This window comes from Sphingopyxis sp. Root1497 (genome assembly GCF_001427085.1).
GTDB lineage: Bacteria > Pseudomonadota > Alphaproteobacteria > Sphingomonadales > Sphingomonadaceae > Sphingopyxis.
Window position 1 is genome coordinate 1,502,953 of sequence record NZ_LMGF01000005.1, and the last position, 49,667, is coordinate 1,552,619.

Annotated in this window: 45 protein-coding genes (1 of these 45 running past the window's edge); 33 read left to right on the forward strand and 12 right to left on the reverse strand. The window is 65.5% G+C overall.

What is annotated here, in order from left to right:
- From ASD67_RS21615 to gmd, 9 genes are all read right to left on the reverse strand, one after another.
- Nucleotides 1–1,741: the 5' portion of a BamA/TamA family outer membrane protein gene (locus tag ASD67_RS21615; RefSeq protein ID WP_082545239.1), read on the reverse strand. Its footprint begins 635 nt before the window's first position; the window shows 1,741 of its 2,376 coding nt (coding positions 1–1,741); it begins with the start codon at nucleotides 1,739–1,741; its stop codon lies beyond the left edge, outside the window.
- Between the two features lie 203 nt (nucleotides 1,742–1,944).
- A complete protein-coding gene (locus tag ASD67_RS21620) occupies nucleotides 1,945–3,108 on the reverse strand; it encodes a glycosyltransferase (RefSeq protein ID WP_056351503.1) in 1,164 nt (387 codons plus the stop codon).
- The gene (locus ASD67_RS21625) at nucleotides 3,105–4,022 is read right to left on the reverse strand and encodes an NAD-dependent epimerase/dehydratase family protein (RefSeq protein ID WP_056351506.1); all 918 of its coding nucleotides are present in this window, start codon (nucleotides 4,020–4,022) and stop codon (nucleotides 3,105–3,107) included. The genes ASD67_RS21620 and ASD67_RS21625 overlap by 4 nt, the downstream gene beginning before the upstream one ends.
- A complete protein-coding gene (locus tag ASD67_RS21630) occupies nucleotides 4,015–4,464 on the reverse strand; it encodes a dTDP-4-dehydrorhamnose 3,5-epimerase family protein (RefSeq protein WP_056351509.1) in 450 nt (149 codons plus the stop codon). The genes ASD67_RS21625 and ASD67_RS21630 overlap by 8 nt, the downstream gene beginning before the upstream one ends.
- Before the next feature lie 20 nt (nucleotides 4,465–4,484).
- A complete protein-coding gene (gene rfbG, locus ASD67_RS21635; protein WP_056351512.1) occupies nucleotides 4,485–5,597 on the reverse strand; it encodes a CDP-glucose 4,6-dehydratase in 1,113 nt (370 codons plus the stop codon).
- A gap of 8 nt (nucleotides 5,598–5,605) precedes the next feature.
- Nucleotides 5,606–6,391 (reverse strand): glucose-1-phosphate cytidylyltransferase, encoded by a 786-nt coding sequence (gene rfbF, locus ASD67_RS21640; RefSeq protein WP_056351515.1) that lies wholly within the window; start codon nucleotides 6,389–6,391, stop codon nucleotides 5,606–5,608.
- A gap of 121 nt (nucleotides 6,392–6,512) precedes the next feature.
- Nucleotides 6,513–7,976: a protein adenylyltransferase SelO gene (locus ASD67_RS21645; RefSeq protein ID WP_056351518.1), complete on the reverse strand. Its 1,464-nt coding sequence runs from the start codon at nucleotides 7,974–7,976 to the stop codon at nucleotides 6,513–6,515.
- Between the two features lie 59 nt (nucleotides 7,977–8,035).
- The gene (gene fcl / locus ASD67_RS21650; RefSeq protein WP_056351521.1) at nucleotides 8,036–8,977 is read right to left on the reverse strand and encodes a GDP-L-fucose synthase; all 942 of its coding nucleotides are present in this window, start codon (nucleotides 8,975–8,977) and stop codon (nucleotides 8,036–8,038) included.
- Entirely contained in the window at nucleotides 8,970–10,013 is a 1,044-nt protein-coding gene (gene gmd / locus ASD67_RS21655) for a GDP-mannose 4,6-dehydratase (protein ID WP_443028063.1), read from the reverse strand. Before gmd ends, fcl begins: the two co-directional genes overlap by 8 nt.
- 226 nt (nucleotides 10,014–10,239) lie before the next feature.
- Between gmd and ASD67_RS21660 the strand changes: the two genes are divergently transcribed.
- The 31 genes from ASD67_RS21660 (at nucleotide 10,240) to ASD67_RS21810 (ending at nucleotide 43,341) form a co-directional block, all read left to right on the forward strand.
- Nucleotides 10,240–11,235: an SDR family NAD(P)-dependent oxidoreductase gene (locus ASD67_RS21660; RefSeq protein WP_056351524.1), complete on the forward strand. Its 996-nt coding sequence runs from the start codon at nucleotides 10,240–10,242 to the stop codon at nucleotides 11,233–11,235.
- Between the two features lie 55 nt (nucleotides 11,236–11,290).
- Nucleotides 11,291–12,559 carry a nucleotide sugar dehydrogenase gene (locus ASD67_RS21665; RefSeq protein ID WP_056351526.1) on the forward strand — a complete coding sequence of 423 codons (1,269 nt, stop codon included), beginning with the start codon at nucleotides 11,291–11,293 and terminating at the stop codon, nucleotides 12,557–12,559.
- Between the two features lie 71 nt (nucleotides 12,560–12,630).
- The gene (locus ASD67_RS21670) at nucleotides 12,631–14,037 is read left to right on the forward strand and encodes an O-antigen ligase family protein (protein WP_056351528.1); all 1,407 of its coding nucleotides are present in this window, start codon (nucleotides 12,631–12,633) and stop codon (nucleotides 14,035–14,037) included.
- Between the two features lie 97 nt (nucleotides 14,038–14,134).
- The gene (locus ASD67_RS21675; RefSeq protein ID WP_056351531.1) at nucleotides 14,135–14,845 is read left to right on the forward strand and encodes a polysaccharide biosynthesis/export family protein; all 711 of its coding nucleotides are present in this window, start codon (nucleotides 14,135–14,137) and stop codon (nucleotides 14,843–14,845) included.
- Nucleotides 14,846–14,871: 26 nt separating this feature from the next.
- Nucleotides 14,872–17,094: a GumC family protein gene (locus ASD67_RS21680; protein ID WP_056351533.1), complete on the forward strand. Its 2,223-nt coding sequence runs from the start codon at nucleotides 14,872–14,874 to the stop codon at nucleotides 17,092–17,094.
- On the forward strand, nucleotides 17,087–18,346 hold the full coding sequence (locus ASD67_RS21685) for a hypothetical protein (RefSeq protein ID WP_156377826.1): 1,260 nt from the start codon (nucleotides 17,087–17,089) through the stop codon (nucleotides 18,344–18,346). Before ASD67_RS21680 ends, ASD67_RS21685 begins: the two co-directional genes overlap by 8 nt.
- 31 nt (nucleotides 18,347–18,377) lie before the next feature.
- Nucleotides 18,378–19,238: an FkbM family methyltransferase gene (locus ASD67_RS21690; protein WP_056351538.1), complete on the forward strand. Its 861-nt coding sequence runs from the start codon at nucleotides 18,378–18,380 to the stop codon at nucleotides 19,236–19,238.
- 20 nt (nucleotides 19,239–19,258) lie between these two features.
- On the forward strand, nucleotides 19,259–20,392 hold the full coding sequence (locus ASD67_RS21695) for a glycosyltransferase (RefSeq protein WP_056351541.1): 1,134 nt from the start codon (nucleotides 19,259–19,261) through the stop codon (nucleotides 20,390–20,392).
- Entirely contained in the window at nucleotides 20,389–21,405 is a 1,017-nt protein-coding gene (locus ASD67_RS21700) for a CgeB family protein (RefSeq protein WP_056351543.1), read from the forward strand. The genes ASD67_RS21695 and ASD67_RS21700 overlap by 4 nt, the downstream gene beginning before the upstream one ends.
- Nucleotides 21,402–22,454 carry a glycosyltransferase family 4 protein gene (locus ASD67_RS21705; protein WP_056351546.1) on the forward strand — a complete coding sequence of 351 codons (1,053 nt, stop codon included), beginning with the start codon at nucleotides 21,402–21,404 and terminating at the stop codon, nucleotides 22,452–22,454. Before ASD67_RS21700 ends, ASD67_RS21705 begins: the two co-directional genes overlap by 4 nt.
- Nucleotides 22,455–23,393: an acyltransferase family protein gene (locus tag ASD67_RS21710; protein ID WP_056351549.1), complete on the forward strand. Its 939-nt coding sequence runs from the start codon at nucleotides 22,455–22,457 to the stop codon at nucleotides 23,391–23,393.
- 67 nt (nucleotides 23,394–23,460) lie between these two features.
- Complete coding sequence (locus tag ASD67_RS21715; protein WP_056351557.1) at nucleotides 23,461–24,864, forward strand: hypothetical protein; 1,404 nt, start codon at nucleotides 23,461–23,463, stop codon at nucleotides 24,862–24,864.
- Nucleotides 24,861–25,955: a glycosyltransferase gene (locus tag ASD67_RS21720; protein ID WP_056351560.1), complete on the forward strand. Its 1,095-nt coding sequence runs from the start codon at nucleotides 24,861–24,863 to the stop codon at nucleotides 25,953–25,955. Before ASD67_RS21715 ends, ASD67_RS21720 begins: the two co-directional genes overlap by 4 nt.
- A 14-nt stretch (nucleotides 25,956–25,969) precedes the next feature.
- Nucleotides 25,970–26,743 carry a glycosyltransferase family 2 protein gene (locus ASD67_RS21725; RefSeq protein ID WP_056351562.1) on the forward strand — a complete coding sequence of 258 codons (774 nt, stop codon included), beginning with the start codon at nucleotides 25,970–25,972 and terminating at the stop codon, nucleotides 26,741–26,743.
- Complete coding sequence (locus tag ASD67_RS21730) at nucleotides 26,743–27,687, forward strand: NAD-dependent epimerase/dehydratase family protein (protein ID WP_056351564.1); 945 nt, start codon at nucleotides 26,743–26,745, stop codon at nucleotides 27,685–27,687. The genes ASD67_RS21725 and ASD67_RS21730 overlap by 1 nt, the downstream gene beginning before the upstream one ends.
- On the forward strand, nucleotides 27,684–28,667 hold the full coding sequence (locus ASD67_RS21735) for a hypothetical protein (RefSeq protein ID WP_056351567.1): 984 nt from the start codon (nucleotides 27,684–27,686) through the stop codon (nucleotides 28,665–28,667). Before ASD67_RS21730 ends, ASD67_RS21735 begins: the two co-directional genes overlap by 4 nt.
- An 81-nt stretch (nucleotides 28,668–28,748) precedes the next feature.
- The gene (locus ASD67_RS21740) at nucleotides 28,749–29,810 is read left to right on the forward strand and encodes a Gfo/Idh/MocA family protein (protein WP_056351570.1); all 1,062 of its coding nucleotides are present in this window, start codon (nucleotides 28,749–28,751) and stop codon (nucleotides 29,808–29,810) included.
- Nucleotides 29,810–30,373: an acyltransferase gene (locus tag ASD67_RS21745; RefSeq protein WP_056351575.1), complete on the forward strand. Its 564-nt coding sequence runs from the start codon at nucleotides 29,810–29,812 to the stop codon at nucleotides 30,371–30,373. The genes ASD67_RS21740 and ASD67_RS21745 overlap by 1 nt, the downstream gene beginning before the upstream one ends.
- Complete coding sequence (locus tag ASD67_RS21750) at nucleotides 30,370–31,485, forward strand: DegT/DnrJ/EryC1/StrS family aminotransferase (protein ID WP_316248975.1); 1,116 nt, start codon at nucleotides 30,370–30,372, stop codon at nucleotides 31,483–31,485. The genes ASD67_RS21745 and ASD67_RS21750 overlap by 4 nt, the downstream gene beginning before the upstream one ends.
- Before the next feature lie 8 nt (nucleotides 31,486–31,493).
- Complete coding sequence (locus ASD67_RS21755; RefSeq protein WP_056351578.1) at nucleotides 31,494–32,186, forward strand: acyltransferase; 693 nt, start codon at nucleotides 31,494–31,496, stop codon at nucleotides 32,184–32,186.
- On the forward strand, nucleotides 32,183–32,767 hold the full coding sequence (locus ASD67_RS21760; protein ID WP_056351585.1) for an acyltransferase: 585 nt from the start codon (nucleotides 32,183–32,185) through the stop codon (nucleotides 32,765–32,767). The genes ASD67_RS21755 and ASD67_RS21760 overlap by 4 nt, the downstream gene beginning before the upstream one ends.
- A 5-nt stretch (nucleotides 32,768–32,772) precedes the next feature.
- Nucleotides 32,773–34,602 carry an asparagine synthase (glutamine-hydrolyzing) gene (gene asnB, locus ASD67_RS21765; protein ID WP_082545242.1) on the forward strand — a complete coding sequence of 610 codons (1,830 nt, stop codon included), beginning with the start codon at nucleotides 32,773–32,775 and terminating at the stop codon, nucleotides 34,600–34,602.
- Entirely contained in the window at nucleotides 34,599–35,210 is a 612-nt protein-coding gene (hisH, locus tag ASD67_RS21770; RefSeq protein ID WP_082545243.1) for an imidazole glycerol phosphate synthase subunit HisH, read from the forward strand. Before asnB ends, hisH begins: the two co-directional genes overlap by 4 nt.
- Before the next feature lie 118 nt (nucleotides 35,211–35,328).
- The gene (locus ASD67_RS21775) at nucleotides 35,329–36,639 is read left to right on the forward strand and encodes a lipopolysaccharide biosynthesis protein (RefSeq protein ID WP_162248629.1); all 1,311 of its coding nucleotides are present in this window, start codon (nucleotides 35,329–35,331) and stop codon (nucleotides 36,637–36,639) included.
- Nucleotides 36,640–36,721: 82 nt separating this feature from the next.
- Nucleotides 36,722–37,432: an acyltransferase gene (locus ASD67_RS21780; protein WP_056351597.1), complete on the forward strand. Its 711-nt coding sequence runs from the start codon at nucleotides 36,722–36,724 to the stop codon at nucleotides 37,430–37,432.
- Between the two features lie 4 nt (nucleotides 37,433–37,436).
- Nucleotides 37,437–38,564, forward strand: a complete 1,128-nt coding sequence (locus ASD67_RS21785) for a hypothetical protein (RefSeq protein ID WP_056351600.1) — start codon at nucleotides 37,437–37,439, stop codon at nucleotides 38,562–38,564.
- A gap of 4 nt (nucleotides 38,565–38,568) precedes the next feature.
- Complete coding sequence (locus ASD67_RS21790; RefSeq protein ID WP_056351603.1) at nucleotides 38,569–39,390, forward strand: sulfotransferase family protein; 822 nt, start codon at nucleotides 38,569–38,571, stop codon at nucleotides 39,388–39,390.
- Between the two features lie 10 nt (nucleotides 39,391–39,400).
- Nucleotides 39,401–40,180, forward strand: coding sequence for a HisA/HisF-related TIM barrel protein (locus ASD67_RS21795; RefSeq protein WP_056351606.1), 780 nt, complete (start codon nucleotides 39,401–39,403; stop codon nucleotides 40,178–40,180).
- Nucleotides 40,177–41,334, forward strand: a complete 1,158-nt coding sequence (locus tag ASD67_RS21800) for an N-acetyl sugar amidotransferase (protein ID WP_082545244.1) — start codon at nucleotides 40,177–40,179, stop codon at nucleotides 41,332–41,334. The genes ASD67_RS21795 and ASD67_RS21800 overlap by 4 nt, the downstream gene beginning before the upstream one ends.
- A complete protein-coding gene (locus tag ASD67_RS21805; protein ID WP_056351609.1) occupies nucleotides 41,334–42,461 on the forward strand; it encodes a hypothetical protein in 1,128 nt (375 codons plus the stop codon). Before ASD67_RS21800 ends, ASD67_RS21805 begins: the two co-directional genes overlap by 1 nt.
- Nucleotides 42,462–42,474: 13 nt before the next feature.
- Nucleotides 42,475–43,341, forward strand: a complete 867-nt coding sequence (locus ASD67_RS21810) for an FkbM family methyltransferase (protein ID WP_056351612.1) — start codon at nucleotides 42,475–42,477, stop codon at nucleotides 43,339–43,341.
- Nucleotides 43,342–43,348: 7 nt separating this feature from the next.
- On the opposite strand, the gene ASD67_RS21815 is transcribed toward ASD67_RS21810, so the two are convergent.
- The 3 genes from ASD67_RS21815 to ASD67_RS21825 all read right to left on the reverse strand — a co-directional run bounded on the left by ASD67_RS21815 (nucleotide 43,349) and on the right by ASD67_RS21825 (nucleotide 47,055).
- The gene (locus tag ASD67_RS21815; RefSeq protein ID WP_056351614.1) at nucleotides 43,349–44,134 is read right to left on the reverse strand and encodes a class I SAM-dependent methyltransferase; all 786 of its coding nucleotides are present in this window, start codon (nucleotides 44,132–44,134) and stop codon (nucleotides 43,349–43,351) included.
- 75 nt (nucleotides 44,135–44,209) lie between these two features.
- Nucleotides 44,210–46,174, reverse strand: coding sequence for a polysaccharide biosynthesis protein (locus ASD67_RS21820; protein ID WP_082545246.1), 1,965 nt, complete (start codon nucleotides 46,172–46,174; stop codon nucleotides 44,210–44,212).
- Complete coding sequence (locus tag ASD67_RS21825) at nucleotides 46,171–47,055, reverse strand: metallophosphoesterase (RefSeq protein ID WP_235535784.1); 885 nt, start codon at nucleotides 47,053–47,055, stop codon at nucleotides 46,171–46,173. The genes ASD67_RS21820 and ASD67_RS21825 overlap by 4 nt, the downstream gene beginning before the upstream one ends.
- 121 nt (nucleotides 47,056–47,176) lie before the next feature.
- On the opposite strand from ASD67_RS21825, the gene wecB reads away from it, so the two are divergent.
- Both wecB and wecC read left to right on the forward strand, forming a co-directional pair.
- The gene (gene wecB, locus ASD67_RS21830) at nucleotides 47,177–48,292 is read left to right on the forward strand and encodes a non-hydrolyzing UDP-N-acetylglucosamine 2-epimerase (protein WP_056351622.1); all 1,116 of its coding nucleotides are present in this window, start codon (nucleotides 47,177–47,179) and stop codon (nucleotides 48,290–48,292) included.
- Nucleotides 48,282–49,577, forward strand: a complete 1,296-nt coding sequence (wecC, locus tag ASD67_RS21835; protein WP_056351626.1) for a UDP-N-acetyl-D-mannosamine dehydrogenase — start codon at nucleotides 48,282–48,284, stop codon at nucleotides 49,575–49,577. Before wecB ends, wecC begins: the two co-directional genes overlap by 11 nt.
- Nucleotides 49,578–49,667 lie beyond the last annotated feature (90 nt).

Consider the following 49,667-nt stretch of genomic DNA (forward strand, 5'->3'; position numbering starts at 1 on the left):
CTTCACTCGTGGCGATCAGATCGAGGCCATAGGCATAGGTGATCTTTTTCTGCCATATCGGCGTCGATTCGCGGCTGACGCGGAAACCGACACGCCCGGTCAGCGCCTCGAATGCGTTGTAATTGCTGCGCGATGCTTCGCCGACCAGTTCGAAGGTGCGGTCGCGGCGCCCGGCGTTCGAGCGGCGGAAGGTGACGCCCAGCGCCTGTTCCTGCGTTCCCGCGATGCCGCGGACGATCAGCGCGCCTTCGGGCGGGAACAGGTTGCGGTGAGTCCAGCTTCCCTCGATCCGGATACCCTGACCGGTGCCATAGCCCGCACTCGCAGCGAGAGTGCGCGGCGGCCCCGCCTCCTGCGTCACCAGCATCGTGACGAACTCGGTGTCGTCGCCTGCACTTTCACCGGTCTTTTGCGGTTCGACCGACACGGTAGAGAACAGCCCGGTCGCGACGAGCGCCTGGCGGAGGTCGTCGGCCCTGCGGCTGTCATAAAGGTCGCCGCGCTTGAACCGCGCCAGCAGTTCGACATGCTCGACATCGAAGGCCTGCTTGCCGGTCGTCTCGAAGCCGCCGAAGCGCGCGCGGGGCCCGATTTCGACGGGCAAGGTATAAACCCCGTTACCGGCCGCTCCATCGAGCAGGATGTCGCGTTGCCCGACGACTGCGAAGGGATAGCCCTCCTCGGGCAGTTTGAGCGCGATCGCCGCCTCGGCCCCCTGCACCCGTTGCGCGACGATCGGTTCGCCGATCGCCAGCGGGAAATTATCCTTGATCAGCGTTGGCGGCACCGTCGGCGCGGCGTTGATGACGATGTCGGAGAGGGTGTAGCGCTGCCCCGGCACCACATCGATAATCGCGACCAGCGACCGCGGACGCCCGGACTGACCCTGCGTGGTTGTGGCGGCGGGGCCATCCGCGGTTCGGTTTCCGCGATCAGTGCCGTCATTGTCGCTGCCGCCGCTGCGGTCGATCCGCGTTTCGACCTGGGCGTCATAATAGCCCTCCGAGGCGAGGATACGCCGCATCAGGTCGGCATCGGCGGTCAGGCGGGCGCGGACCATCGACGCATTGGCGGCTTCGCCATCGCCATCGTAGAGCGCCGACAGGTCACCGAACAGGTCGGCGAGGTCGGCGTCGGTGCCGTCGTCGGCGGGCGCAAGGCCGTTGACCTGAACCGTGTAAGCGATCTTGACCGTTTCGTCGGCGGATTCGGGTTCGGCGAATTCGACCGGTTCGACGTTAAAGCTTTCGAGCGGCGGCAACGGCGCGGCGAGTTCGGTGTCGCTGATCGGCGCGTCGCCGATCGCCTCGACCGCATCGCCGTCGGCCAGCGCCGGGGTTGGCGCGGGTTCGGAGCCGGGCGGTGCTTCGCCTTGCGACGCGGCCCTTGCGGCCTGCCGGCGTTCGAATTCGGCGATCGATTCGAGCGGGACGCCGAGTTCGGGGTCGTCCTCGGCCGAAATCGGCGGGATCGCGCGATCGAACTCGTCATCCTCGATGATCGGTTCGACCGGCGGGAAAACCGCATCGGGCGGCGGCGGGGTGGGCTTGGCCAGCTCGGTTTCGGGCGCGGCGTCGGGAGCGATCGTTTCGGTGATCGGCGGCGGCTGCGGCGCCACTTGCCCATGCGCAGTCGTTGCGGCGAGGCAGAGCAAGGATGCCGACAGCGCGAGCGTTGGACGCAGCGACGTCCTCGTCGCGGTCCGGCGGATCAATTCGCGAAGGTTTTCAGAATCTTGCATCTGCTGCCCGCTACCAGATGCGCTTCTGTCCGCTGACGCGCAGCGGCGCAACCAGATTCTGGCGGTTTTGCGATGACTTGCGGTGCGATGCAGAACCCATGCCCCCTGCTTGCGCGATCGATCGGCCCTGTATCGATCGCTGCCGTCGTCGCTTTTGGCAACGTGGCGAAAGGCATAGGGTTCCGCACCCGGAAAAGTGCGGGTCAGGTTTCCGCGCGCAGATGGCCGGCCATGATCTCGGCCTGACGGTTCACCGACAGGTTCGCCAGCGCGTAGCTTCGCGCCGCTTCATCGGCATATTGCCCCTTGTCGAGCAGACCGCCGAGCAGTTTCGCGAGGCCGGCAACGTCGCCTTCGTCGAACAAATGCCCCTGCCCGCCCATCACTTCGGGGATCGCGCCCGATCGGCTGCCGACCATGGTGCGACCGCACGCCATCACTTCCTGGATGACGCGGCCGTACTGCTCCTTCCACTTGGGGGTGCTTAGCGACGGCAGGACGACGATGTCAGCTGCGTTCATGTAACGCGCCATGTCTTCGTGCCGGGATTCGAAAAAAGTCACGCGATCGGATATTCCGAGCCGCTCGATCTGCGCCTGGAGCTGCGCGGTGTAGCCCGAGGCGCCGATGAAATCGTCGATCAGGAACTGCCAGGGGCGGTCACGGATGCGGTCGAGCGCGTCGATCAGGACATGGATGCCCTTTTCGGGGGTCTGGCGCCCGAAATAGGCGATCACCGGCCGGGTGAGACCGAGCTCGGCGCGCACCGCGGCGCGTTCGGCTTCGGGCAAGGGCTGGAATAGGCGCGGGTCGAAACCGATCGGCACCTGCGTCGCGGTCAGCCCCATCGCCTCGATCAGCGCGGTGCCGTCCTTGCTGAGCGTCAGCACGCGGTCGACTTTGCGGCGCGCCGAGCGGCGGAGCCACGCCTTGACCAGCGCCGAGGCGATGCCGGCGGGGTTGCGGGTTTCGGCCGCCTTTCTGAGGTCGATGCCGAGGCTTTGCGGCATATTCTCGGCAGTGAGCGACCACAGCCGCGCGTTTGGCGCGACCTGTTTCGCCTGCCGCACCATCATGCTGGCGGGGTCGCTGTCGCAATAGATATGCGTCGGCTGGAAGGCATCGACGACCGCCTGCAGCCCCTGCAGCCTGTGGGTGCGCTGGTTGGTGCCGGTGAGGTCGAGCAGCGTGAGCTCGTAATTTTCGGGCGGAAAGTCGGGCGTATCGCGCCACTGGCCGCCGACGAAATGGCGGCGCGGGACGACGAGCTGGACGGGGATGCCGAGCGCGCCGATTTCGCGGAACAGCGCGCGATTCACCGGCTCGTGGCACGAAAGCGAGATGGCGAGGAGACGCGGGGTGGTCACGCGGTAAAGGCGGCGATGGTGCGGCGCGCTTCGTCGGCGATCGACGCCGAGGGCGCCCAGCCGAGCGCGCCGAGCCGCGCGATGTCGACCGTGAACGGGCTGCGGAAGGCGTCGGTGCCGTCGCCATAGCCGATCGCGACGGGCTGCGGTGCGGCGACGGCGATGGTCTCGGCGAGCGTCTGCATCGTGATCGCACGCCCGGCGCCGAGGTTGAAGAGATTGTTCCAGCCACTTGTCGCGCGCAGCAACAGCTCGACCGCCGCGATCGCGTCGCCGAACGGCAGGATGTCGCGATAGCTCTGCCCGTCGTTGCGCAGGCTCATCGCGCCGGTTTCGGCGACCTGACGGCAGAGATCGAGGAAGATCAGCCCCGCCTGTTCGCCAAGGTCCTTGTGCGCGGGCGCGCCGACCATGTTGGTCGGGCGGAGGATCGCGATGCGCTCGGCGACGTCGCTGGCGGTGAGATCGCCCTCGATCGCGAGGTGCGTCTTGCCATAAGGATGGCCCGGCGCCTTGGGCATGTCCTCGGTGTAGGTCTCGGCGACGGTGCCGCCATAGACGTGGAAGGTCGAGAAATGGACGAGGCGCGTCGCCCTGCCCTCGCGCAGCGCGGCGAGGCAGGCGGCGGCGGTGCTGCGGCCCTGTGCCATCGCGGCGTCGGCGTCCTTGCCCGCCGCCTGTGCGCCCGGCATCGCGAGATTGACGATCGCGTCGAAATCGCCGCCGGGCAGGTCGGCGTCGCGGCTGCTGTCGTAACGAAAGGACGCGATGCCGCGGTCGGCGAGCCATGCGGCGCGCGCGGGCGTGTCCGAACGTACCGTGACCGCGACGTCCCAGGCGCCGGCCAGCGCCTCGGCCAGCCGCGCCCCGAAATATCCGCTGCCGCCGACGAGCAGCAGCCGGCCATCAGCCATGGCGGACGTCCCAGTTGTACGGGATCTTGTCGGTGAACGGATCCATGCGGTCGATCTCGTCGGCCGAATGGACGTGGGTGGTGCAGTTCGCGACGATCGCCGGATACTGACCGTAACCCTTGAAGCCGTTCCAGACGAAGGGCGGCACGGTGACGAGGCAATAATTATCCTCGCCCATGAAGATTTCCTGGAGTTCGCCGCGCGTCGGCGAGCCTTCGCGGTCGTCGTAGAGGACGAATTTGATGCGGCCGTGGACGACAGCATAGTTCAGCGTCATTTCGCTGTGGATGTGCCAGGCCTTGATCGCGCTGGGCTGGACACACGAGAAATAGATCTCGCCGAACTGGTCGAAATGCGGCGCATCGCTGCGTAGCATGTGCATGATCTTGCCGCGCTCGTCCGCTATTTGCCGCAGCGGTGTAATCAGGACGCCGTCGATCATGCTATTCCCCTTGGGTTGGTTCAGGCCGCCCAGGCGAGCGATTTCGCTCGCGCCTCGGCGACGAAGGTTTCGATATCGTGACGCGTCTGGTCGAGCGCCGGCGCCTGGTCGGCGACCACCGCCTTGTACCAGCCCGCAGTCAGCGCGACGCCGCCGGCGAAGTCCAGCGTCGGCGCCCAGCCGAGCTTGTGATACGCCTTGTCGATCGACAGGCCGAGCAGGCCCGCCTCGTGCACCGCGCCGGCTTCCGCCGCGTTGATCCATTCGCCGGGCCAATGCTTGAGGAATTCGGTGACCAGCCGCTCGACCGAGCCATTGGCTTCGACCCAGGGGCCGAAGTTGAACGCTTCGGTGACGTCCGCCGGCGATTTGACCCGCGCGGTGGTTGCGGCGCCGCCGAGCAGCGCGCCGAGCCAGAGATAGCCGCTCAGCGATTCCAGCACATGCTGCCACGGCCGCGTCGCATGCGGATTGCGCAGGCGGATCGCCTCGCCCTTGGCAAGGCTGCGCACGCAGTCTGGGACAATGCGGTCGAGCGACCAGTCGCCGCCGCCGATGACGTTGCCGGCGCGCACCGTCGCCATCTTCACCGGGCTGTCGGGCGCCGAGAAGAAGCTGCGGCGATAGCTGTGCGCGACGATTTCGGCGGCGCCCTTCGACGCGCTATAGGTGTCGTGGCCGCCCATCGGATCGTCCTCGCGATAGCCCGACAGGACTTCGCGATTCTCGTAGCATTTGTCCGAGGTGACGCAGACGACCGCCGCCGGATTTCCGGCGCGGCGCAGCGCGTCGAGTAGGTTGACGGTGCCCATGACGTTGGTCGCCATCGTCTCGACCGGATGGTCATAGCTGTAACGGACGAGCGATTGCGCCGCGAGATGGAAGACATAGTCGGGCTTGTGCGCCGTCACGACGTCGTACAGCGCGTCGGCATCGCGGACGTCGCCGAGGATGTGGGTCATCCGGCCCGCCAAGCCGAGGCTGTCGAAATGCGACGGGCCGTCGTCGACGCGGTGCGAGAAGCCGACGACATTGGCGCCCAGCGTCAGCAGCCATTCGGCCATCCACGAACCCTTGAAGCCCGTGTGACCGGTGAGCAGAATCGTCTTGCCGCGATAGGCGTCGCCGAACATGCCGCCGCTTACCACTTCTTCCAGGGCGCCTGCCCGTCGGCCCACAGCTCGTTGAGCAGCGAATATTCGCGCGGCGTGTCCATCGGCTGCCAGAAACCATTATGTTCGTACATCATCAGCTCGCGGTCGGCGGCGAGGCGTTCCATCGGCTCGCGTTCGAGGATCAGTTCTTCGCGATCGTCGAGATAGTCGTCGACGAAATTGCGGTTGAAGACGAAGAAGCCGCCGTTGATGTGGCCGCCCGACACCTGCGGCTTTTCGTTGAAGCTGGCAACGACGCCGCCCTCGGTGCCGAGTTCGCCGAAGCGGCCCGGCGGATAGACGCCGGTGAGCGTCGCGGTCTTCCCATGGCCTTTGTGGAAATCGACGAGCGCCGAAATGTCGACGTCGCCAACACCGTCGCCATAGGTGGCGCAGAACTGATCGACCCCGTCGAGATAGCGCGCGCCGCGGCGGATGCGGGCGCCGGTCATCGCATCCTCGCCGGTCTCGGCGAGCGTGACCTTCCAATCCTCGGTCTGGTGCTTGTGGAACTGCAATCGGTCCTCGCCGCGCTTCGACAGGTCGACGGTGACGTCGGACGACTGGTTCGCATAGTTCAGGAAGAAATCGCGGATGATGTCGCCCTTGTAGCCGAGCAGCAGGACGAAGTCGGTGATGCCGTGCGCCGCATAGATTTTCATGATGTGCCACACGATCGGCTTGTCGCCGATCGGCACCATCGGCTTGGGCAGCGTTTCGGACACTTCGCGCAGCCGGGTTCCCCGGCCGCCACAGAGAATCAATGCTTTCATAGGGGTGAGCTCGTTCCGTTCTGATTGTCAGGGTGTGGCGGAATCAATTGGGCTATCAAGCGCCCGCTCGGTAGCCGCAAAGCCAAGACGCTGCAACGCGCTTCGAACCTTGATCGCCAATTCATGTGCCGCAGAAGGTGACATAAGGGTCATTTTCGGCCGAGCCGGGCTGAGCATAGCCGGCCCAGTCGGCGCGTTCGACATGGGGCGCGCGCACGACTTCGAGCAGCGCTTGGAACGGCGCCAGATCGCCCTGCTCCGCCGCCGCCAGCGCTTCTTCGACCCGGTGGTTGCGCGGGACATAGCGCGGGTTCACCGCATCCATCGCCGCGGCGCGTTCGAGCGGATGGATATCCTCGCGTTCGAGTTCGGCCCACCAGCTGGCGATCCAGGGCGCCATCACCTCGGGCTGCGGGAGCAGGGCTTCGAGTTCGCTCGCATCGCCGCGCAGCAGCGTAGCGAGGGCGCGGAAGAAGCCGGTAAAATCGATCGCATGCGCTTCAAGTTCGCCGAAGAGATTGTCGATCAGCTCCGCATCGCCCTCATGCGCGCTGGCAAGGCCAAGCTTGGTTCGCATGCGGGCGAACCAATGGGTGCGAAAGCGGTCGGGGATCGCATCGACGAGTCCCTTGGCCTTCTCGACGTCCGCCGGATCGACGGCGTGGATGGCGGGCAGCAGAGCTTCGGTGAAACGCGCCATGTTCCAGTGGAGGATCTGCGGCTGACGGCCATAGGCGTAACGGCCATTGGCATCGATCGAGCTGAACACCGTGTTGGCGGAAAAGCGGTCCATGAAGGCACAGGGGCCATAGTCGATCGTTTCGCCGCTGATCGCGACATTGTCGGTGTTCATCACGCCATGGATAAAGCCGACCCCGAGCCAGTGCGCGACCAGTTCGCATTGCAGGCCGATCACGCGGTCGAGCAGCGCGAGATGCGGGTTGGGGCTTTTCGCGAGGTCGGGAAAATGGCGCCGAATGCTATAGTCGGACAATTGCACGACATGCTCGGCGCCGAAGTGGGCGGCGAAGAACTGGAAGGTGCCGACGCGGATATGGCTGCTCGCGATGCGGGTGAGCACCGCGCCGGGGTGGGCGCGTTCGCGCTGGACGCGGTCGCCGGTCGCCACCGCCGCCAGGGCGCGCGTGGTCGGCACATGCATCGCCGCCATCGCTTCGGAGACGAGGAATTCGCGCAGCACCGGACCGATCGCCGCCTTGCCGTCGCCGTTGCGCGAGAAAGGCGTCGGACCCGAGCCCTTGAGCTGGACATCGAAACGCGCCCCATCGGGGGCGACGATTTCGCCGAGCAGCAACGCGCGGCCATCGCCGAGCTGCGACGAGAAGTGGCCAAACTGATGCCCCGCATAGGCAAAGGCGAGCGGATTGGCTCCGCCGGGCATCGCCTCGCCCGAGAAGAGGCGCGCGAGCGTATCGTCATCGGCGCTGTCGATATCGAAGCCCAGTTTCCGGGCGAGCGCATGGTTGAAGACCAGCAGCTTCGGCGCCGAGGGCGGCGCGGCTTCGGCGGGGGCGTAAAAGCCCTCCATGTCGCGGTGAAAACTATTGTCGAAGGCGAAATCCATGGCCCTGCTCCTCGCCTTTCTATGTCGAGCCTGTCGGGCGCGAATGCAAGCGCCGGGCGTCAGCGCCGGTGCGCGAGGAACCAGTCGTAGGTCGAGGCGATCCCGTCGCGCAGCGCGATGCGCGGCGACCAGCCCATGCCGGCGAGCTTGGCGTTCGACATCAGCTTGCGCGGGGTGCCATCGGGCTTGCCGGTATCCAGTTCGATCTCGACATCGGCGCCGACGACCTGACAGACGAGGCGCGCGAGGTCGATGATCGCGATGTCGGTTCCCGATCCGACGTTGATGTGCCCGGCGTCCGAATAGCGCTTCATCAGGAAGACGCAGGCATCGGCGCAATCGTCGACGTGAAGGAATTCGCGCATCGGCGTGCCGCTGCCCCACAAAGTCATCGTCTTGGCGCCGCTGGTCTTCGCTTCATGCGCCTTGCGGATCAGCGCGGGCAGCACATGGCTGGAGTGGAGGTCGAAATTATCGCCGGGGCCATAGAGGTTGGTCGGCATCGCCGAGATATAATCGGCGCCATATTGCCGGCGATAGCTTTGCGCGAGCTTGATCCCGGCGATCTTGGCGATCGCATACCATTCGTTGGTCGGTTCGAGCGGGCCGGTGAGCAACGCCTCCTCGACGATCGGCTGCTCGGCGAACTTCGGATAGATGCACGACGAGCCGAGGAAGCAGAGTTTCGCGACGTCGGCGCGGTACGCCGCATCGACGATATTCGTTTCGATGACGAGATTCTGGTAAAGGAAATCGGCCGGAAAACTGTCGTTGGCAAGGATGCCGCCGACCTTGGCCGCCGCGAGGAAGACCGCGTCGGGCTTTTCGCGCGCGGTCCATGCGCGTACCGCCGCCTGGTCGAGCAGGTCGAGCGTATCGCGCCCCGCCGTCAGGACCTCGCAATTCTCATCGGCAAGCCGACGCACCAGCGCGCTGCCGACCATGCCGCGGTGCCCCGCGACCCAGACGCGCTTGCCCGCGAGCGAAAAACCGTCAGTCATGCGACGGGGTCGTGCCGGCCTTGTACGCCGCGACGTCGGCCGCGACCATTTCGCGGCACAGCTCGCGCACCGAGGTTTCGTGGCGCCAGCCGAGCTTTTGATGCGCCTTCGACGGGTCGCCGATCAGCAGGTCGACCTCGGTCGGGCGGAAATAGCGCGGGTCGACCTCGACGAGGCATTTGCCGCTGGCCTTGCAATAGCCCTTTTCGTCGACGCCCTCGCCCTTCCACTCGAGCGCGATGCCGACATCCTCGAACGCCCATTCGACGAAGTCGCGCACCGGCGTGGTTTCGCCCGTCGCGAGCACATAATCGTCGGGCTCGTCCTGCTGCATCATCATCCACATGCCGCGGACATATTCGCGGGCATGGCCCCAGTCGCGCTTGGCGTCGAGGTTGCCGAGGTACAGCTTGTCCTGCTGGCCGAGGCTGATCGCCGCAGCGGCGCGGGTGATCTTGCGCGTGACGAAGGTCTCTCCGCGCAGCGGGCTTTCATGGTTGAACAGGATGCCGTTCGACGCATGCATGCCATAGGCTTCGCGGTAGTTCACGACGATCCAATAGGCATAGAGCTTCGCCGCCGCGTAAGGGCTGCGCGGATAGAAAGGCGTGGTTTCGCGCTGCGGCACTTCCTGGACGAGGCCATAAAGCTCCGAGGTCGAAGCCTGATAGAAACGGCAGCTCTTTTCCATGCCGAGGATGCGCATCGCCTCGAGCAGCCGAAGCGTGCCGATCGCGTCGCTGTTCGCGGTATATTCGGGGGTCTCGAAGCTCACCTGCACATGGCTTTGCGCCGCGAGGTTGTAGATTTCGGTCGGTTTCGTCTCCTGGACGATGCGGATCAGGTTGGTGCTGTCGGTCAGGTCGCCATAATGAAGGTGGAAACGCGAGTTTTCGACGTGCGGGTCCTGGTAGATATCCTCGATCCGGCTGGTGTTGAACGAAGATGAGCGGCGCTTGAGGCCGTGGACGACATAGCCCTTGTCGAGCAGCAGCCGCGCGAGATAGGCGCCATCCTGTCCGGTAATTCCGGTCACAAGGGCAATTTTTTCCTGTTCCGCCAAGACTTTATTCCTCGTTCCGGGGAGAGTGTTCGAGCGCGTGTGATCCGCGCTATTCGGCGGTGCATCCCTTTCCGCGCCTAGCCCGCGAAGTCAACCGGGCTGTTGCCCGCAGGGGAACTTCGCCCTTGTTGCCAAAGGCTCACATGTCTATCGCGGCCATGCTGCGGTGCCACAAACCGCATCCGACAGGAGATGATTGTTGACCGTGTTGATTACCGGGGCCGCCGGATTTATCGGTTTCCATCTCGCGCGGCGGTTGATGGGCGAAGGCCGGCCGGTGATCGGCATCGACATCGTCAACGATTATTACGATCCGGCGCTGAAGCGCGCGCGGCTGGCGAAATTGTCCGAGGACTATGGCGACCTCTTCACCTTCCGCCAGGTCGATTTCGCCGACGCCGATGCGCTCGATGCCGCGCTCGCCGACCTGAAATTCACCGATATCGCGCATCTCGGCGCGCAGGCGGGGGTGCGCTATTCGATCGATAACCCGCGCGCCTATGTCCAGTCGAACCTCGTCGGGCATCTCAACCTGCTCGAAGTCGCGCGGACCCGCGGCGTGCCGATGGTCTATGCCTCCTCCTCGTCGGTCTATGGCGGCAACAAGACCCTGCCCTTCCGCGTCGAGGACCGCGTCGACCATCCGATGTCGCTCTATGCCGCGACCAAGAAGGCCGACGAACTGATGAGCGAGACCTACGCCCATCTCTATCGCATCCCGCTGACCGGCCTGCGCTTCTTCACCGTCTATGGCCCCTGGGGCCGCCCCGACATGGCGATGTGGATTTTCACCAAAGCGATTTTCGAGGGCACGCCGATCCAGGTGTTCAACGCCGGCGCGATGCGCCGCGACTTCACCTATATCGACGATATTGTGTCGGGGGTCGCCGCGTGCATCGCCAATCCGCCGCCCGACGACGGCGAACTCAAGGCCGGCGGCAGCGTCGCGCCGCACCGGCTCTACAATATCGGCAACAACCGCTCCGAAGAGCTGACGCGGATGATTTCGCTGATCGAGGAGGCCTGCGGGCGCGAGGCGATCAAGCAGATGGCGCCGCTGCAACCCGGTGACGTCCCCGAAACATATGCCGACATCAGCGCGATTTCGGGCGACCTCGGTTACGAGCCGACGACCCCGATCGACGTCGGCATCCCCAATTTCGTCGCCTGGTATCGCGACTATCACGGGCTTTGACGCCTCCCCCACTCCCCCAAGGACCGCTGCAAAAGCGGCAAAGGATCAGAGCGAAATGAAAATCGTTGTCGTCGGGCTGGGCTATGTCGGATTGCCGCTCGCGGTCCAGCTCGCGAAGCATTTCGACACCGTCGGGCTGGACAGCAATGCTGCGCGGATCGCCGAGCTGCGCGATGGTCACGATCGGACGGGCGAGGTCGATGCCGCGGCATTGGCCGCGTGCGGGCTGGCGCTGACCAGCGATGCGGTGGATTGCAGCGGCGCCGACCTCTATATCGTGACCGTACCGACGCCGATCGATGCCGACAACCGCCCCGACCTGTCGCCGGTGCGCAGCGCGACGCGCACCGTGGCGGCCCTTCTCGACGCAGCGAAAACGCCGACGGTCGTCTATGAAAGCACCGTCTATCCCGGGGTGACCGAGGATATTTGCGGGCCGATGATCGAGGACCTGTCGGGGCTGGTGCGCGGGCGCGATTTTTTCCTCGGCTATTCGCCCGAGCGCATAAATCCGGGCGACCGCGAACATACGGTCGACAAGATCATGAAGGTGCTGGCGGGCGAGAACGACCAGGTCACCGAATTGCTCGCCACCGTCTATGGCAAGGTGACGAGCGGCGGGGTGTTCCGCGCCAGGTCGATCCGCGCCGCCGAGGCCGCGAAGGTGATCGAGAACGCCCAGCGCGACATCAACATCGCCTTCATCAACGAAGTGACCAAGATCTTCTCGGCGCTCGATATTTCGGTGTGGGACGTGCTCGACGCGGCGCGGACGAAGTGGAATTTCCTGCCCTTCGAACCCGGCCTCGTCGGCGGCCACTGCATCGGGGTCGACCCCTATTATCTCAGCCACCGTGCGCAGGAACTCGGCATCGACCCGCAGGTCGTGTTGTCGGGCCGCGCGATCAACGACGGCATGGCACAGTGGATGGCCGACGGCATCCACGCCGCGCTCGGCAAGCCGGGCGCCGACATCCTGATCCTGGGACTGACCTTCAAGGAAAACGTCCCCGACCTGCGCAACAGCAAGGTCATCGACCTGGTGGAGGCGCTGCGCGGACACGGCCACAGCGTCGCGGTCCATGACCCGCACGCCGACCCCGCCGAAGCGCGGCACGAATATGGGCTCGACCTGGCAACGATGCCCGGCGAACCCGCCTATGACTGCGTGATCGGCGCGGTGCGCCACGAGGCGTTTCGCACGCTTTCAGGCACCGATCTCGCGGCGATATTGCGTCCCGGCGGGCTTGTCGCCGACATCAAGCGCATGTGGCCGGCGCCTGCCGCCGACGCGGCTTCGACCCACCGCTACTGGTCGATTTAACCATCCGGGGGTGGCGCATGCGGCAATATCTGCCTAAGGCGCGGTCAACGACTGAAAACATGGAAGAATGAATGTCGCGTTCCCGGGAGTCCCTCTTCGATCGTTGGTTTCTGGCGATTTTCCTGATCGCCATCCTGCTGTTCGGCGGGTCGGCCCGCGTCGACAGCGTCGGGCTGGTGATCGTGCGCACGCTGGCGATCGTCGCGATCGCGATTGCTCTTCCCTATTGGGTTGAGGAGCGCGGGCGTGACCGGCTGCAACGCTGCCGTCCGCTGCTGCTGCTCCTCGCCGCCACCGCGGGATGGATGCTGATCCAGATCATCCCGCTGCCCGCCGGCCTGTGGTCGGCGCTGCCCGGCCATGGCGAACTCGCGTCGCGGATGACCGCCGCCGGGGTCGAGATCGGCTGGCGCCCGCTGGCGCTGTCGCCGGGCCGCGCGATCCATTCGCTGCTCGACCTGCTGGTCCCGCTGGCGGTCGTGCTGCTTGTCGGGCGCACGTCCGACCAGGACTTGCGGCAACTGCCGCTGCGCCTGCTCGCGTTCCTCGGCGTCGCGGCGGTGTTAGGCGTGCTGCAATTGCTCGGCGGCGAGGGCGCCCCTTATTTCCACCGCATCACCAACACCGGCGCCGCAGTGGGCTTTTTCGCCAACCGCAACCATCATGCGGTGCTGCTCGCGCTCTATTGGCCGCTGCTGCTGTGGTACGTTCATGGCCGCGCCGATCGCGCCGGCAGCCACGCCGCAACCCTGCTCGGCGTGCTCGGCGGGGTGGCGATGATGCTCGCTATCATGGCGACCGGCTCGCGCGCCGGCCTGGCCATCGGCGGCGTCAGCTTCCTCGTAACCAGCATCTTGCTCTACCGGATGCGCAGCGCCGCGGTCGGCACCGAATCGGCGGCAAAGATCGTGCGGCTCACGTTGATCGCGTCGATCGCCGGGACGCTCGCCGGTGCGGCGGCGATGCTGTTGTTCGGGGCCGGTTTCATGGATCGGCTCGACCAGAGTGACGTAGTCGCCGATCTGCGTTTCGCGATCCTTCCGACGCTCAACGCGATGATCTGGCACTATGCGCCGTTCGGCGGCGGTTTTGGCAGTTTCGAGGCGGCGTACAAGATCGTCGAACCGGTCAACCTCCTGTCGCTGCAATATCTGAACCACGCCCATAACGACTATCTCGAGCTGTTGATCGACGGCGGATTTCCCGCGCTTCTGCTGCTGGTCGGCTGGGGCGTGATCGTCTGGCGCGCGGCGAAGCGCGGTTGGCAGCACGAGCAGTCGGCGCCGACCGACCGCATCGGAATCCTCGTATCGCTGATGATGCTGGCGATTTTCGCGGCCGCCAGCCTGGTCGATTATCCGCTGCGGACGCCCGCGCTCGCCGCGATGGCGACGCTTGCCACGGTGCTCGTCTATCGTCGCCCCGACATCCCCAGCGCGCGCCGCAAGGGGCAAAAGACCTCCGCCGGTTTCCGCTGAACCGATGCTGCGTTGCGACATAGGTTTGATTTTGCGGTTTCCTTTGCGGGGTGGGCGGGCTAGTCCCCTCAGGACATAAAAAAGGGATGATGTTTCGGTGAACTTTCGTTTGGCTATCGCTAGCCTGACCGCCGCCTGCCTGTTGGCCGGCTGTGGCGGTCGCCCGCAGCTCACGAGCACCCAGACGCTCCAGGTCATGGACGGCAATGCGCTGCCCGCGCCAACCGGGAACGACCTCGTCGGTGAGACGCGTCCCTATCTGATCGGCCCGTTCGACCGGCTCAGCGTCGATGTCTATGGCGTCCCCGACCTCAGCAAGCAGGTGCAGACTGACGCTGCGGGCATGATCCAGTTGCCGCTGGTCGGACAGATCAAGGCATCGAACCAGACGAGCGCCGAACTCGCCGAGGCGATCGAGCAAAAGCTCACGCGCTTCGTTCGCCGCCCCGATGTCAGCGTCAACGTCACCGAATCGGTCAGTCAGGTGCTGACGGTCGAGGGACAGGTGGCGCAGCCGGGCCTGTATCCCGTGGTCGGCAAGATGTCGCTGATCCGCGCCGTCGCGCTCGCCAAGGGGACGACCGAATTCGCCAAGCTCGACGATGTCGTGATCTTTCGCACCGTCGGCGGGCAACGCATGGCCGCACTCTACAATCTGAAAGCCATCCGGACCGGCGTGTATGACGATCCCGAAGTCTTTGCCAACGACGTCGTCGTGGTCGGCGATTCGCCGGGGCGCCGCCTGTTCAAGGATATCTTGGCGACCACACCGCTGCTGGTCTCGCCGATCGTAGCCCTCATCAAGTAAGATTTGCAGGAAGTTCGACTCGTTCCATGACCGACGCAACCCCCAAATCCCAGCCGTTGCCCGTGCCAGCAAGCCAGACCGCCGAAGGCGATCAGGGGCGGCAGGCCGGCGGCTTCGCGACGGCGATGCCGTGGATCCTGCAATATTGGCGCGTCGCGCTGCGCTGGAAATGGGTGATCATCGGCACGATCATCGCCTGCCTGATCGGCGGCGCGGTCTACACGATGCTCGCCCAGCGCATCTATACCGCGAACGCACGGATCGAGGTTTCGCGTACCGAATCCAAGGTGCTCAACATGAGCGGCGTCGAGCCCGAACGGGGCGGCCGCGTCGAGCAGGAATTCTATCAGACGCAGTATAACTTGCTGCGCGCCCGTTCGCAGGCCGCGCGCGTCGCGAAAAGCCTGAATCTGGCGCGCGACCCGACCTTCCTGGCGGCCTTTGGCGGCAAGGCGCCGCCGTCGTCGCTGCGCGTGATGTCGAAGGCCGAACTCGATGCCGCGACCCGCGGCGTCGCCTCGGTGCTCGGCAGCATGGTCCAGATCAAGCCGGTCATCGGATCGGCGCTGGTCGACATCTCGGTATCGACCCCCAACCCCGAATTGTCGGCGAAGATCGCCAACAGCTGGGCCGAGAATTTCATCGCCGGCAATCTCGAGCGCCGCTATGATTCCGCGTCCTACGCACGCCGGTTCCTCGAAGACCAACTGCAGCAGACCAAGGCCAAGATGGAAGAGGCCGAGCGCGAGATGATGAGCTATGCCGAACGGCAGGGCATCCTCACCATCGCGCAGTCGGACAGCAGCGACCCGAAGGCACCGACCGTCGAACGTTCGATCATGGCCACCGACCTGGTCGCGCTGAACGATGCGCTCAATAAGGCGACGATCGAACGGATCGCCGCCGAGAGCGCGTTGAAGGCCGCAACCGGACAGGCCTCCGCCCTCGCCAGCGGGAGCGCCAGCGTCGCCGGCCTGCGCCAGCGCAAGGCTGACCTGCAATCCGAATATGCCAAGCTGATGGTGATATTCCAGCCCGACTACCCGCCGGCGCAGGCGCTCGACCGCCAGATCAAGGAAGTCGACCGGGCGATCAACGCCGAGCAGAACCAGGTCGGCGGATCGAACGTCGCTACCGCGCGCGCCGCCTATACGGCCGCGGCCGCCCGCGAAGAGGAACTGCGCTCGCGCGTGTCGGGGACCAAGGTCAATCTGGTCGATGAACGTCGCCGCAGCGTCCAGTACGGCATCCTGCAGCGTGAGGTCGACACCAACCGCGAACTCTATGACGGCCTGCTCCAGCGCTACAAGGAAGTCGGCATCGCCGGCGGCGTTGGCACGAACAATGTCGCGATCGTCGATCGCGCGCTGGTCCCCGGCGTCCCGTCGAGCCCGCGGCTGACGAGCAACATGTTCACCGCGCTGCTGATCGGCCTTGCGCTTGCCGCGCTGCTGACGATCATCCTCGCCCAGATCGACACCACGGTCCGCGACCCCGCCGAAGCACAGGAAGTCACCGACCTCCCGCTGCTCGGCGTCATTCCGGATACCGACAACGAACTGGCCATCGAAGAAGTGCGCGACCGCAAGTCGTCCCAGTCCGAAGCCTATCTGTCGGTCCAGACCGCGCTGCGCTTCTCGACTACCACGGGCGTCCCGCGCTCGCTCATGTGCACCTCGACGCGCAAGGGCGAAGGCAAGTCGACCTCTTCCTATGCGCTGGCGCTATCGCTCCACCGCATCGGACGCAGCGCGATCATCGTCGATTGCGATCTGCGCTCGCCGTCGGTCCACCGCCTCGCTGGTGTCGCCAATGGCGCGGGGACGAGCAACTTCCTGTCGGGCAACAACGACATCATGGCGATGATCCATCACGACGAACAGGATGGCCTGCCCTTCATCACCGCCGGCCCGATGCCGCCGAACGCCGCCGAACTGCTGTCGAGCGATCGCATCGCCGACCTGGTCGCGGCGCTGGGCCAGCATTTCCAGCATGTCGTGCTCGACGCGCCGCCGGTCCTCGGCCTTGCCGACTCGCCGTTGCTGGCGAGCAAGGTCGAAGGCGTCGTCTATTGCGTCGAGGCCGAAGGCGCCCGAACCAATGCGATCCGTTATTCGCTCGCACGCCTGCGCGCCGCCGGAGCGACGTTGCTCGGTGTCGTGCTGACCAAGTTCGACGAAAAGCGGGCCTATTACGGCTATGGTTATGAATATGGGTACGGCTATGCCGACACGCAGCCGGGTGAATAGGGTCGCAGTCGGGGGCAGGAAAATCGGTGGATCGGGCGCGCGGCATGTCTCGCGCCTGCCGGGCCGGGGTGTCCTCCTCTATGGCGCCGCGGTGTTCGTGGTCTGGCTGCTGGTCACGACGTTCACCGCGTCGTCGGTCATGGCGGTCTACAGCCCGGCGCGCGCGCTGACGCTCAATCCGTTCAATGCCACCGTCAAGGCGCAGATGGCGAGCGACCTCGTCTATGCCACCGGCGACGCGAGCCAGACCGGCGCGGCGGCAAAGCTGAGCCGCGAGGCGCTCGACGGTAACCCGATGCTGCCCGCGGCCTATCGCATGATCGGCCTCGACAACGCGCGCCATGGCAAGCCGGTGAAACCCGCGATCATGGCCGCGACCTATCTTACGCGGCGTGACTATGTCGCCAATCTGTGGCTGATCGAGGATGCCGTGAAACGCGGCCGCATGGACCAGGCGATGACCGACGTCGATGCCTCGCTGCGCACCTCGCGCCGCGGCCAGGCGCTGCTGTTCCCGATCCTGTCGAAGGCGATCGCCGAACCCGAAATGAAGCCGCAGTTCGTGCGGCTGTTTCGTCCGGCGCCCGACTGGCTGCCCAGCTTCCTGAGTTATTATATCGGGACCAAGCAGAAGGCGGTGCCGCTCGCGCAGGTCATCCTGTCGGTACGCAAGGACCTGCCGCCCAGTTTTGGCGAACTCGACCGGACGCTGATCAGCATGATGGTCGTCCAGCATGATTTCGACGCCGCGCGCGCCTATGAGCGCCAGATCGCGGGCGCCGGGCCGAAAGCCGACACGTCGATCGTCCATCACGGCCGCTTTCAGGAGGAAGGCCCCTACCCGCCGATCGACTGGCACCTGATTCGCGAATCGGCCTATGGCTCGGACATCGCCAAGGACGCGAAGGGCAACCGGCTCGTCGTCGTGTCCGACGAGGAACGGCCCAATCTGGTCGCGCGCCAGCTCATTCAGTTGACCCCCGGCAGCTATCGTTTCGCCACGCGCGGCAGGCTGGTGACCAGCAACGACGATGCGTCGGCGGTCTGGCAGGTCGCCTGCGCCGAACAGGACAAGTCGGGCGTGTTCGCGAGCATCAAATATGCGCGCGGCGTTGCAGCGGATCCCGTCGACTTCAACGTCCCGAACGGCGGTTGCCGCAACTATTGGGTCGGCCTGATCGTCGCGGGCGGTTTCGGCACCTCGGCGCTGCAGGCGGAGTTTCAGCAAGTCGACCTTCAGCCGGTCCGCTGATGGCGGCCTTAACATCGGGAAACGATGCACGATGAGCGGTTTTTCGCCGGCGCGGCTTGTCCGCTATGCGATGGCACACCCGATCGGCGAGCGGCAGCGGCTGCGCACCCTTGCGCGGATCGCGCGATGGCAGCTCAGTGCCCGGCTGCTCGGCGGGCCGCGCGTCCATCCGTGGGTCGGCGGTAGCCGGCTCGTCGTCGAACGCGGGATGACCGGTGCGACCGGCAACGTCTATTTCGGGCTGCACGAATTCGCCGACATGGGCTTCGTGCTCCATATGCTTCGTGCCGACGACCTGTTCGTCGATATCGGCGCCAATATCGGCAGCTTCACGATCCTCGCCGCCAAGGTTGCGGGCGCCCGCGTCATCGCGTTCGAACCCGACACCAACACGGTCGCGACGCTGGCGCGCAATATCGACGCCAATAGCGTCGGGGGCCAGGTCGAAGTGCACACCAGCGCGCTCGGTGACCGCGAACAGGAACTGTGGTTCACCAGCGGCATGGACACGATCAACCATGTCGCCGACGCGGATACGCCGGGCGCGGTGCGCGTCCATGGCACGACGCTCGACACGGTGCTGGCGGGGCGCGTGCCGCTGCTCATCAAGATCGACGTCGAGGGCCATGAACCCGCTGTCATCGCGGGCGCGCCGAAGACCCTAGCTTCACCGCAGTTGCAGGCGGTCGAGGTCGAAACGGTGACACAGGACATCGCCGACCTGCTGGCGGGCCATGGCTTCGTGCAGCGCCACTATGACCCGTTCACCCGGCGGCTTTCGTCGACCCCGGTTCACGCCGCGAACAACAGCCTCTATGTCCGCGACGAGGCGCTTGTGGCGCAGCGGCTGCAAAGCGCGCCGCCGGTCGATGTCTACGGAATCGCCGTCTAGGCATCCGGCGATCACACGCGATGAAAATCCTATATATCCAATATGCCAACCCCGGCGGTTTTCCTGCGGCGATGCGCGCCGGGCGGCTGTGGCGCCGCGACGGGCACGAGGTCCGCTATCTCGGCGTCGGGTTCGGCGAGAGCGACCCGCTTGCGGTCGCCGACGATCTTTCGGATGCCTGTGACTGGGTGTATTTCGGGCGCCTGACCCCGCTGCGTTTCGCCGCAAAGGCAGCCGCTCTGGTGCGGCGCTGGAAGCCCGACTGGCTCTATATCGCCGACGCGACCGCGGCGCTGCTCTGCGCACCGGTCCGTGCGTTTCATCGCGGCGGCATCGTTTATCACGAGCATGACTCGCCGGTCGAAGGCGCGTCGGCACGGCTGCGTGCCGAGTGGGCCGGGCGCAAGGCGATGGCGCGGCGCGCCGACGCCGTCGTGCTGCCCAATGCCGACCGCGCGGTGCTGCTGGCGAGCGATGCCGGGCTGGCCCCCGGACGCGCGCCGATTGTCGCGTGGAACACCCCCTGCCGCGACGAGGTCGGGCCGCCGCGCGCCATCGCCGCCGATGGCCCGGTACGTATCGTTTATGCGGGCTCGATCAACATCCACCGCGTCCCCTTCGCGCTGGTCGACGCGCTGGCCGCGGTGCCGAACATCGAACTGACGGTGATCGGATATGAGACCGTGTCGTCGCGCGGCCATTGCGACCGCCTCCGCGCCCACGCTGAAACGCGGGGCTGTGCGGATCGGCTGCTGTTCCGCGGCGCAATGCCCTATCACGAGCTGCTCGGTGCATTGAGGAGCTATGACGTCACCTTTGCGGCGCTGCCGCTCGATGCCTTCGAAGTCAATTTGCGCCACATGGCCGGGGCCTCGAACAAGACCTTCGACGCGATCGGCCAGGGGCAGGCGCTCGTCGTCGGGCCGGGCGCCGACTGGCACGCGATGTTCGTCGAGCCGGGTTATGCGGTTGCCTGCGACCCCGCCGACGCCGCATCGATCGCCGAGGCTTTCCGGAAGCTTGGCGGCGACCGCGACGCGGTGCGCGCGATGGGCGAAGCCGCACGCCAGCGGATGATCGCCGAATGGGCCTATGAAGAGCAATTCGCGCCGGTGCTGCGGATCATGACGCGGACCCGCGGGGGCGCATCGTGAAGATCTTGACGCCGGTCAGCGGCAATCCCTGGGCGGTGCCCGATTGCTATTATCGCGGGCTGGTCAATGCCGGGGCCGATGTCGCCGCTTATGACATCGGCGAAGCGCCCGCCTCGCTGGCCGGGCGCATCCTGCTGCGCCTGCGACGGCTGGCAGGATCGGTAGCGGCGAAGACGCTCGAGCGTGCGGTCGCCGCCGAAAAACCCGATGTGCTGATCGTCTTCAAGGGCTTCGACTATCCCCCTGCCCTGCTCCGCAAAATCGCGGCGCGCGGTATCCAGCTGGTCAACTACAACCCCGACCATCCCTTCCGTTTCTTCCTGTCGGGCGCGGGCAACGCCAATGTCCGCGACAGCATCCCGGCCTACCGGCTCTATTTCACTTACAGCGGCCCGATCGGGCGCGAAATGCGCGAGGCCTATCCGGACCTGCCCGTCGCTGTGCTACCGTTCGGTCATGCGGTCGACGATGCGCTGCACGACGAACTGGCGAGCGAGCCCGAGGTGCTCCGCGGCTGTTTCAACGCCAATCCCGACGAGGATCGCGCGGCGGCGGTCCGGCTGCTCATCGAAAATGGCGTCGCGATGGACCTGTTCGGCTGGGGGTGGGAGAAGTTCCTGACCCCGGGGCCGATGCTCGGCATCTATCCGGTCGAGCGCGGCACCGACATGCTGCGCGTCCTGCGGCGCTACCGGTTCCAGCTCAACATGTTCCGGCCGCACAACGAAGGCTCACATAATCTGCGCAGCTTCGAAGTGCCGGCGGTCGGCGGCATATTGCTGGCGCCCGACAGCCCCGAGCATCGCGACTTCTTTGTGGCCGACCGCGACGCCTTCTATTTCGCCACCCCCGCCGAAATGCTGGCGAAGGCCCAGCGGCTGCTGGCGATGCCCGCCGCCGAGGCCGATGAAGTTCGGGCTTCGGCGCGACGGCGGACGGTCGAAATCGAATCCCATTTCGACGACCGCGCGCGCGCGATGCTCGCCGAGATTCGCCGGGTGATCACGGCATGAAGGTGCTGCTGCTCCTCAACGAAGATTATCAGGCGGCGAGCGGTATCGCGCAATATAATCGCAACGTCGCCGACGCGCTGCGCGGGATCGACGACGCCGAAATGCGGATCGTCTGCCGCGGGCGGATGGCGAGCGCCGCCGCCGACAAGGCGGTGTTCGGCGTGCAGGCGCTGTTCCACTGCCTCGTCTGGCGCCCCGACCTGATCTTTGTCGGCCATATCAACCTCGTCCCGCTGGTCATCGGGATCGCGCGGCGTTTCGGCATCCCGGTCGTCCTCCCTGCGCATGGCATCGAAGTGTGGGACAAGCCGGGTCCCTCGCGGCTGCTCGCCACCGAACAGGTGACCGAAATCTGGCCGGTGAGCCGGACGACGCAGGACCGGATGCGCGACTGGATGCCGGGTGTGCCGATGCACATCGTCCATAATTGCGTCGAGCTGTCGGACTTCACCCCCGGCCTCCGGCCTGACTATCTGGTCTATCGTTACGGGCTGGCGGGCAAGAAAGTGGTGATGACGCTGGCGCGCCTGCCCGGATGGGATCGGCACAAGGGCGTCGACGAGATGATCCAGGCGATGGCCGACCTCAAGGAGCGCCAGCCCGACCTGCGCTATCTCGTCGCCGGCGAGGGCCCCGACAAACAGCGGCTGATCGATCTCGCCGCTGCGCTGGGGGTCGCCGACACGGTGATCTTCGCCGGTTTCATCGACCGCGCCGAAAAGCTCGATCACTACCGGCTCGCCGATGCCTTCGCGATGCCCAGCCGCGGCGAGGGTTTCGGTATCGTCTTTCTCGAATCGCTGGCGTGCGGGGTGCCGGTGATGGGCAGCACGCTCGATGGCGGGCGCGACGCGCTGCTCGACGGCGAATTGGGTCTGCTGGTCGATCCGGGCGATCGCGCCGCGGTCGCGGCGGGGGTCGAGACGGTGCTGACGGCCAAGGCGCCGCCGCGTGCGGCGCTTGACGTCTACAGCTTCGGCGCCTTTGCAAAGAGCATCGAGCAAGCGATGCGCGCGCTGATCGCCGGCACCGGCCTCGGACGACCCTAGATGGAGACGGCAACGCCGCCACCGCGCGCCTTATGGGTCGACCGCGCCAAGGGCTATGGCATCATCCTGGTCGTCATCGGACATATCGCGACCGTCGACCGGCTGGTCCACGATATCTTCCTGTTTCACATGCCGCTGTTCTTTTTCCTGTCGGGTCTCACTTTCAGGTCCTTCACCGGCGTGCGCGCGACGCTCGCCAAGGCGCGGGCGCTGCTGCTCCCCTATGCCGCCTTCGCCCTGCTCATCCTGTTTTGCCTGCTCACCGCCAATGCGGCGCTGGGAAGCGGGCTTCCCGTACCCGGCCCGCTTCACTTCCTGTTCGGCGGCACCTTCCTGACCGGTGCGTTCGGGACCTTCTGGTTCCCGACCGCGTTGCTCGTCACCTTGCTGCTGTTGAACCTGCTGCTTCGCCTGCCCTTGTGGGCGCAGGGCGTCGTCCTCGCCGCGACAGCGACCGCTTCCTTCCTGCTCGGCGGTCTCACGCCGTTCAATCCCTATGGCCTGCTGACCGTCGGCATGGCGCTGCCCTTTGCCGCTGCCGGCCATCATGTCGGACTCGATCGGGTCGCAAAACCCGATTGGAAGGCGGCGGCCGGGCTGGCGCTGTGCGCCGCCGCCTTCTTCCTCCTCGCCCCCTATGGCGGAAAGGTCGATTTCAAATATCTGGATTATGGCGCCTTTCCGGTCGCAACCCTCGCCGCTGCCGCCGCGATCGCCGCGATCTGCTTCGTTTCCGCTGTCCCCGTCCCCGGCGTCGCGACGATCGGGCGCGCGTCATTGACGATCATGTACACCCATCTCCTGGTGCTGATGCTGCTCAAACCCGCCTTGGAATGGCCGATTATCGTGGTCGTGGCGGTTGCTGTCGGAGTCGCGCTGCATCAGCTGTTCGCCCTGTCTTCGCCGACGCGGCGGCTGTTGCTCGGCATGCGCGCCTGATGCGTACCGCATCGACATGGTCCGCGGCGCTCGACAGCGCGCGCGTAGCAGGGCATTAGGACCGCGCATGCTTTTCGAAACCGCAGAATCCACGATCCTGTTCTGGCTGTCGGTCGGCGCCGTCACGATGTTCGGCGTGATGGCGCACACGATCCGCTCGAACAAGGGTACGCTCGGCTTTCCGATGGCCATGCTGTTCGCGCTGGCGATCATGCATGTGGCCGCCGGCGTTCACCTGATTCCCGGATATTACCACCAGTACGACCCCTATCTGAACGGCATCGGCTATACCCGCGACACGGTGGCCAAGGGGTTGCAGGTTTCGACCATCGGCTTCGTGATGATGGCGCTGGGCATCTGGTTGATGTCGTATCTGGGCGACAATTATCACGTCGATTTCGACGCGCGCCGTATGCCGGCCCGGTTCCTCCGCGTGGCGCAGAAAAGCGTGCTGGCGATTGGCGTGTTCTTCTTTTTCGCCATCACCGTCGTTCCCGCCATCGCGCAGATTCCGACGATCGGCGCCGTCATCGTCAGCGGCAAGAACCTGCTGATCATCGGTATCTGCTTGTCGATCCTGCGCCGCGTCTGGCTGAACGAGGGTCTGACGATGTGGCAGATCGGTGCGATCACCGTCGCCATTCCCATCGCCAACCTGCTCGGCAACGCGATTCTGGCCGACGCGGTCGCGGCGATCATCATCATCGGCTGTTTCTGGCTGACCATTGCGGGCCGTCGTTTCGGCATCGGCCGGGTGATACTCGCGGTCGTTGCCGCCAGCTATATCTTCCTGTTCCTGTCGACCAACTATCTGCTGACCCGCGGTCAGTTTCGCGAAGTGGTGTGGGAGCCGACATCGACGCTGTCGGAGCGCGTCGACGGGCTCGTCGACGCGATCGGCCAGTTCGGCTCGCTGTCGAGCAGCGACCAGAAGCAGCTCTACGTCCTCGACTCGCGTCTGAATCAGAGCCTGTTCACCGGCATGGCGGTCGAAAAACTCCAGGCGCAGCCCGACACCTATGAAAATGGCTCGACGCTGCTCGCCGGTCTGTTTGCGTTCGTTCCGCGCGCGATCTGGACGACCAAGCCGGTCCGCGGCGGCTCGGAATTCCTCACCGCGCATACCGGCTATCAGGCAAGCAACGAAACAACGTTCGGCATCGGGCCCTTTTTTGAGTTTTATGCCAATTTCGCGATGTTCGGCGTGATCTTCTTCTCGTTCCTGATGGGCCTGTTCGTCCGCTATCTCGACCTGCGGGCCTATCGCGCGCTCGCCGACGGGCGGATGACCGAGGCGATCCCGCTGATGTCGGGTCTGGTCGCGATGGTCCAGCCGCTGGCGAACATGTCGAGCCTGTTCTCGACCTTCTACGCCTCGCTGGTGATCGGCTTCATCGTGGCGAAGATCCTCGAGCGCTATCTCGATATCCGGCAGTTCGCCGAGAAACAGGGCCGAACCCAGCGGGTATGACGCGAATCCTGCTGACCAATCCCAGTTTCCGGCTCGAACATGGCGGTCCGGCCTATTCGGTCGGACGGCTGGCGGGGGCGCTCGCAGCGCTGGGCCATGACGTCACGGTGTGGGCCGCCGACGGCAGCGCCGACCGTGTCGCGACGATGGACCCCAGCGGCAGCGTGAAGATCGCCGCCGCCGAACTGGACATGGTCCTGACCGCGCAGCGCTGGGACGTGGTGCACGACAATGGCCTTTGGCTGCCCCATGGCGCGCGGATCGCCGGCCACTGCCGTACCCACGCGATCCCGCGCCTGCTGAGTGTCAGGGGCATGATGCAGCCCTGGGCGTGGAACCACCGGCGCTGGAAGAAGCGCCTTGCCTGGGCGCTGTACCAGAAGCGCGGGGTCGAACAGGCCGCGCGGCTGCACGCCACGGCGGACGACGAGGTCGCGCGCATCCGCGAACGTTATCCCGCGCGGCGGCCGCTGCTGATCGCCAACGGTATCGACATTCCGGACCAGCCGCCGCGCGCGCCAAAGGCCGATGGCGCGGTCCGTACCGCGTTGTTCCTGGGCCGGATCCATCCGGTGAAGGGCTTGACGATGCTGGTCGATGCCTGGGCCGCGGTCAGGCCGGCGGGCTGGCGGCTGCAACTGGTCGGCCCCGACGAGGACGGGTTCCGCGCGCAACTGGAAGCGCAAATCGCCGCCGCAGGCCTTTCGGATACAATTTCGCTTGCAGGCCCCGCGAGTGGTGCCGCGAAAACCGCATTCTATGACGAGGCGTCGCTGTTCCTGCTGCCGAGCTATACCGAGAATTTCGGGATTTCGGCGGCAGAGGCGCTGGCCCACGCCATTCCCGTCATCACGACGACCGGGACGCCCTGGCAGGTTCTGGAAACTGAGGGCTGCGGCTGGTGGGTCGCGCCCGAGACCGCGGCGATCGCAGCCGCCCTCGCCGACGCGACCGCGCGGCCCGACCGCGACCTGATCGCCATGGGTGCGACGGGACGTTCATGGGTTGCCGATAACCTGCACTGGCCCGCCATTGCCAAGCAGTTTGCCGATGCCTATGCGGACGCGATAGCCAACCCTTCGTTGGTTTAATCGGGGGATTTTCGTTGGTTGTTCCCGGCGTGCGCTTTTCGATCGTCACCGTCTGCTATAATCCCGGCGAGACGATCCTGGCCTGCCTGCGTTCGGTCGCCGAGCAGGGCTATCCGCATATCGAACATATCGTCATCGACGGCGCCTCGCCCGACGGCACCGCCGAACGCATCGCTGCGCTCGACTGGTTCAAGGGCCGGCTGGTGTCCGAACCCGACAAGGGCATTTACGACGCGATGAACAAGGGCGCCGCGCTTGCGACCGGCGATTATCTGGGCTTCCTGAACGCTGACGACTGGCTCGGTGACCCCGATGCGATCGCTAGGCTCGCTGCCGCTGCCGCCGCACATCCGGGCGCCGATGCGGTGCAGGGCGATGTCGTCATCGTCGATCCCGACAAGCCGGGGCGCCAACGCTATTATTCGGGCGCCGGCAACTGGCAGCGACGCCTGCGCTGGGGCCAGATGCCGCCGCATCCCGGTTTCTACATGCGCAGCGACCTGTTCCGCGAAATGGGCGGCTTTGCCACCGATTACCGGATCGCTGCCGATTACGACCTGATGCTCCGCTTCTTCTGCACCGCGGGGCGCCAGGCGGTGCATGTGCCCTCCCCGATCGTCACCATGGCGACCGGCGGCGTATCGAACCAGGGCTTGCAGAGCCGCAAAATCATCAACCGCGAAATCGGCGTCGCGTGCAAGCGCAACGGGGTGAAGACCAATTCGCTGATGATCTGGTCGAAATATCTCACCAAAATCTTCCAATATTGGCCGCGCAAGGCGGTTTGATGCCTAGCGGGACGACCCTTGTCACCGGCGCCAACGGCTTCGTCGGGGCCGAGATCGTGCGCCAATTGCGCGCGCAGGGCCTGGCCGCGCGCAGCGCGGTGCGGACGGTGGCCGGCGCCGATGAGGTCGCGGTCGGCGATATCGGCCCCGATACCGACTGGAGCGCTGCGCTCGCCGGGGTCGATCGGGTGATCCACTGCGCGGCGCGTGTCCATCAGATGGACGACCGCGCAACCGATCCGCTCGCTGCCTTCCGCGCCGTCAACCGCGACGGCACCGCCGCCTTGGCGCGGCAGGCCGCGGCCGCGGGGGCGACGCGACTCGTCTTTCTGAGCTCGATCAAGGTCAATGGCGAGACGACGCGCGGCCGCGCGCCTTTCACCGCCGCCGATGCGGCGTCGCCGCAAGACCCTTATGGCCAGTCCAAATGGGAGGCCGAACAGGACCTCCATGCCATCGCCGCCGAAACGGGTCTCGAAGTGACCATCGTCCGCCCGCCGCTCGTCTATGGCCCCACAGTGCGCGCCAATTTCGCGCGCATGGTGTCGTGGGTGGCGCGCGGGCGCCCCCTGCCCTTCGGCCTTTGCAACAACCGGCGCAGTCTGGTCGCGGTGGCCAATCTCGCCTCGCTCGCGATCGCGGCGAGCCGGCATCCGGCCGCGGCGGGCGCGACGCTGATGGCGAGCGACGCCGAAAGCGTCAGCGTGCGAGAGTTGCTGGCACAGATCGGCATCGCCTTCGGCCGCCCCGCGCGATTGTTGCCGGTGCCCGTTGCGCTGCTGCGGCTGCTCGGCAGTGTCATCGGCCAGCGCGCCGCGATCGACCGCCTGTGCGACCCGCTGCTGGTCGATGGCGCTCCGACGCGTGCATTGCTCGGCTGGCACCCGCCGGTGACGATGGCCGAGGAACTGGCGCGCATGGCGGCAGCGGAGCGGCGCGCATGATCGATACCGGCCTCGCGCTCACCGGCATCTGCCTGATCGCCACGCTTATGCTGCTCAGCCTCTATGTCGGCTGGGCGAAGCAGCGGATGGTCGACACGCCGAACGAGCGCAGCGCGCATGTCGTCGCGACCCCGACCGGCGGCGGGATCGTTTTCCTGTCGGTCTGGGTCGTCATGCTCGCCGCCGGGGCGCTGCTCATCCCCTATCAGGTCATTCCCGCCCTCGCGCTCGGCCCCGCCGTCGTGGCGCTGATGTGGCTCGGCTGGATCGACGACCGCACGCCCCTGCCGACGTCCTTGCGCTTCGCGGTCCAGTTCGGCTCGGCGGGGCTGTTCCTGCTGCTCTGGCCATGGCCCGACACGATCGGCCCCTGGTTCTGGCCGCTGGCGATCGTCGCGCTGCTCTATCTCGTCTATTCGGCGAATATCACCAATTTCATGGACGGCATCGACGGCATCGTCGCGCTGCAGATGCTTGGCTTCGTCGCCGGCACGCTGCTGATCCTGCCACCCACCGTGCTGACCCTGCCGATGCTGTTGCTCGGCGCGGCGGTGCTCGGTTTCTTCCTGTTCAACCGGCCGCCGGCCAAGCTGTTCATGGGCGACAGCGGCAGCGCGCCGCTGGGGCTGATCGTCGCCGCGGTCACGCTGGCGGTCGCGGCGTCGAACTGGCGCTTCGGACTCGCGCTGCTCGTGTTGCAGGGGGTGTTCCTGTGCGACAGCGCGGTCACGCTGCTCCGCCGTTTCCTGCGCCGTCAGAATGTGACGCACGCCCACAGCGAGCATGCCTATCAGCACGCCAAGCGCCGCTGGGGGCACGCGCGGGTCAGCTATGGCCTGTTCGCGCTGACGCTGCTGATCCAGCTGCCCGTCGCGTATGCGGTGGCGTGGAAACTGCCCTTCTGGATCGCCGGAATCGACCTCGTTCTGCTCGCGCTGCTCGCCGCACTCTTCCGCGCCGGGGCACCGCGCGCCGATTGATCTTTTTGCGCAGCTTGTCCATAGATGCCGACAACCGGCCCGCACCGCGACGGGGGGATGCAACAGGATGAACAAGACCATATGAGTGTTGCAAACGCGCCGATTACCGGCCGCCGTCAGCGCTATGCGCTGGTTGGATGCGGACGTATTTCAGGACATCATTTTGCGGCGATCAAGGCGCACGCCGACCGGGCGGAGATCGTCGATGTATGCGACGTCGACCCGGTCGCGCTCGCCCGGGCGGTCGAATGCACTGGCGCTCGCGGCCATGCGTCGCTGACCGATATGCTCGCGGCCACCGATGCCGACGCGGTGATCGTCTCCTCGCCGAGCGGCCTCCACCCCGATCAGGTGATCGAGGTCGCCCAATCCGGACGCCATGTCGTGTCCGAAAAGCCGATGGCGACCCGCTGGCGCGACGCGCTGCGGATGGTCGAGGTGTGCGAGGAAGCCGGGGTCCGGCTGTTCATCGTCAAGCAGAACCGGCTCAACGCGACGCTCCAGCTGCTCCGCCGCGCGGTCACCGAAGCGCGCTTCGGGCGCATCTACATGATCGCGCTGAATGTGTTCTGGACACGGCCACAGGATTATTATGACAGCGCGGCCTGGCGCGGGACGTGGGAGTATGACGGCGGCGCGCTGATGAACCAGGCGAGCCATTATGTCGACCTGCTCGACTGGCTCGGCGGCCCGATCGAAAGCCTGCACGCCTATACCGCGACACTCGCGCGCAATATCGAGGTCGAGGACAGCGCCGTGATGAACATCCGCTGGCGTTCGGGCGCGCTCGGGTCGATGAACGTCACCATGCTGACCTATCCCAGGAATCTCGAAGGCTCGATCACGATCCTCGGCGAAAAGGGCAGCGTCAAGGTCGGCGGGGTCGCGCTCAACAAGATCGACCATTGGGAATTCGACACCCCGCACCCCGATGACGACCTCGTCGCGAACGCCTCGTACGACACCGGCTCGGTCTATGGTTTCGGGCATCAGCTTTATTACGACAATGTCATCGGCACGCTGGCGGGCGAATGCGCCCCGACGACCGACGGACGCGAAGGGCTGCGCAGCATGGAGGTGCTGATCGCTTCCTATCTTTCCGCGCGCGACGGCAAGCGCGTCTCGCTGCCGCTGGATTACTGATGGGCGTCAAAATCCATGAAACCGCGATCGTCGATCCCGGCGCCGAGATCGGCGACGGCACCGCGATCTGGCATTGGGTGCATGTCTGCGGCACCGCGCGCATCGGTGCGGGAAGCTCGCTCGGGCAGAATGTCTATGTCGGCAATCATGTCTCGATCGGCAACAATGTCCGCATCCAGAACGGGGTGTCGGTCTATGATGCGGTGACGCTGGAGGACGATGTCTTCTGCGGCCCCGCGATGGTCTTCACCAACGTCTATAACCCGCGCGCCGCGGTGCCGCGCAAGGACGAGTATCGCGAAACGCTGGTGCGCAAGGGTGCGACGCTGGGGGCGAACTGCACGATCGTGTGCGGCGTGACGATCGGCGAATATGGCTTCGTCGGTGCGGGCAGCGTGATCACGCGCGATGTGAAGCCCTATGCGCTGATGGTCGGGGTGCCGGCGCGGCGGATCGGCTGGATGTGCGAATGCGGCGTCCGGCTGGAGGGCAGCGGCGACGTAACCTGCACCGCCTGCGCCAGCAACTACCGGATCACCGCTGAAGACTGCGCGTCGCGATGAGCGAGACGATCGAGTTCAACGACCTGAAGGCGCAATATCGTGCGGTGAAGGCGTCGGTCGACGCGCGCATCCAGGCGGTGCTCGACCATGGCCAATATATCATGGGTCCCGAAGTCGCCGAGCTCGAGGAAAAGCTCGCCGCCTATACCGGCGCGAAGCATTGCATCGGGGTCGCGTCGGGGACCGAGGCGCTGCTGATCGCGCTGATGGCGCTCGACGTGGGCCGCGGCGACGAGGTCATCACCACCTCGGCGACCTTCGTCGCGACGGTCGAGGTGATCGCGTTGCTCGGCGCGACCCCCGTGTTCGTCGACATCGACCCCGCCACTTCGACTATCGATCACCAGGCGGTGAAAGCGGCGATCGGCGAGAAGACACGTGCGATCATCCCCGTCTCGCTCTATGGCCAGTGCGCCGACATGGACGCAATCAATGCGATCGCGGCACCGCACGGCATCGCGGTGATCGAGGATGGCGCGCAGAGCTTCGGCGCGACCTACAAGGGGCGGCGCAGCGGCAACCAGTCGCTGCTGGGCTGTACCAGCTTTTTCCCGGCCAAGCCGCTCGGTTGCTATGGCGACGGCGGCGCGATCTTCACCGACGACGACGCGCTGGCGCAGGCGTGCCGCGAAATCCGCGTTCATGGCCAGTCGAAGCGTTTCCACCACACCCGGGTCGGGGTCGGCGGGCGGCTCGACACGATCCAGGCGGCGGTGCTGCTCGCGAAGCTCGAAATCTTCGACGAGGAGATCGCGCGGCGCCATGCGCTCGGGGCACGCTATCTTGCCGCCTTTGCCGGCCATAATGCGCTCGAATTGCCGATGATCGGCGAAGATCGCACCAGTGTCTGGGGCTATTTCGCCCTGAAATCGGCGGAACGCGCCGCGATCCTCGATGCGCTCAAGGCGGCAGGGGTGCCGAGCGGGGTGCATTATCCCGAACCGATGCACGTCCAGCCGGCGTATCGGGACAAATGCCGCGTCAGCGGGAGCATGGCCGAAACCGACCGCTGGGCGGCACAAGTCTTCAGCCTGCCGATGCACGCCTATCTGACCGACGATGTCCAGGATCGCGTCATCGCCGCGGTGCTGGCAGGGGCCGGTTCGGTCTAGGGGCGGGCATGAGCCGCCTCCTCAACATGCAGCTGAGTTGGCCGGCGACCCTGCTCGAACGGTTGCGCCGCCTGTTCGAGTCGAACTGGCACCGGCTGAGCGGCCGCCGCTATTTCATCGACACCGCGGGGACGCAGGTCGAAGTGCATTTCCGGATGTGGTTTGCGCAGAAGATCCTGCGCGGCAACGCCGACGCCTATTGGCCGGTGCACCCCTCGACCCGCGTGTCCGGCGCACGCTTCATCGTCATCGGCGCCGAAACCTCGCCGGGATGGAGCACCGGCTGCGAAATCGACGGGCGCGGCGGGCTTTATGTCGGCGATTATACCCAGCTCGCTCCCAATGTCCGGCTGTTGTCGCTCGCCGATGGCGCGGGATCGCCTTTGCCGCCGAAGGATTTTGCGATCGCCATCGGCCGCCATTGCCTGATCGCGATGAATGCGACGGTGCAGGCCGGCGTCAAGCTCGGCGATTTCACCATCGTCGGCGCGGGCGCGGTGGTGACCGAAAGCTTTCCCGAGGGCCATTGCGTCGTCGCCGGCAATCCCGCGCGTGTCGTCTCGCGCCTCGACCCGGCGCAATGCGAAACCTGGCAGCGCCCGAACGCCTATGTCGGCTACACGCCGCTGGCGCGAATCGATGCCTTGCGCGGCGACAGGGTCGACCCGGTGCTGTTCGACCGCATCTGGGGTGCGTCATGAATCCGTCCTGGAAGACCCGTTTCGCGCAGCAGGTCCTCGGGATCAACGGCGGGGCCTATTGGCCGATGCACCCGGCGAGCCAGCTCGATTATCCGAACCGCGTCCTGCTCGGGCGCGGCAGCGCGCCGGGGATCGAGCCTTTTTGTTATGTCAGCGCGAACATGGGGATCGTCGTCGGCCATGGCGTGTCGGTCGGGCGCGGCGTCGGCCTGATCAGCGGCAATCACGACCCGGTGCGGCTGACCGACTATCTCGAAGGCCCGCCGCTGGTGATCGGCGACCATTGCGTGATCGAGGACGGCTGCACGATCCTGCCCGGGGTCGAGCTCGCCGATTTCTGCATCGTGACGCGCGGCAGCGTCGTCACCCGCTCGTGCCTCGAGCCGCGATCGATCCTGACCGGCAACCCCGCGAAGGTCGTGGGCACGCACGACCGCCCTGCCCCGCCTATCCCCGACGATGCGCGGCACGGCTATGTCGCGGCGGGTGATTTCGCCGATTTCGCGCGCCGCAACCTGCGCCACCAATATCTCGGCCGTTTCGCCGCCGCCTTTACCTCGCCGCCTGCGGGGGCTAGCTGAACCGCATGTGCGGCTGGGGTCTATTGGCAAATCGTGACGGCCGCCCGGTCGAACGCGGGCGATTGCAGGCGATGGCCGATGCCGTCGCGCACCGCGGTCCCGATTCCGAAGGCATCGTCACCCTCGGCCCGGTCGGGCTCGCGCACCGCCGGCTGGCGGTGATCGACGTCGACGACCGGTCGAACCAGCCGATGCGCGACGGCGACAACTGGCTACTGTTCAACGGCGCCATCTATAACTTCCCCGAATTGCGCGCCGAGCTGGAGGGTTTGGGCCGCCATTTCCATACCCAATCGGATACCGAGGTGCTGCTCCACGCGCTGGACCAGTGGTGGACCGACGCGCTGCCGCGGCTGCGCGGCATGTTCTCCTTCGTCTTCTACGACGCGCGGCGGCAGAAGATGCTCCTCGGGCGCGACCGCTTCGGGATCAAGCCGCTCTGCTATCATCTGTCCGATCGCGTGCTGCTCGCCGGGTCGGAGGCGAAACAGTTGCTCGCGACCGGGCTCGTCGATAGCGCCCCCGACCAGGATATGCTGCGCCGCTTTCTCGAATATGGGCATCTCAATTTCGACGCGCGCAGCTTCTTTGTCGGGATCAAGGCGCTGCTGCCCGGTCATCTCGCCACCTACGACCTGACCACCCGCGCGTTCGCGACCGCGCGCTGGTACGATCTTGCCGGCGAGGTCGAGCCGCTCACCATCGGCTATGACGAAGCGCGCGAACGGCTCCGGGCGCTGTTTTTCGACGCGGTGCGCACGCACCATGTCGCCAACGTCCCGCTCGGCGCCAGCCTGTCGGGCGGCGTCGACAGCTCGTCGATCGCCGCGGCGAGCGCAAGCGTCGTGGGCGATCCGGGCCGGTTTCCGGTCTTCACCGTCTTCCACGCCGACCGCCGCCACGACGAACGCGGATATGCGGCACAGGTCGCGCAGCGCTTCGGCTATCGCCAGGTCGAGGTTCCGGTCTCGCTGGTCGACTATTACACCCCCGAATGGCTCGAGGCCTTCGCTTGGTCGCAGGACCAGCCGCTGCCGAGCGGTAGCCATTTCAACGAACATGCGCTGTTCCGCGCCGCGCATGAAGCGGGGGTGACGGTGATGCTCGACGGCCAGGGTTCCGACGAATATTTCGGCGGCTATGGCGAATTCTGGCTCGCGGCGCAGCGTGAGGCGGTCGGCGGCGGGCGGTTCGGCGAGGCATGGCAAAATTTTCGCGGGCGGAGCCTGACGACGGGCGATGGCCTGCCGCTGACCTTGCGCAAATATCTTGCCGCCGGGCGGCAATCGGACCGGCTGATTTCGCCGCTGATGGCGGGCATATGGCGCGGCGGCGGCACCGACTCTTACACCCCAGTCGCTCCGCCAACCGGCTACAAGCCGCTGTCGCTCGACGAACTGACCCGGACGAGCATTCCGTACCAGCTCCATTCGCAGGACCGCAACGCGATGCAGTTCGGTATCGAATCGCGCGTTCCCTTTCTCGATCACCGGCTCGTCGAGTTCGTCATGGGGCTGCCGACGCGCTTCCTCGTCGGCAAGGGGTGGCAGAAGCTGATCCTGCGCGATGCGATGGACGATCTGCCCGACACCGTGCGCTGGCGGCGCGACAAGATCGGTTTCTCTTCGCCCGATGCGAGTTTCGGCCGCGACCATCCCGACCGCATGGCGGCGATGATCGACGATGCGCTGCGCGTGCTGGCGCCGCTGCTCGACGTGACGACGCTTCGCGAACGGATCGCCGCTTCGGCGCGCCATAGCCTGCCCTATGATCCGGCGAATTTCCGTCTGATCAGCCTCGCCGCCTGGGTGCGGCGCTTCGCGGTGCCGCTATGATCACCATCGTCGATTATGACGCGGGCAACCCGCGATCGATCATCAACATGCTGCAGTATCTCGGCCACCGCGCCGAATTGACCGGAGATCCCGACACGATCGCACGCGCCGAGCGGCTGATCCTGCCCGGCGTCGGCAAGTTCGACTGGGGCATGCAGCGCCTGCACGACAAGGGACTCGTCGCGCCGCTGCGCGAGGCGGTCGAACGCCGCGCCGTCCCCATGCTCGGCATCTGCCTCGGCGCCCAATTGCTGACGCGCGGCAGCGAAGAGGGTGAATTGCCGGGGTTCGATTGGGTGCCCGCAAAGACCGTCGCCTTCGACCGTTCGCGCCTTGGCGACCGGCTCAAGGTTCCGCACATCGGCTGGGCCGACACCGCCTGGAACGCCGGACACCGCATGGCGCTCGATGCCGATGCCGCCCGCTATTATTACGTCCACAGCTTCCACATCGCCTGCGACGACCCGGCGACCGAGCTGTGCAGCACCGTCCATGGCTATCGCTTCACCGCCGGGGTCGAAAAGGACAATGTCTTCGGGGTCCAGTTCCATCCCGAAAAGAGCCTGTCGTTCGGCATGGCGGTGCTCGATCGTTTTGCGGCGATCTGATCGGCGCGGGGCCATGAATTCGATTGGCGCCGCGCACCCTTTTCTGTAACCGCCGGGGCCGGCCCATGTCGGCACAGGCGGTTCGCCAGGCCCTTCAACGCGATGCGGAGACGATTTGGTGAAGACGATCGCCGACAGGCTGGTGAATATCTCCCGTCTGAACTTCGTTCGCAATTTCGCGACGCTCTCGGGCGGACAGGCGATCGCGACGCTGATCCCGATCCTCACCGCACCGATCCTCGGGCGGCTCTACCTGCCCGCCGACTATGGCGTACTCGGCACTTATATGGCGTTCGGCGCGGTGCTCGCGACGATCGGCAATCTCCAATATTTCAAGGGGGTGATCGTCGATAAGCAAGAGCATGACGCGATCGCGACGCTCGCGCTGGCGATGCGCATCACGCTTGGCATGTCGGTACTGGCACTCGCGGTCGTCGCGCTGGTCCGGCTTCTGGAACCGGCGAGCTGGTCGAACAGCGAGCTCTGGCCCTGGTTCTGGCTGTTGCCGCTCACAATCCTGATGGCGAGCCAGACCGCCGCACTCCAGGCCTTCGCCAACCGCCAGAACCGCTATGGCTTCATGAGCCGGCTGCAGATCGTCAGCGTCGTGGTGACGACCGGCCTGTCGATCGGACTGGGGCTGTTGAAGTGGGGTGCCGCCGGCCTGATGACTGCCTATTTTGCGGGCCAGATCATCGCCTTTTTCTATGTGATCGCCGGAAATCGCGAGGCTTTCGGGCTGGCGCGCCGGGCGCAATGGGCCGACATGCGCGCCGCGGCGGTGCGCCACCGCGATTTCGCGCAGTGGACCACCCCGACGGCGGTCGTCGAACAGGTCGCGATGGCCTTCCCCATCTATGTCCTTGGCCTGCGGGGCGGGATGCTCGACGTCGTCGGCCATTTTAACCGTGCGCGCAGCCTGCTCGCCCTGCCCGTCCAGATGTTCGCGACGGCGATCGGCCAGGTGTTCTTCCGGCGCGGCGCCGAAGAGATCGCGCGGCTCGATAGCGCCACCCATCTTTTTTACCGGCTGGCGATCGGGCTCACCGCGATCGCTGTCCCGATGTTCGGCATCCTCTATCTTATCGCGCCGACGCTGTTCGTCTTCGTGCTCGGCCCCAATTGGCACGAGACCGGCGAGGTCGCGCGCATCCTCGCCCCCGTCATTGGGCTGCAATTCGTGGTCCAGCCGCTGACCAAGATCCTGTGGCTGCACGGCTACCAGCGGCTCGATTTCATCATGTCGGTCAGTTTCGCGGCCTTCACCATCGGCGCCGTGCTGCTCGCGACGCAGATCATCTCCAGTCCGATGAACGTGATCGTCGCCTATGCGATGGCGCAGGGGGTGATGTACGTCGCCTTCCTCGCGGTCGCCTTCTGGATCGCGCATCGCCATCGCCATCTTCGCGCCGAACCGGCGGCGCTGTGATAGACATATCGGAAAGCCTGTCATATGCCTTGGACGGGCACTTCCTGATATTCTTTCGATTGTTGCACGCGATACCATTGATATGACCGATATTTCTGCCGATCCGGCGACCTGCCTCGCCGACAGGATGGAAATCAGCGCGGCGCTGCGCCTGTCGCGGTTCCTGCCGCGCTACATGGCGCGCCAGTTGATGGGCCGGCAGCATATCGCCCGCCGCGTCCACCGCGACACCGCCGGCTATGCGGTGACCGGCACCCCCGAGCATTGGCTCGACCAGTTCGTCTACCAGCGCGCGGCCAAGGCCTATTGGCCCGTCGACCGGTCGAGCAAGGTGGTCAACTGGCGCAATATCAAGGTCGGTATCGACGTCGCTCCGGGGTTCATGCCGAACTGCTATATCCAGGGCATCGGCCTGATCGACATCGGCGACTATGTGTGGATCGCGCCGGGGGTGCATATCATCTCCGCGAACCATGATATCCACGACCACCGGCTCCACCATCCCGACCGGGTCGTCGTCGGCCGTCACAGCTGGCTGGGCGGCGGGGCGAAGATCATGCCGGGTGTCGAACTCGGCCCCTTCACCATCGTCGCCGCCGGCGCGGTCGTCACCCGCTCCTTCCCCGAAGGCTATCAGGTCCTCGCCGGCATCCCGGCCAAGCCGGTGCGTCAGATCGATGCGGCGCAATGTGTCGATTATGCGCGCGACCACCGCTATCATGGCTATATCCCGGAAGCCGATTTCCCCGCCTTCGCGAAGCAGGCGCTGAATCCGGCGTTGCAGGGAGGCTGAGGGCGTGGAGGGCTATTTTTCGCAACCGCGAACAATCCTGATCATCTCGCCGCAGGCGTGGAACGCGCCCAATGTGTCGAAGCATCATTATGCCCGCCTGCTCGGCGAATTGGGGCATCGCGTCTTTTTCGTCGAACCGCCCGACCACAGCCGTCGCGACAGGAATGTCGCCATCGTGCCGAGCGACGCGGCGGGCGTGTCGCTTGTCCGTTATCGCCTGCCCTTCCCCTATCGCATCAAGTTTCACGCCCGGCCGCTGTTCAAATGGCTGATGAAGGGCGTCACCCGCCGGGTGGCAAGGACCGTTCCGGGGCCGATCGATCTGGTTTGGGATTTCGACAATGAATATATGTTCAACGATCTCGGCGATTTTTCTGCTGATTTCAGTATCTTCCATCCCGTAGATGACATTGCGCCGCAATTTTCGTCGACCAAGTTCGCGCGGCTGATCCTCGCCAACAACGGCTTTTACATTTCCTCGCTGCCCGCAAGCGGCGCCCGCACCGCCTTGATTCCGCACGGGACGCAGGGCGCGTTCCTCGACCTCGCGCGCACGCGCCTCGACGGCACGCAACCGGCGTTTCGCGCCGTGCCGAAAGTCGTCGGCTATGTCGGCAACCTCGACCGCAAGGATATCGACTGGGAGGCGCTCTACGCCGTGATCGGCGCGCACCCCGAACTCGAATTCCGGATGATCGGCCCCTATCGCAGTTCGACCCCGCCCGACCCCCGGATCGAGAAACTGCGGGCCTTCGCCAATGTTACCCTGCTCGGGCGGCTCGAATCGCACGAAGTCATCGCCCGCTCGGCGGATGTCGACATCTGGTTCGTCGCCTATCGTTACGAAAAGGCGAAGGGCCTGATCTATCCGCACAAGATCAACGAGTTTCTCGCCACCGGAAAGCCCGTCCTCGCCAGCCAATTGTCCTTCACCTTTCCCCCCGGGGCGGTGACCTGTTCGGCCTATGAAGACAATCGCGACATGCCCGATCTGATGGGCCGGATCGTCGCCGATTATGCCGAGGTCGGCGCACCGCTCGCGGCCACACGCGCGCGCTTCGCCGCCGAAAACAGCTATGCCGACCATATCGCCACAATCTCGCGTCTGATCGCCGACGTGAAAGCAGGATAGCCCGATGTATCTTCCCAACCTCCTGGTCATCGGCGCGATGAAGTGCGGGACCAGCAGCCTGCACAATTATCTGGCGCGCCATCCGGACATCTTCATGTCGGAAGAAAAGGAGATCAACTTCTTCACCGGTTCGAACAGCAACCAGTCGCTCGACTGGTACAAGGCGCAGTTCCCGGTCGACGCCCCGATCCGCGGCGAATCCTCGCAAAATTATTCGAAGCGCCACAACCCCCTGTTCCCCGGCGCGGCCGAGGCGATCAAGGCGCTGATCCCCGATGTGAAGCTCATCTATGTGGTGCGCGACCCGATCGAGCGCTACCGCTCGCACAAGGTCGAAAATTACCATGGGGAAACGCCCGCCGCGCGCCAATGGTCGGAGGCGAGCGACAATCAGGTGATGACGGGCATGTATGCCTATCAGCTCGAATCCTTCCTCGACCATTTCCCGATGGAACAGATCAAGGTCGTCGATGCCGACAGCCTGCTCAACCACCGGCACATGACGATGAACATGATCTTTTCCTTCCTCGGGCTCGAATGGCTCGAAGATCCCGACAGCTTCTCTTTCAAGACGAACGAGAATTCGTCGAACGGCATTCCGGTGCATTGGCAGAAATCCCTGCCCTATCGGGCCGCGCGCAAGCTGGCACCGTTCGATTTCGACGCGCTGATGAACCGTCCGGCGATCAGCCGCCGGCTCTTCTACGGCCTCAACAAGCCCGATCTGAGCGAAGACGAGGTCGACCGGCTGAAGGAACGTTATGCAAAGGACGTCGCGCAGCTACGCGCACTGACCGGCATGGATTTTGCCGGCTGGCAGGTCTGACCGACGCCCCATGCGCCGTATTCGCGTCATCCCCGTGCTGACCATCGACCGCGATGCGCGGCTGGTGAAGACGGTCGGCTTCGGCAAGCGCACCTATATCGGTGACCCGATCAACGCCGTGCGCATCTTCAACACCAAGATGGTCGACGAAATCCTGCTGCTCGACATCGACGCCAGCACCGACGGCCGCGGCCCGAATTTCGACGCGATCGGCGACATCGTCGAAGAGGCCTTTCTGCCGATGGGCTATGGCGGCGGCATCCGCAGCGTCGACGACGCGGCGCGGCTGTTCGCGCTGGGACTCGAAAAGGTCGTGCTATCGACCGAAGCCTTCGCCGAACCGGGGCTGGTGACGGCGATCGCCGAACGTTTCGGCAGCCAGGCGGTCGCGGTGTCGCTCCCCTATGGTCGCAAGCTCATCGGCGGCGAGCAGGTGCTGACCCGCAGCGGCAAGCAGCGCACCGGCCAGGCGCCGGTCGCGGCGGCGCGGGCGATGGCGGCGGCGGGCGCCGGCGAGCTCATCGTCTACAGCATCGACCGCGACGGCAAATGGACCGGCTTCGACCTGCCGACGGTCAGTGCGGTCGCGGCGGCGGTCGCCATCCCGGTGGTCGCGTGCGGCGGTGCCGCGGCGCTCGACGATTTCCTGCCCGCGATCCGCGACGGTGGGGCTTCGGCGGTCGCCGCATCGAGCCTGTTCGTCTATCGCGCGCCCAAACAGGGGGTGCTGATTTCCTATCCCGACGAGGCCGATCTGCGCGACCGGCTGTTCGCAAAGCTCGATGCATGACCCTGGCCACTTCGCCCCTGCCCGCAACCTCGGCGCAGGTCTGCACGCGAACGGTGATGGACGGCAGCGATCCCGACATCCGGTTCGACGCCGACGGGGTGTGCAACTACTGGCACGAATATCAGGCTTTCGCCGCGACGCTGCCCGATGCAGCCGCCAAACAGGCGCGGCTCGACACGCTGCTGGCGGCGGTGCGCGCGGACGGCAAGGGCAAGCCCTATGACTGCGTCATCGGCCTGTCGGGCGGGGTCGACAGCAGCTATGTCACCTGGCTCGCGAAGCAATGGGGCCTGCGGCCGCTGATCGTCCACTTCGACAATGGCTGGAACAACGAACTCGCGGTGCGCAATATCGAGAATATCTGCAAAAAGCTCGATTTCGAACTCCACACCTTCGTGATGGACTGGGACGAGTTCCGCGACCTGCAGCGCGCCTATTTCAAGGCGTCGGTCGTCGATATCGAGGTGCCGACCGATCACATGATCTCGGGTGCGCTCTACCGGCTCGCCGCGAAGTACAACCTCAAATACATTCTCTCGGGCCTCAACCACGCCACCGAATGGCTGATGCCGCCGTCGTGGAACTATGCGAAGTTCGACCTCGTCAACCTGAAGAGCATCCACCGGACATTCGGCGAGAAGCCGCTCAGGAAACTCCCCGCGCTCGGGGTCTGGCAGCGCGCCTGGTATCAACTGGTGCGCGGCATCCACAGCGAAGCCGTGCTCGACCTCGTCGATTTCGACAAGGCGAAGGCCAAGGAGTTGCTGATCCGCGAACTCGACTGGGTCGATTATGGCGGCAAACATTATGAATCGCTCTTCACCCGTTTTTACCAGGGTTACATCCTCCCGCGGAAATTCGGCGTCGACAAACGCAAGGCGCATTTGTCGAACCTGATCCTGTCGGGTCAGGCGACGCGCGACGAAGCATTGCGCGAATTGCAACAACCGACCTATGACGCGGCGATGCAGGAGCGCGACAAGGCCTATGTTCGCAAGAAGCTGGGGTTCAGCGAGGCCGAATTCGAAGAGCTGCTGGTGCGGCCCAACCAGCGGCACGAGATTTACGGCACCGACCGAAAGCAGCGCGAATTCTATTTTCGCGTCATAGGCACGGCCGGCAAGATCCTGCGTACCGTCGGATTGAAGCGCTGATGGCGACGACGCTCGACCTCCTGGCACCGCCGCTGCGGATCCTGCTCATCTCGCCGCAACCCTGGGCAGGGCTGCAGGTGTCGAAGCATCACTATGCCCGTGAACTCGCGGCGCTGGGGCACACCGTCTATTTCGTCAATCCCCCGAACGGCGGCGACGCCATCCGCCTGTCGCCGAGCGATGTTCCCGGTATCACCCTCGTCGACCATCCGCGCATGCCCGCCTCGCGCACAAAATATCGAGCGCAATGGCTGTTCATCTGGGCCGCGCGGCGGCGGGCGAAGGCGATCGCCCGCGCCGTCGGCCCGGTCGACCTGTTGTGGGATTTCGACAATGCGCGGCAATTCGCAGACCATCGCGCCTTTGCCGCACCCTTTTCGATCCTGCACGTCGTCGACATGCTCGATCCCGGCGATACGATGCACCGGCATGCCGATCTGATTCTCGGCGTCGACGAGTTGCTGATCGCCGAAATCGCGCCTTCGAAGGCGCCGCGGCATGTCGTCGGCCACGGCCTCTCGCCGCTGTTCGCGCGCGCCGCACAGCGCCGCCTCGCCGCGCCGCGGAGACGCGATGCGGATGCTCCGGTCACCGTCGGTTTCATCGGAAACCTCGCGCAGCCGGCGATGGATCGCGAGCGCTTCGCCCGCCTCGTCGCCGAACGGCCCGACTGCCTCTTCCGCTTCATCGGCCCCGTCCAGGGCGGCACCCCCGAAAGCCATGCCTGGGCCGACACGCTGGCGCAGCGGCCGAATGTCGAGCTGGCGGGGTTGCTGACCGGCGACGCGCTGATCGCGGCGGCCGAGGATGTCGATGTCTGGCTTCTGCTCTACGACTATGCCCGCGACCGCAATCGCGGGGTCAATTCGCACAAATTGCTCGAATATTTCGCGCTCGGCGGTGAGGTGGTCAGCAGCCCGATCGCAGCGCAGGCCGGTGCCCCTGGCATCTTCATGGCGCCGCGCGAGGCGCCCGGAGAAATCGGCGCCAAGCTCGATGCGGCGATCGCCGCCGTGCGCGAAGGTCGCGACACGGGCTGGCGCAAACGCGTCGAACTGGCGCTCGCCAACAGCTATCGCGCCCATGCCGAGCGCATCGCCGCCCATCTGAAAGCCGTCATGATCTGAAGGACCCGATGACATGCGCATGGAGATCAACGCCAGCAGCCGCTTCGCGAACCGTGTCCTGCGCCGGATCGGGCAATTTTCGCGGCTCAACCGCAATGTTTCCGCCCATGTCGGAGGGGCCCAGGTGGCGGTGCCGGTGTCGGCGGGGCTGATGGCCGAACTGACCGAGCCGTGGATGCTTGCGCTGTTGCGCCGGTTGATGGGCATGACGACCGGCGCCTTCGTCCATGTCGGAGTAAATCTCGGCCAGACGCTGATCAAAGTGAAAGCGATCGATCCGGGCCGCCGCTATGTCGGGTTCGAACCCAATCCGGTGTGCGTCCACTATGTCGAGGAATTGCTTGCCGCCAACGGCTGGCCCGATTGCCGCGTCGTGCCCGCCGGGCTGGGGGCGCGAAGCGGGATCGTGACACTTGAACTCTACAACGGCCGCAGCGGCGATTCCTCGGCGTCGATCGTCGAGGGGTTCCGACCCGGCGAGACGATCAGCTTTCGCAAGACCGTCGCCATCCTCGGCGCATCGGACCTGCCCGACGATCTGCTCGCCGCACCCGTCGGCCTCGTCAAGATCGACGTCGAGGGCGCCGAGGCCGACGTGATCGACGCGCTCGCGCCGATCATCGCGCGCGATCGCCCGCTGATCTCGATGGAAATCCTGCCCTGCTACGACGAAGGCCGCACCGATCGCATCGCGCGGCAGGCCCGCATCGAAGCGCGCTTCGCCGAACTCGACTATCGCATCCTGCGGGTGCTCCACGAAGGGCGCGGCGGCGGTTTCGAACTGGCGCCGATCGAGGCGATCGGCATCCATGGCGACCTTTCGCTCTCCGAATATGTCGTCTGCCCCGCCGAGCGCCTCGCCGAAGTCCTCGCCGGCTGACGCGCGGTCACAGCTTTTTGGGATAGAAGCCCAGCTTGCGCTTGATCCGCCGCTCGAGCAATTCGCGCCGTCCGAGGTTGAGCAGGGTGATCGGGTTGTCGAACATCGCCCGGTCGGACATTTGCGCGGTGGCGAGGCGTGGGTTGGCCGCAAGCATCGCGCGATAGCGCTCGACCGCCGCCGGGCGCGCGACGAATAGTTTATATTGCGTGATCAGAAAGGGTTGCAGCCGATCTTTCATCTCGGTGAGCATATGGATCGCGGCGACCGATACGTCGGGCCAGCCGATGCCGAAAAAATCATGGATGATCATCACGCCGTCGTCGGCCAGAACAGCTTCGGCAAGGCGCATGTCGTGAACGACATTCGCATAGGCATGGCCGCCATCGACGCTGAACAGCCGGACGTCGCCGATACGCGCGTGCAACGCTTCGGGCGTCAGCGTCAGCGTGTCGACGGTCCAGATTTCTTCCTCGTCGAGGCCGATGCCGAGTTTGTCGCGATTGTCGAAAAAGGCCTTGTCGCGGCCGGCGTGGATACCGGTGTTCAGGCCGTCATCCTTGAACAGGTCGATCGCGAGCGCGCGTTCGCCGGCCTGGCGGAGCAGCGCGAGAATGAAGTAGAGCTTGCCATGATGGACGCCGATTTCGGCGAGATTGCCCTTGATCCCCGCCTCGACCTGCCAGCGCCCGATCGCGTCGATCGCCGCCCATTCGACATGGCCGAAATAGCCCGCGACGGCCTCGATCTGCCGGTCGATATATTGGTCGAGCGCGTCGAAATTTGCCGGCAAAGGTGAAACTCCATGGAGGGACGCCACGCGCTATCGCACCGGGGCGGTGCGGGCAACAGCGCGTACGGTGGGGCGTCAGCCGACCAGCGGTGCCTGAATATCGGCGCTCGCCTGATTGACCTCTTCGGGCGGACGAAATTCGGGGACGAGGTCGTGCAGGATGTCGAGGCATGCCTCGGCCCGGCCATGGTCCATCGCGTCGCGCAGCAGGTCGAGCTTCGCCGACAGGTCGGCCCATTCGAGCATCGCCTCGCGCGCCTGCATGATGCGGCTGTGGCTCGTCGGCTTGGGATCGTCGCCGATCAGCAGTTCCTCGTAGAGCTTTTCGCCCTGGCGCAGCCCGACCTCGGCGATTTCGATGTCGCCGTCGGGATGGTCCTCGTCGCGCACGGTCAGCCCCGACAGGTTGATCATCGTGCGCGCCAGTTCGATGATCCGCACCGGCTTGCCCATGTCGAGCACGAACACCTCACCGCCCTTGGCCATCGCGCCGGCCTGGATAACGAGCTGCGCGGCTTCGGGGATGGTCATGAAGAACCGCGTGACGTCGCGGTGGGTGACGGTGACCGGTCCGCCGATCCGAATCTGCTCGCGAAACAGCGGCACGACCGAGCCGCTCGACCCCAGCACATTGCCGAAGCGGACCATCGCGAAGATGGTCTTGCTGCCGCGGCCCGCGAGGCCCTGCAGCACCAGTTCGCACACGCGTTTCGAGGCGCCCATGACGTTGGTCGGGCGCACCGCCTTGTCGGTGCTGATCAGCACGAAGTTCGTGACCCCGACGCGGTCGGCCTCGCTCGCCATGAACAGGGTGCCGCACACATTGTTGCCGATGCCCGCGATCGGGTTCGCCTCGACCAGCGGTACATGCTTGTAGGCGGCGGCGTGGAATATCGTGTCGGGCCGCCACCGCGCGAGCAGGCGCCGCACGGTGGGCTGATCGGTGACATTGCCCAGTTCCTCGACCAGTTCGGGCTGCTGCCCTTCGGGCAATTCGGCGATCACCGCCTGCAGTTCCTGACCGATCGCATAAAGGCCATATTCGGACGATTCGACGAGGATCAGCCGGTCGGGGCGCATCGTCACGATCTGGCGGCAGAGTTCGCTGCCGATCGAGCCGCCGGCGCCGCTGACCATCACCGTCTTGCCGACGATCGTGCGGCCGAGCAGCAACTGGTTCGGCGGCACCGGATCGCGGCCGAGCAGATCCTCGATCTGGACGTCGCGCAGGTCGCTGACCGACACCTGTTCGTCAATGATCTGCCGCATATTGGGCAGCATACGGACGCGGATCGGCCAGTCTTCGAGCGATTTCATCACCCGGCGCCGCTTCGAGCGGGTGACGTGCGGCAGCGCGAGCAGCACGTCGGTGACGCCGAAGCTATCGACCAGATAAGGCAGTTTCGGGCGCGAATAGATGGGCACGCCGTCGATGATCTCGCCCTCGATCTTGCGGTCGTCGTCGATGAAGCCGACGAGCCGCATCCCCGGGTCGCCGCGCAGCGCCATCGCAAGCTGTTGCCCCGCCTCGCCCGCGCCATAGATGAGCACGACCGACTGCTGCTGGATATCGCGGCGCTTGAGCAGGTCGACGACAGCGTAGCGCGCGATGATACGCGCGGTGGCGAGGAACAGCAGGAACAGCAAAGGCTGAATGAACGCCAGGGTCCGCGGGATGCCGGTCATCCCGATGATCCCGAAAATGACGATGAGCGGGATCGAATAGAGCAGGACCGAATAGCCGAGCCCGACCATGGTACGCCCGCCCGAGAAGCGCAGGATCGAACTGTAAGTGCCGCGCATCAGGAAGATCGGCAGCCAGCTCGACAGCGCGATGACCGCCGCCAGCCCGACCTCGCGATCGAAGATTTCCCAGCGGCCGAGACGAAGCGAGAAAGCGACCAGAACCGCGGCGACGCAAAGCAGCGCGTCGGCGACGATCAGGATCGCGCGCTTCTCGCTGCGGCCGAGCGCGACCAGCGTTTCGAGCATCGCGAGGATATGCTCCTCGACCACCCCCCAAATTCGCCCCAATATCATGCCGCCACGCTCTCCCCGGTCTTGAGGAAGCGCTGCGCCCGCCCTTCGAGGACGAGCGCGGTGAGCATGCCGCTGCGATAGGCACCGGTATCGATGCCGATACGGTTCGCGCGGCAATCGACGTCGGCGGTGATCGTGTGGCCGTGAACGACCATCACGCCATGATCCCGGTCGTCATCGAGAAACTGCTCGCGGATCCAGCGCAGGTCGTGGACCTGTTGCTGGTCGAGCGGGCGCCCGGGGAAAATCCCTGCATGAACAAAGAGATAGTCGCCAATCTGCACATAATCCACCATCGAGCGGAACAAACGAACATGCGAAGCCGGTATGCCGGCATGGATTTTGGCGACCAATGCCTCTCTATCGCCGAAAATTGTCGAGTCTTCAAGTCCGTAGCTCTGCAGCGCCTGCTCGCCGCCATAGCGGATCCAGCCGGGGAGCTGCGAATGCGCGCCATCGAGAATTTCGAGCAGCGCTTCTTCGTGATTGCCCATCAGCAGGTGCATCTCGTCGATGCCCGAAGGCATGGTCAACAGCCGTTCGACGACCTGTGCCGATTGCGGGCCGCGATCGATGAGGTCGCCCAGCATCACGAGATGGACGGTATCCGCCCGATCGCGCGCACTTTCGTCGGCGATCCGCGCGAGCAGCGCGTCGAGCAGGTCGAGCCGGCCATGGACGTCGCCGATGGCATAGACGCGCGTGCCGGACGGCACCTGCGGCCAGTCTTCGGCTACGGGTTCGGGGGCCGCTTTGCGGCTGAAAAGTCTTTTTAACATGGTCTTACCGATTGAAACTGACGCCCTACCCCAAATCGTCGGCCTATGCCGCAGCGCCGTAGCAACGCACGAACCGCGATCGGGATGCATGGCTTCAGGCATTTACCGGCGATCATCGCAATGACAAGGATCACACCCTGACGAGTTTCGCCACGAAGTTAAGCGGATAACAACCAAAATCAATTAGGGACAGCGCCATGAACAGCCGAGGCAAGAGCGAAAAATGAAGGTGATGACGGTGTTCGGGACGCGTCCCGAAGCGATCAAGATGTTCCCTGTGGTGCACGCTTTGCGGCGCCAGTCGGGGCTCGAAGTCCGTGTCTGCGTCACCGCGCAGCATCGCGAGATGCTCGACCAGGTGCTCGAAATCGCCCGGATCACGCCCGACATCGACCTTGACGTCATGCAGGCGAACCAGACGCTCGACGGGCTGCTGGCGCGGCTGGTCGTCGGTTTGGGCGAGACGTTCGACGCCGAGAAGCCCGACCGCATCCTCGTCCATGGCGACACGCTGACGACGATGGCGGCGACGCTGTCGGCCTATTTCCGTAAGATTCCCGTCGGCCATGTCGAGGCCGGCCTGCGCAGCGGCAACATCTATCACCCCTGGCCCGAGGAGGTGAATCGCAAGGTCACCGGCGCGGTCGCCGACCTGCATTTCGCCCCGACCGAAACTGCGGCGGCGGCGCTGCGGGCGGAGAATGTGCTGGCGGCGAGTATCCATATCACCGGCAATACCGTGATCGACGCCTTGCTGGCGACGAAGGCGCGGATCGACGAGGAGCCGTCGCTGGCGGCGGGGCTCGATCCCTTGCTCGCGCGGTTCGCGGGCAAGCGCATCGTCGCGGTCACGTCGCACCGGCGCGAGAATTTCGGCGACGGCATGAAGGCGATCGCCGATGCCATCGCCGCGATCGCGGCACGTCCCGACGTCGCGGTGATCTTTCCGGTCCATCCCAATCCGCATGTGCGTGCGGCGATGGAGCCGATGCTTGGTGCCCTCGGCAATGTCGCACTGATCGATCCGCTCGATTATCCGCATTTCGTCCGCCTGCTCGCGTCAAGCGAACTGGTGCTGACCGACAGCGGCGGGGTGCAGGAAGAAGCGCCCTCGCTCGGCAAGCCGGTGCTGGTGATGCGCGAGACGACCGAGCGGCCCGAAGGTATCGAAGCCGGCACCGCGCGGCTCGTAGGTACGAACAAGGACCGCATCGTTTCCGAAATTTTCAGCCTTTTGGACGATGAAGAAGCCTATGCCGCCATGGCGCGCGCCCACAATCCTTTCGGCGACGGCACGGCTGGCACCCAGATTGCGGAGATTGTCGCGCGTGCCCGTTGATATCGAACAGAAAGTCACCGTCGTCGGCCTCGGCTATATCGGCCTGCCGACCGCCGCGCTGATCGCGCGCTCGGGCTGCAAGGTCACCGGCATCGACGTCAGCGCGCATGTCGTCGAGACCGTCAACAACGGCAAGGTCCATATCGAGGAAGTCGATCTCGACGGCCTCGTCCAGGGCGTCGTGTCGCGCGGCGCGCTCGTCGCCTCGACCACCATGGTCGCCGCCGATACGTTCGTCATCGCCGTGCCGACCCCGCACGACGAAGAGCATCGCCCCGACATTTCTTATGTCCTCGATGCCGCGCGCGGCATCGCCAAGGTGCTGCAACCGGGCAATCTCGTGATCCTCGAATCGACCTCGCCGGTGGGCACGACCGAACAGGTCGCCGAACTGCTCGCCGCCGAGCGTCCCGACCTCAAGGTTCCGGGGCGCTGCACCGGCACCCCCGACATCTTCGTCGCCTATTGCCCCGAGCGTGTGCTGCCCGGCCGCATCCTGATCGAGCTGGTCGACAACGACCGCTGCATCGGCGGCATCACCCCGCGCTGCGCCCGCCGCGCGATGACCTTTTACCGCCAGTTCGTGCGCGGCGCCTGCGTCACCACCACCGCGCGCGCCGCCGAAATGGTCAAGCTGGTCGAGAACAGCTACCGCGACGTCAACATCGCCTTCGCCAATGAATTGTCGATGATCGCCGACAAGATGGGGGTCGATGTGTGGGACGTGATCCGCCTCGCCAACCGCCACCCGCGCGTCAACATCCTGCAGCCCGGACCCGGCGTCGGCGGTCATTGCATCGCCGTCGATCCGTGGTTCCTCGTCCATGGCGCGCCCAAGGAAAGCCGGCTGATCCGCACCGCGCGCGAGGTTAATCTGTCGAAGACCGCGCATGTCATCGCCGCGACGGCGGCGCTGGTCGCCAGCCATCCCGACGCCAAGGTCGGCGTGCTCGGTCTCGCTTTCAAACCCAATATCGACGATTTCCGCGAAAGCCCGGCGGTCGAGGTCGCGGCAGCGCTCGCGCGCCAGTTCGGCCAGCGCATCCAGATCGTCGAACCCTTTGCCAAGGGTCTGCCGATGGAATTCGCCGGCAGCGGCGCCGAACTCGTCGAACTCGACGATGCGCTGGCGGACTGTGACGTCATGATCGTGCTCGTCGACCATGATGTGTTCAAATCGGTCCCGCTCGAGGAGCGCAGCGGCAAGATCGTTTATGACACGCGCGGACTGTGGCCCGATCAGGGATGGCCGACGACGGCGCCCGCACCGCGAGCGGTGGCGTAACGTCAAATCCTCCCTGTCGCGAAGCGATGGGGAGGTGGCAGCGCGTAGCGCTGACGGAGGGGCAATGGCGCGACGTCGCTGCCCCTCCAC

What these genes read in the sequence shown, in the direction of transcription:
- ASD67_RS21670 (WP_056351528.1), top strand. Translation starts at nt 12,631, where the DNA reads ATGTCGCGTTCCCGGGAGTCCCTCTTCGATCGTTGGTTTCTGGCGATT.
- ASD67_RS21800 (WP_082545244.1), top strand. Translation starts at nt 40,177, where the DNA reads ATGACCCTGGCCACTTCGCCCCTGCCCGCAACCTCGGCGCAGGTCTGC.
- ASD67_RS21780 (WP_056351597.1), top strand. Translation starts at nt 36,722, where the DNA reads ATGACCGATATTTCTGCCGATCCGGCGACCTGCCTCGCCGACAGGATG.
- ASD67_RS21825 (WP_235535784.1), bottom strand. Translation starts at nt 47,055, where the DNA reads ATGCCTGAAGCCATGCATCCCGATCGCGGTTCGTGCGTTGCTACGGCG.
- ASD67_RS21740 (WP_056351570.1), top strand. Translation starts at nt 28,749, where the DNA reads ATGAGTGTTGCAAACGCGCCGATTACCGGCCGCCGTCAGCGCTATGCG.
- asnB (WP_082545242.1), top strand. Translation starts at nt 32,773, where the DNA reads ATGTGCGGCTGGGGTCTATTGGCAAATCGTGACGGCCGCCCGGTCGAA.
- ASD67_RS21645 (WP_056351518.1), bottom strand. Translation starts at nt 7,976, where the DNA reads ATGGATTTCGCCTTCGACAATAGTTTTCACCGCGACATGGAGGGCTTT.
- ASD67_RS21745 (WP_056351575.1), top strand. Translation starts at nt 29,810, where the DNA reads ATGGGCGTCAAAATCCATGAAACCGCGATCGTCGATCCCGGCGCCGAG.
- ASD67_RS21760 (WP_056351585.1), top strand. Translation starts at nt 32,183, where the DNA reads ATGAATCCGTCCTGGAAGACCCGTTTCGCGCAGCAGGTCCTCGGGATC.
- ASD67_RS21625 (WP_056351506.1), bottom strand. Translation starts at nt 4,022, where the DNA reads ATGGCTGATGGCCGGCTGCTGCTCGTCGGCGGCAGCGGATATTTCGGG.
- ASD67_RS21715 (WP_056351557.1), top strand. Translation starts at nt 23,461, where the DNA reads ATGCTTTTCGAAACCGCAGAATCCACGATCCTGTTCTGGCTGTCGGTC.
- ASD67_RS21690 (WP_056351538.1), top strand. Translation starts at nt 18,378, where the DNA reads ATGAGCGGTTTTTCGCCGGCGCGGCTTGTCCGCTATGCGATGGCACAC.
- ASD67_RS21810 (WP_056351612.1), top strand. Translation starts at nt 42,475, where the DNA reads ATGCGCATGGAGATCAACGCCAGCAGCCGCTTCGCGAACCGTGTCCTG.
- ASD67_RS21820 (WP_082545246.1), bottom strand. Translation starts at nt 46,174, where the DNA reads ATGATATTGGGGCGAATTTGGGGGGTGGTCGAGGAGCATATCCTCGCG.
- ASD67_RS21630 (WP_056351509.1), bottom strand. Translation starts at nt 4,464, where the DNA reads ATGATCGACGGCGTCCTGATTACACCGCTGCGGCAAATAGCGGACGAG.
- ASD67_RS21750 (WP_316248975.1), top strand. Translation starts at nt 30,370, where the DNA reads ATGAGCGAGACGATCGAGTTCAACGACCTGAAGGCGCAATATCGTGCG.
- hisH (WP_082545243.1), top strand. Translation starts at nt 34,599, where the DNA reads ATGATCACCATCGTCGATTATGACGCGGGCAACCCGCGATCGATCATC.
- ASD67_RS21710 (WP_056351549.1), top strand. Translation starts at nt 22,455, where the DNA reads ATGGAGACGGCAACGCCGCCACCGCGCGCCTTATGGGTCGACCGCGCC.
- ASD67_RS21705 (WP_056351546.1), top strand. Translation starts at nt 21,402, where the DNA reads ATGAAGGTGCTGCTGCTCCTCAACGAAGATTATCAGGCGGCGAGCGGT.
- ASD67_RS21790 (WP_056351603.1), top strand. Translation starts at nt 38,569, where the DNA reads ATGTATCTTCCCAACCTCCTGGTCATCGGCGCGATGAAGTGCGGGACC.
- ASD67_RS21735 (WP_056351567.1), top strand. Translation starts at nt 27,684, where the DNA reads ATGATCGATACCGGCCTCGCGCTCACCGGCATCTGCCTGATCGCCACG.
- fcl (WP_056351521.1), bottom strand. Translation starts at nt 8,977, where the DNA reads ATGACTGACGGTTTTTCGCTCGCGGGCAAGCGCGTCTGGGTCGCGGGG.
- ASD67_RS21695 (WP_056351541.1), top strand. Translation starts at nt 19,259, where the DNA reads ATGAAAATCCTATATATCCAATATGCCAACCCCGGCGGTTTTCCTGCG.
- ASD67_RS21805 (WP_056351609.1), top strand. Translation starts at nt 41,334, where the DNA reads ATGGCGACGACGCTCGACCTCCTGGCACCGCCGCTGCGGATCCTGCTC.
- rfbF (WP_056351515.1), bottom strand. Translation starts at nt 6,391, where the DNA reads ATGAAAGCATTGATTCTCTGTGGCGGCCGGGGAACCCGGCTGCGCGAA.
- ASD67_RS21795 (WP_056351606.1), top strand. Translation starts at nt 39,401, where the DNA reads ATGCGCCGTATTCGCGTCATCCCCGTGCTGACCATCGACCGCGATGCG.
- ASD67_RS21730 (WP_056351564.1), top strand. Translation starts at nt 26,743, where the DNA reads ATGCCTAGCGGGACGACCCTTGTCACCGGCGCCAACGGCTTCGTCGGG.
- wecB (WP_056351622.1), top strand. Translation starts at nt 47,177, where the DNA reads ATGAAGGTGATGACGGTGTTCGGGACGCGTCCCGAAGCGATCAAGATG.
- ASD67_RS21720 (WP_056351560.1), top strand. Translation starts at nt 24,861, where the DNA reads ATGACGCGAATCCTGCTGACCAATCCCAGTTTCCGGCTCGAACATGGC.
- ASD67_RS21665 (WP_056351526.1), top strand. Translation starts at nt 11,291, where the DNA reads ATGAAAATCGTTGTCGTCGGGCTGGGCTATGTCGGATTGCCGCTCGCG.
- ASD67_RS21755 (WP_056351578.1), top strand. Translation starts at nt 31,494, where the DNA reads ATGAGCCGCCTCCTCAACATGCAGCTGAGTTGGCCGGCGACCCTGCTC.
- rfbG (WP_056351512.1), bottom strand. Translation starts at nt 5,597, where the DNA reads ATGTTCGGCGACGCCTATCGCGGCAAGACGATTCTGCTCACCGGTCAC.
- ASD67_RS21680 (WP_056351533.1), top strand. Translation starts at nt 14,872, where the DNA reads ATGACCGACGCAACCCCCAAATCCCAGCCGTTGCCCGTGCCAGCAAGC.